Below are 57033 nucleotides of genomic sequence, written 5' to 3'. Positions count from 1 at the left end.
GACCGCCTCCGACCGGGGCTTGCGGTGGCGCGACGGCACGATGTGCCCGGCCTTCGTGCGCAGCGCGGACGCCAGATCGCGGCGGGACTGCGGGCTGCGGGCGTTGAACGACTTGGGGATCCGCATCCGGTCCAGCGCCGTCACCGGCACCGGGAAGTCGATCGAGCCGAGCCGCTTGACCTGCCGCTCGGCGGTCAGCACCAGCGGCCGCGGGCCGTCCTGCGACTCGAACCCGCGGTGGCCGTTGGTCCGGCCCGACGGCATACCGGGGTCCAGGACCAGCGCCAGGCCGGCGTACTTGCCGGTCGGCACATGGATCACATCGCCCGGCTTCAGCTTCTCCAGGGCCGCCGCGGCCGCCACCCGGCGCTGCGCGGCGCCCTGCTTGGCCAGCTCCGTCTCACGGTCCTTCAACTCCCGCCGCAGCCGGGAGTACTCCTCGAAGTCGCCGAGGTGGCAGGTCATCGAGGCGCGGTAGCCGTCCAGGCCCTCCTCGTTGCGCTGCACCTGCCGGGAGATGCCGACCACCGACTTGTCGGCCTGGAACTGGGCGAACGACATCTCCAGCAGCTCGCGCGAACGGTGCCGGCCGAACTGCGAGACGAGGTTGACCGCCATGTTGTACGACGGCTTGAACGACGACCGCAGCGGGTACGTCCGGGTGCCGGCGAGCCCGGCCAGCGCGGCCGGATTCATCCCGCGCTGCCACAGCACCACCGCATGGCCCTCGATGTCGATGCCGCGGCGCCCGGCCCGGCCGGTCAACTGGGTGTATTCGCCGGGGGTGATGTCGGCGTGCTGCTCGCCGTTCCACTTCACGAGCTTTTCCAGCACCACTGAACGCGCCGGCATGTTGATGCCCAGCGCCAGGGTCTCGGTGGCGAAGACGGCCTTCACCAGGCCCTTGACGAAGAGTTCCTCGACGACCTCCTTGAAGGTCGGCAGCATGCCGGCGTGGTGCGCCGCGATGCCCCGCTCCAGGCCCTCCAGCCACTCGTAATAGCCCAGCACATGGAGGTCGTCGTCCGGGATCCCGGCCGTCCGGGCCTCCACTGTGCGGCGGACCTGTTCGCGGCCCTCCGCGTCGTTGAGGCGCAGCCCCGAATACAGGCACTGCTGGACCGCGGCCTCGCAGCCGGCCCGGCTGAAGATGAAGGTGATCGCGGGCAGCAGGCCCTCGTTGTCGAGGCGGTCGATGACCTCGGGCCGGCTCGGCGTCCAGATCTGCGCCCGCTGCCGCCGCTCGCGCTCGCGGTCCGCCTCCCGCATCGTGCGGCCCCGGCGCTTGTCCCGGCCGAAGGTCGGCCGGCTGTTCTCCATCCGTGCGAGTCGTTCGAGGTCGGGATTGACCTCCCGGCGACCGCCCTTGGCGCCGTCCCGCTCCTCGAAGAGGTCGTATATCCGGCGGCCGGCGAGGACGTGCTGCCACAGCGGGACGGGACGGTGCTCGGAGACGATCACGGCGGTGTCGCCCCGCACCGTGTCGAGCCAGTCACCGAACTCCTCGGCGTTGGAGACCGTCGCGGACAGCGAGACCAGCGTCACCGATTCGGGGAGGTGGATGATCACCTCTTCCCAGACGGCGCCGCGGAAGCGGTCGGAGAGGTAGTGCACCTCGTCCATGACCACGTACGCCAGGCCGATCAGCGACTGGGAGCCGGCGTAGAGCATGTTCCGCAGGACCTCGGTGGTCATCACGATCACCGGCGCCTCGGAGTTGATGCTGTTGTCGCCGGTCAGCAGGCCGACCTTCGCCGCGCCGTACCGCTTGACCAGGTCCTGGTACTTCTGGTTGGACAGTGCCTTGATCGGCGTGGTGTAGAAGCATTTTCGGCCCTGCTCCAGGGCCAGGTGGACGGCGAACTCGCCGACGATCGTCTTGCCGGATCCGGTGGGGGCGGCGACCAGCACGCCCTGGCCGGCCTCCAGGGCCCGGCAGGCGTCGACCTGGAACGGGTCCAGCTCGAAGTCGTACAGCTCCCGGAAACCGGCAAGTGCGGTGGCCTGGTCGGCCGCCCGGAGCTTGGCGGCGGCATAGCGCTCAGCAGGGGACATGTCCTCGGTCATCGTGCTTACGAGCCTACCGGCCACCTCTGACAACGACCCGATCTTTATGTGCGGCCTTTACCGAGCGGGCGGGCACGTCCCGGCATACGAAACGGCCCCGGGCTCGCGCGAGCCCGGGGCCGTCACAGCAGGTGAGGGGTAGTCACCTCACGTCACGTCGTCGTAGCCGCCGCTCCGTGGTCCGGCGCCGTCGTCCGGTTCGCCGCTCGCCTGCTCCGGCAGCATCCGCCCCGAGGAGACCGGCTCGATCGCGCCGACCTCGGACGGCGTCAGATCGAGCGCCGACGCCTCGTCGTCGCTCAGCCCCGCGTCCGGGTTGCCCAGCCGGCGGCGGCGGTCGTTGAAGAGGCAGATGCCGGCGGCGCCGAAGTACAGCACCACGATCGGGGCGGCCAGCAGGCTCATGGTCAGCGGGTCACCGGTCGGGGTGGCGAGGGCCGCGAAGACCGTGATGCCGAGCACCATGAACCGCCACCAGCTCATGATCCGGCGCCCGGTGACCACCCCGCCGAAGTTGAGCAGCACCAGCAGCAGCGGCAGCTCGAAGGCGAGGCCGAAGACCACGATCATGCGCGTGACGATGTCGAAGAACTCGTCGGCCGGGAAGAGGTTGGCCCAGTCGTCCGGGGTCAGCCCCACCAGGGCACCCGCCGTGGTCGGCAGCACCGCGTAGGCGAGGTAGGCACCGGCCAGGAAGAGCGGCACGCCGGCGCCGACGAAGCTCAGCGCGTACTTCTTCTCGTGCTTGTGCAGGCCCGGTGCGAGGAAGGCCCAGAGCTGGTAGAGCCAGATCGGGCTGGCACCGACGACGCCGACCGTGAGGGACAGCTTGAGCAGGATGGTGAACGGCGCCAGCAGACCGTTGGCGGTGACCTCGGCGCACGGATGCGTACGCGGGGCGGTCACGCTGCCGCGCCCGCAGCCGACCGCGTCGATGACCGGCCCCGTGATGAAGTGGGCGATGGCGTCGTACTGCCACATCGCGACGACGGTGACGACACCGATCGCCAGCACCGACTTCAGCAGTCTGTTGCGCAGCTCACGCAGGTGCGCCGCGAGCGGCATCCGCCCCTCGGGGTCCTTCTCCTGCTTGCGGGCAGACTTGAGCAACCCACTTCCTCGTCTCGTGCATCAGCCGTCCCGGACCGGGCGGGGCGACGGGATCGGTTCGGTCAGCCCTGCTTGGTCGTCTGGCTCTGCTCGGCGACCGGACGCGAGCTGCTCACGTCGCCGGGCGCCGCCTGGATCGTGCGGGGAGCCTGCTGGCCGGCGTCGGCGGACGCCTCGGACGAGGTGCCGGTCGCGGCACCGTCCGCCTCGCCGTCCTTCTTCATCGCCTTGGCCTCGCTCTTGAGGATCCGGGCGGACTTGCCGAGCGAACGCGCCATGTCCGGGAGCTTCTTCGCGCCGAACAGCAGCACGATAACGACGAGGATCAGGATGATCTCGGGGGCCCTCAGGTTGCTCAACATGTGCGACTACCTTCTCGCCGGGGCGGCGTCTGCTGTGGTGCCTGCCGATGGGGTCGGGCTGGCGTCCTGGTGCTCGATCGATCGTAACGTTCGGTGGTGAACGTCCGGCAATCCCCGTGCAACCTCCGGATTGCCACGACCGCCGCGCTCTTCGAACCGCGGAGGAAGCCTACCTCTCCGCACTGCCGCACAGCAGGGCGCCGACCTCTCCGGCGACGTCCGGGCGCCGGCCCCGGCCCGGTGTCAGTCCCCGGCCCGGTCCCGGCCGGCCTCGTGCATCCGGGAGGCCAGCGGAACCGCCGCCCGTTCCAGGTCCTGGGCGGCCCGCTGGATCCGCTCCGACGCCGTGCCGACCTGGCGGGCCAGCCGGCGCACCTCGATGAAGACACGGACGGCGAGCACGCCCAGTACGGCGATCCCGAGGAAACCGAGGGCGATGGCGATCATGGGCCAGAGCATGGGGCGAGCCTACCGGTCAGCCCGAGTGCAGCCGCAGCGTGCGCACCCCGCCGCCGGTCAGCAGCTCGACGATCCGCTCACCGGCCGGCCGGCGCACCGCGCGCCGGCAGTCCGGGCAGGTGAAGGAGTAGAAGGTGGTACGGCGGCTGCCGCCGATGGCCAGCCGGAAGGCGTCCGAGGCCAGCTCGAAGCGGCCCCGGCAGTCCGGGCAGGCCGCCTTGAACAGCACCCGGGCGGTCACGTCCGCCGGGGCGGCGGTCGCCGCCCCGGTCGCCATGGTGGTCGTCATCCCTCGCTGCCTCCTCCTGGGCACGGCCCGCTCCCTGCGGCGTCCCTGCCCGGTGGCCGGGCCGGCCCGCTCACTCGCCGTACGCCGCGAGCGCCTGCTCGGCGGCGCGCCGGGCACTGTCCGCCAGCGCCTGCGGCGCCACGATCCGGCCGTCCCGGCCCAGCCGCAGCGCCAGCCGCCGCAGCGAGGCCGGGTCGGGGGTGCGCAGGGTGATCCGCAGCCCGCCGTCGGGCAGCTCCTCGGCGCTGTCGTGCGGGTAGTACTCGGCGACCCAGCGGCCGCCCGGCCCGACCTCGATGGACACCTCGGGGTCCTCGGCGGCCGGCTGCACCAGGCCCTCGGACAGGTCGCGCAGCTCGACCGGCGGCGGGTCGGCGGGCGCGTCCAGCAGCTTGATCTCGGCGACCCGGTCGAGCCGGAAGGTGCGCCGGGCCTCCGAGAGCCGGCACCAGGCCTCCATGTAGGTGTGGCCGACGGCGAACAGCCGGATCGGGTCCACCTCGCGCTCGGTCAGCTCGTCGCGGGCCGGGGAGTAGTAGCGCAGCCACAGCCGGCGCCGTTCGGCGATCGCCCGGTCGACGTCGGCGAACACCCCGCCCTCGGACTCGAAGGTCACCGAGAGCCGGGAGCTGGCGCCGGCCGCCTCACCGGCCGCCGCCTCCAGCTTGGCGGTGGCCCGCAGCAGCGCCTGCCGGTCGCCCTCCCGCAGCCCCGGGAGGGTGGCGACCGCGCGGGCCGCGACCAGCAGGGCGGTGGCCTCGTCGGCGGCCAGCCGCAGCGGCTCGGCGACGTCGTCGGGGTTGTGCCACCAGATGCGGTCGCCGTCGGTGTCGATGTCCAGCAGGTCGCCGCCGCGGAAGCTCGTGCCGCACATGGGCAGTACGTCGAGGTCGGCGATCAGCTCGTCCTCGGTGATGCCGAAGGCGCGCGCGACGTCGCCGACGCGGGCGCCGGGGCGCTCGCGCAGATACGTCACCAGCGACAGCATCCGGCGGGTCTGGTCGATCGCGTTCGTGGCCATGAGTGAAGCTCCCGTCCCTCTCAGCCCTTGGCCACGGCGCGCAGCCGGTCGATGACGTCGGCGCGCAGTTCCGCGGGTTCCAGTACGACCACGTCGGGCCCGAACTCCACCAGCCAGGCGTCGAGTCCGTGGCCGTTGGGGATCTCCAGCTCGTCCCAGCCGTCGCCCAGCTCCCGGACGGTCAGCGCGCGGGACCGCAGCGGATAGCCGTGCTCGGCGCGGAGCTTGATCCGGGCGGTGCCGGTGGCGGTCTCCCCCGCCCAGCTCTCGACGGTCTCGCGGACGGTGACGTGGTCGGGCACCGGCGCGGTGAACTTCCCTTGCCGGGAACGGACCTTGCCGGTGATCCGGGAGAGCCGGAAGACCCGCTCGGCCTGGCGCTCGCGGTCCCAGCCGGCGACGTACCAGTGGCCGCGCCAGCACTCCAGGATCCACGGCTCGACCTGGCGCTGCTCGGGGCGGGCGGCGTTGGACTTGCGGTAGTCGAAGACGACCGGGCGGCGGTCGCGGCAGGCCAGCATCAGCGGTTCGAAGGCGGCCTCGTGGGTGGGGATGCGGGGTTCGAGCGCGCTGTGCGGCTGCCCGGCGTCGTAGTCCTCGCCGTCCCCGGCCAGCGGCATCCCGGCCGCCCGCAGCTTCTGCAGCGCGCCGCTGGCCGCACCGGCCAGCCGGGCCTGCTGCCAGACCTTGGCGGCGAGCCCGAGGGCGGCGGCTTCCTCGGCGTCCAGGGTGATCGGGGGCAGCCGGTTGCTGTCGCGGCGGGCGAGGTAGCCGACCTCCCCGTCGATGCCCTCGACGGTCGCGATGACCAGCCCCAGCTCGCGCAGGTCGTCCTTGTCCCGCTCGAACATGCGGTTGAAGGCTTCGTCGCCGCCCGAAGTGCCGTTACCGGCCCCGAAGGCCGCGGCGTGTCCCGGCCCGAAGGCCTCGATGTATGCCTCGATGGACGAGCGGAGCTCGCGCTTGGTCAGCGGGCGTCGCGTCCCCAGCAGGCACAGCGCCAGATTCATCAGCCGCTCGGCCTTGGCAATGGCCATCGACGCCCTTTCTCGTTGTTCTCCCGATCGTTGACCGTACCGCTCGGGGTGCGGAAGGCAAAAGCCGAGGGCCCACGGCCGAGGGCCCGTGCCACGGGTGGCACGGGCCCTCGGGTGCGTCGGCGGCCGTCCCGGTCGGGAACGGCGGCGGCGTCAGACGGAGACCAGGTCGCAGACGAAGATCAGGGTCTCGTTGGGGGCGATCCGGCCGCCCCCGGCGCCCTGCGTGCCGTACGCCAGGTGCGGCGGGATGGTCAGCCGGCGGCGGCCGCCGACCTTCATGCCCTGGACGCCCTGGTCCCAGCCGGCGATGACCTGGCCGGCACCGAGCTGGAACTGCAGCGGCTTGCCGCGGTTCCAGCTGGCGTCGAACTCCTCGCCGGTGCTGAAGGACACACCGACGTAGTGGACGGAGACCATGTCCCCGGCCTTGGCGACCGGCCCGTCGCCCTCCGTCAGGTCCACGATTTCGAGCTCGGTGGGAGCCGGGCCCTCAGGAAAGTCGATCTCGGGCTTGTCGATGCTCACTGATGTGCTCCTACTTGCGAATCTTTACGATTACCGGGCCAGTCTCGCAGATCTTGACGTCGTCGCTGGTCAGACGGTGCCGACGATGTCGACCGAGAAGACCAGGGTGTTCTTGGCCAGCTCGTGCTGCGGGCTCGCGCCGTAGCCCAGCTTCGGCGGAATGACGATCTCCACCCGGTCACCGACGTGCTTGCCGACCAGCGCCTTGTCCCAGCCCTGGACAACCTGCCCGGTACCGATCTGGAACGCGGTCGCACCCCCGTGGTCCCAGGAGGAGTCGAACTTCTTGCCGTCCTCCCACTTCACACCGGTGTACTGCGCGATCAGCCCGTCGCCGGCCTTCACCTCGGGTCCCTTGCCCTTGATCAGCACCTGCTGCTCCAGGCCCTTGGGTGCCTTCTCCCCCTTGGGGACGGTGATCTTCGCGGCCTTCTCGTCCGCCGCGGTCACCTCCGGCATCCCGCTCTCGGCGTCGGCCTGCTTGCCCTCGGCCTTCGCCTTCTTGTCGACCTTCTTCGCGCCGACCACGTCGACGACCCACACCAGGCCGTCCCCCGGCTTGATCCCGGACTGCGGGTTCAGGCCCGCGCCGATCAGCGCCTTGGCGGTGCCCTCGACCTCGAACCGGCTGCCAACCTTCTGCCCGGCGACCGCCGACATCACCTTCGGCGGCAGCATCTGCTGCGTCATCTGGTCGGTGACCTCGCTGACGACCTGGGTGCGCGGCGCGCCCTTCGCGGCGCCGGGCTGCGGCGCCCAGCTGCTGCCGAGGTTCTGGCCCTTCATGGTCTGCGCCGCGAAGTCCAGGCGGACCAGGTCACCCTTCTTGACGGTCGCGCCCTTCCCCTGGACGAGGGTCTTGGTGACGGCCGTGTCGGACGGCTTGGCGCCCTTCGGCACCGTGATCTTGGGCTGCGCCCCCGGCTTGCCCGTGACCTTCACGACGGCTTCGCCCGACGAGCCCTTGCCGTCGTCGGACCCGCAGGCGGCGGTGATCAGCAGGAGGGGCACGGTCAGCGCGGCGACGGCGGCGCGACGGGTGTGCTTCGGGAACGAGCGGGGGTGCGGGGGCCGTGCCCCGGAGAGATTCAGCATCAGTCCAACTCGGGCTCGTGGGGTGGTGGGCAATGCCCGCCACTCTACGACCTGTGCCCGTGGACCCTTCCCGGCACAACACAGCAATGTGCCGGGAGCGCTCGGCTCCCGGCACATCTCCGCATTCCCCGCGGGTCACATCCCGGCGATCAGCTTCTCCACCCGGTCGTCCACCGAACGGAACGGGTCCTTGCACAGGACCGTACGCTGCGCCTGGTCATTGAGCTTGAGGTGCACCCAGTCGACGGTGAAATCCCGGCGCTGTTCCTGCGCCCGGCGGATGAAGTCACCGCGCAGCCGGGCCCGAGTCGTCTGCGGGGGCACCGACTTACCCTCGAAGATCTTCAAGTCATTGCAGATGCGCGCCGCTTGACCCTTTCGCTCCAGGAGGTAGTAAAGCCCCCGGCGGCGGTGAATGTCGTGATACGCGAGGTCTATCTGCGCCACTCGTGGGTGGGACATCGTGATGTTGTTCTTCGTGCGGTACCGCTCGATCAGCTGATGCTTCATCACCCAGTCGATCTCGGTCGAGATGCGGTCCAGTTCCTGGTCCCGGATCGCCTCCAGGGTGCGGCCCCACAGTTCCAGTACGCGCTCCACGAGACCGGTGCGGATTCCGCGGCGGTCGCAGAAATCCACCGCCTTTTCGTAGTACTCCTGCTGGACCTCCAGCGCCGAGGCCTCCCGCCCGCTGGCCAGCCGCACCTTGCGCTGACCGGTGGTGTCGTGGCTGACCTCGCGGATCGCGCGGATCGGATTCTCCAGCGTCAGATCGCGCATGACCGTGCCGGCCTCGATCATCCGCAGGACGAGGTCCGTGGCGCCCACCTTGAGCATCATCGTCGTCTCGGACATGTTCGAGTCGCCGACGATGACGTGCAGCCGGCGGTAGCGCTCGGCGTCCGCATGCGGTTCGTCACGGGTGTTGATGATCGGGCGGGAGCGGGTGGTCGCCGAGGAGACGCCCTCCCAGATGTGCTCCGCGCGCTGGCTGACGCAGTAGACGGCGCCCCGCGGCGTCTGCAGGACCTTGCCCGCGCCGCAGAGCAGCTGGCGGGTGACCAGGAACGGAATGAGGATGTCCGCGAGCCGGGAGAACTCGCCGTGGCGGGCGACGAGGTAATTCTCGTGGCAGCCGTAGGAGTTTCCCGCCGAATCGGTGTTGTTCTTGAACAGATAGACGTCGCCCGCGATTCCCTCCTCATGCAGGCGGCGCTCGGCGTCGACGAGCAGGCCCTCGAGAATGCGCTCACCGGCCTTGTCGTGGGTGACCAGCTCGGTCACGTTGTCGCACTCGGGAGTTGCGTATTCCGGGTGCGAGCCCACGTCCAGGTACAGGCGGGCGCCGTTCCGCAGGAAGACATTGCTGCTGCGGCCCCATGACACGACACGGCGGAAGAGGTACCGCGCCACTTCGTCAGGCGACAGTCGGCGCTGTCCCCTGAACGTGCACGTGACGCCGTACTCGTTCTCCAGCCCGAAAATGCGGCGGTCCATGACTGAACATTACGCCTGACGGCCTGCTCTGAAACCGGGTTCGGCGGCCCCGTTTCGATCATTTTCCGCCGGGGCCGCACCCGGCGTACGCCGCCCGGGCTCCCCGAGAAATCGCTTCGTCGACAAAAGGACGAGCAGTGCGGCGAGTCCGCCCGCCCCCGCCACCGCGAAGCCGGCCTGTGCTCCGCCGCCCTCCACGGCCGGGCCCGCGACCGACATGCCCACCGCCGACCCCACCCCGAAGGTCGTCACCAGCCACGAAAACGCCTCCGTGACCGTGCCCTTGGGCGCGTGCCGGTCCACCACCACGAACGCACACGCCAGCGCCGGCGCCAGGAACACCCCGGCGACACCGGTCAGCGCGGTCATCCCGGCCACCCCGGGGACCAGCACCAGCGGCAGATACCCCAGCGCCAGCAGCCCGATCAGCAGCCGCAGCCGGTTCTCCGGACGCCCCGGCCAGTCCCGGGCGCCGTAGACCAGCCCGCCGGCCAGCGCCCCGGCGCCCAGCGCGGAGAGCAGCCAGCTGGAGACCGCCCCGCCGCCGTGCTCGTCCGCGTACGCCACCGCCGCGACCGCGATCGATCCCAGCGCCAGGCCCACGAAGAAGAACGCCCCGATCAGCACCAGCATCCCGGCCGACCGCAGCGCGCCCAGCCAGTGCGCCTCGCGGGGCCCGCTGCGCCACTGCCGGGACGGCGGCGAGACGACGACCGAGAGCGCCCCGAGCACTCCCACCGCGTTGATCACCAGCAGCGCGGCCCCCGCCGACCACGCCGCCACGCACAGCGTCACCAGCAACGGACCCACCGCGAACATGACTTCCTGCGCCACCGCGTCCAGCGCGTAGGCGGCGTGCACCCGGTCCGGGCGCTTGAGCACGCCCGGCCACAGCGCCCGCAGCCCGCCCTCCAGAGGGGGCGTGAAGAAACCGGCGACCACCATGGCCGCGTAGGCGAGCCACAGCACGTCCAGGCCGACGGCCGCCAGCAGCGCCATGCCGAGCGCGGAGAGCACCGAAGCGGGCAGCATCACCCGCGGCTGCCCGTAGAGGTCCACGGCCCGGCCGAGCAGCGGCTGGCCGATCGCGTTGCACACGCCGTAGACCGCCGAGAGTGCGCCGGCCAGGGCGTAGCTGCCGCCCTCGGCCCGCGCGAACAGCACCACCGCCAGCGCGGCGGTGGCGTTCGGCAGCCGGCCGATCAGCGTGCCGGCCAGCAGCCGGGCCGCATGCCGGGTTCTCAGCAGCTCCGCATACCCCGCGGCCATCCCCGCCCCTTTTCCGTCCGGTCCGGCCCGGACACCAGTGTTACGTATAACGTCCTCCGTCATACGTACCATGGCGGCAACCCGCGGTCCACCCCGCGGCGGCCCGAGTGAGGAGCGAGACACCCCGTGACCAGCCAGGAGGCCACGACACCGGCCGGTGCGAGCACCGGCTCCAGCGAAGCGGCCGGCACCGCGCGGCCCGGCCGGCCGGGGGGCACCCGCGCCACCAGCCGCGATGTGGCCCGGGCCGCCGGCGTCTCGCAGGCCGCCGTCTCGCTCGTCCTCGGTGACAAATGGCGCGGCCGGGTCTCCCCCGGGAAGGCCGAGGCGGTCCGCGCGGCCGCCCGCGAGCTGGGCTACCGCCCCAACCTCGCCGCCCGCAGCCTCCGCATGGGCCGCACCCGCACCGTGCTCCTCGTCGTCCCCGCCCTCACCACGGAATTCTTCGCCCGGGTCTACACCGGAGCCGCCCGGATCGCCGCCGACCACGGCTTCGGTGTCGTCCTCTACCCCTCCCCCGAGGGCATCGGCCCGTCCCACCCGTCGCCCACCACCACCCCCAGCGGAAGGCCCGTTCGGGCCCCTTTGATTCCAGACCCCTTCGACTCCGCCGCCGCCACCCTCGACGGAGTGATCGCCTCCTCCATGGCCGCCGAGGCCCTCACCGCCCTGCGCGCCGCCGACCTCCCCCTCGTCATGCTCGACAGCGACCCCGACGACGCGCGCGCGAGCGCCACCGTCAACCTCGATATCGCCGCCGGCGCACGGCAGTTGACCGGCCATCTGACCGCTCTCGGGCACCGCCGCATCACCCACCTCGCCGCCGACGTCCGCTCCTGGACCTTCGAGGTACGCGCCCGGGCCGTCACCGAGGCCCTCGACGCCGTCCCCGGTACGCTGCTGCGCCGGCAGCCCGCCGCCCTCGGCGTCGACGCCGGTCTGCAGGCCGCACACGCCGCGCTGACCGGCCCCGGCCCCCGCCCCACCGCCCTGCTCTGCGACGACGACATCATCGCCGCCGGCGCCTGCAAGGCCGTACGCCGCCTCGGCCTGCGCGTCCCCGAGGACGTCTCGGTGACCGGCTTCGACGACCTCGCCCTGGCCCTCGCGGTGGAACCCGAGCTGACCACCGTACGACTGCCCGCGGAGGAGTTCGGCGAGGCCGGGATGCACGCCCTGATGGCCGTGCTCGACGGCCGCCCCGCGCAGGAACCCACCCTGCCGGTCGAACTGGTCACCCGCGGCTCCACCGCCCCGCCGCCGGCCGGGCCCGACAACGGGGCGCGCCCCGGCGGGTAGTGACCCACCGGGGCGCGCACACCGGGCACCGGCCCGGAAAACCGTCCTTACAGCAGCGGTTCGCCGTCCGGACCGTCCTTGCCCTTGACGTCCTTGACGTCCTTGTCCTTGGCGTCCTTGTCCTTGGCGTCCTTGTCCTTGGCGCCGCCGCCCTTGGCGCCCTTGCCGCCGGCGCCCTCCGCGGTGGCCCCGGACTCCCCGGCACCGGCATCCGCGTCCGCCGCCGGCTCCTCGGCGCCCGCCGATCCGCTCTCCTCCAGGAGACGGGACAACTGGCGGCCCAGGATCCGCTTGAACTTGCGCTGCTGCGGCCGCGTACGGTCCAGCGTCGCCACTTCGAGCTGCTCCGCGGTCAGCCGGCGCTCGCCGCCGTTGTTGTCCCGCGACAGGGACTCCACGGCCAGCTTCAGCGCCTCGGACAGCGTCATGCCGTCACGGTGCCGCTGGTCCAGATAGCTGCTGATCTGGTCCGCGTTGCCGCCGACCGCCACCGAGCCGTGCTCGTCGACGATCGAGCCGTCGTGCGGCAGCCGGTAGATCTGGTCCTCCTCGGGGGCACTGCCCACCTCGGCGACGATCAGCTCGACCTCGTACGGCTTCTCGGCGGCGCTGGAGAAAATCGTGCCGAGCGTCTGGGCGTAGACATTGGCCAGACCGCGCGCGGTCACGTCCTCGCGGTCGTAGGTGTAACCCCGCAGATCGGCATAGCGCACACCGCCGATCCGCAGATTCTCGAACTCGTTGTATTTCCCGACCGCCGCAAAGGCGATCCGGTCATAGATCTCGCTGACCTTGTGCAGGGCGCGGGAGGGATTCTCGGCGACGAAAACCACGCCGTCGGTGTATTGCAGCACCACGACGCTGCGGCCGCGCGCAATGCCCTTGCGGGCGTATTCGGCGCGGTCGGCCATGGCCTGCTGGGGTGAGACATAGAACGGCGTCGACACCGGCTATCCGTCCCTTCCTGTCAAAAGCTCTCTCAGTGGCGGCATTGCGGAACGTCCGTCCCGTCAGAGCAGCGCGGCCCGCGGGCCGTCGGGCTGGTCGAGGCGGCGCTCGTGAATGGCACGGGCGATGTCCGCGACCTCCTCGTCGGACAGCCTCCGGAAGCCCTCTTCGGTGATCACCGTGACGATCGGGTAGATCCGCCGCGCCATGTCGGGCCCGCCGGTCGCCGAGTCGTCGTCCGCCGCGTCGTACAGGGCCTGGACGACCGCGGTGGCGGCCTGACCCTCCGTGAAGTCCTCCTGGAAGAGCTTCTTCAGTGCGCTGCGCGCGAAGACCGAGCCGGAGCCGGTCGCGGCGAAGCCCTGCTCCTCGGAGCGACCGCCGGTGACGTCGTACGAGAAGATCCGGCCCTTCTCGCGGTCGAGGTCGTAACCGGCGAAGAGCGGCACCACGGCCAGCCCCTGCATCGCCATTCCGAGATTGCTGCGGATCATCGTCGACAGGCGGTTCGCCTTGCCCTCCAGGGAGAGTTGGGCGCCTTCGACCTTCTCGAAGTGCTCCAGCTCCAGCTGGAACAGCTTGACCATTTCGACGGCGAGACCGGCGGTGCCGGCGATACCGACCGCGCTGTATTCGTCGGCCGGGAAAACCTTCTCGATATCACGCTGCGCAATGACATTGCCCATCGTCGCCCGCCGGTCGCCGGCCAGCACCACTCCCCCGGGGAACGTGGCGGCCACGATCGTCGTGCCGTGCGGCGCCTCGATGGCTCCCTGCACCGGCGGCAACGGGCGGTTGCCCGGCAGCAGATCGGGTGAGTGCGCACCGAGAAAGTCCATGAACGACGAGGATCCAGGCGTCAGGAAGGCAGCTGGTAGACGCCCGGTGCTTCGAGTATTGGCTTCCACACGTTTCCTTCCGGATATGCGATGGCCCTGCGGAGTGCGCCCGGGTCATCCCTCAACTTGCCGAGTGCCGAGTTGCAGTTGATGCACGGTACACCCCGGACCTTACCCGCCCTGTGGGCGTGATCCACATGCTGATCGTCCTGCGCGGACCGGGACCGGGGCGAAGCGTGCGCGCGGTCCGGCCCGGCCGCACCGCGCGCAGCGCGTCGCACGCTGTTCATCCGTCGCTCGCCCACCCCGCCACCTTCGATGTGAAGGCTAAGGTGGTCTACTCTCCGCCCTTTTGCACGAAGGACCGCACGAAGTCCTCAGCATTCTCTTCGAGGACGTCGTCGATCTCGTCCAGGACGGAGTCCACGTCGTCGCTCAGCTTCTCCTGCCGTTCCTTGAGGTCCTCGGAAACCTGCGCGTCCTGCGCCTGCTCCTCGACCTCCTCGGTGGAACGGGTGGCCTTGGCCTGTCCGCCGCCGCTGTCCTTGGTCGCCATATCCCTCACCCCGCTCGGTTTTCCCCGCTCGATGTGACCTTCAAGATCCGACCCTACAAGCAGGGTCCGACATCGGCCCTGCTGTTGCTGCAACGCCCGGGGGTCACCTCGATGATTCCCGTACCGCGACGATTTCAGCCGCGAATCGGCGGGCGATCGTCCGCGGATCCTGTCGTGCACCTGCCGTTCCTCAGCGGCCGGACAGCGTCCTCACCAGCTCCTCCGCGGTCCGGCAGCGGTCGAGCAGCTCCTTGACGTGCTTACGGGTACCGCGCAGCGGCTCCAGGGTGGGGACCCGTTGCAGGGAGTCGCGGCCGGGCAGGTCGAAGATGACCGAATCCCACGAGGCGGCCGCCACGTCGTCGGCGTACTGGTCCAGGCAGCGTCCCCGGAAATAGGCCCTGGTGTCCTCCGGAGGCTTCTGCTGGGCCCGCCGGACCTCGGCCTCGTCCAGGAGCCGCTTCATCTTGCCGCGGGCCGCCAGACGGTTGTACAGGCCCTTCTCGGGCCGTACGTCGGCGTACTGCAGGTCGATGAGGTGCAGCCGGGCGGCGTCCCAGTCCAGGCCGTCGCGGCGGCGGTAGCCCTCCATGAGCTCCCGCTTGGCCACCCAGTCCAGCTCGCCCGAGAGGCTCATCGGGTCGTTCTCCAGCCGGCCCAGCACGTCCTCCCACCTGGTCAGGACGTCCTTGGTCTGCTCGTCCGCATCCGCTCCGTAACGGTCCTCCACGTATTTGCGGGCCAGCTCGAAGTACTCCATCTGGAGCTGGACCGCGGTGAGCGTGCGGCCGCTGCGGAGGGTGATCAGGCGCTGCAGGGTGGGGTCGTGCGAGACCTGGTGGAGGGTGCGGACGGGCTGGTCGACGGCGAGGTCGACGGCGATGAAGCCGTCCTCGATCATGGCCAGGACCAGGGAGGTCGTGCCCAGCTTGAGGTACGTCGAGATCTCGGAGAGGTTCGCGTCGCCGATGATCACGTGCAGCCGGCGGTATTTCTCGGCGTCGGCGTGCGGCTCGTCGCGGGTGTTGATGATGGGCCGCTTGAGGGTCGTCTCCAGGCCGACCTCCACCTCGAAGTAGTCGGCGCGCTGGCTGAGCTGGAAGCCGTGCTCGTGGCCGTCCTGGCCGATGCCGACCCGTCCGGCGCCGGTGACGACCTGGCGGGAGACGAAGAACGGGGTCAGGTGGCGCACGATGTCCGAGAACGGGGTCTCCCGTTTCATCAGGTAGTTCTCGTGCGTGCCGTAGGAGGCGCCCTTGTTGTCGGTGTTGTTCTTGTAGAGGTGGATCGGCTGGGCGCCGGGTACCTGGGCGGCCCGCTCGGCGGCCTCGGCCATGATCCGTTCGCCGGCCTTGTCCCACAGGACGGCGTCGCGGGGGTTGGTGACCTCGGGGGCACTGTATTCGGGGTGTGCGTGGTCGACGTAGAGCCTGGCGCCGTTCGTGAGGATCACATTGGCCAGGCCGATGTCCTCGTCCGTGAGCTGGCTGGCGTCGGCGTTCTCGCGTGCGAGGTCGAAGCCGCGGGCGTCCCGCAGCGGGTTCTCCTCCTCGAAATCCCAGCGGGCACGGCGTGCCCGGTGCATCGCGGCCGCGTAGGCGTTGACGACCTGGGATGAGGTGAGCATGGCATTGGCGTTCGGGTGGCCGGGGACGGAGATCCCGTACTCCGTCTCGATTCCCATTACTCGCCGTACGGTCATGCGGCCCTCCTTGCCCGGCGGCGCCCCCGGATGGGGTCGGCGCTCAAGTACCGCTGCGCTTCCGTTCCGCGTGCGTGCCCCACGCCCGCACAGCGTGACGCAGCGGTACCGAAGAGCCTAGAACGCCTTTGCGGCGCTGGGGAGATCATTACAGTCATTGCTCCAGTCCGGTTTTCCCTGTCCATCGCTCTGAAATGGGGCGGCTGCGGCGTCCCCGGAAATGCGTCCGGCTGCGGACGCCCCGTGCAGGACATCCGCAGCCGGAGAGCGGTGTTACAGGTATTGGCCGGTATTCGCCACCGTGTCGATGGAGCGACCGGTGTCGGCGCCTTGCTTTCCGGTGACCAGAGTGCGGATGTATACGATCCGCTCGCCCTTCTTTCCGGAGATCCGGGCCCAGTCGTCCGGGTTCGTGGTGTTGGGCAGGTCCTCATTCTCCTTGAACTCGTCCACACAAGCCTGGAGGAGGTGGGAGACCCGCAGACCCTTCTGATTGTGTTCGAGGAAGGCCTTGATGGCCATCTTCTTCGCTCGTCCGACGATGTTTTCGATCATCGCACCGGAGTTGAAGTCCTTGAAGTAGAGGACTTCCTTGTCACCATTGGCGTAGGTGACCTCCAGGAAGCGGTTCTCCTCGGATTCCGCGTACATCTGCTCGACGACCGACTGGATCATCCCGCTGACCGCCGCCCTGCGCGAGTCGCCGTGCTCGGCGAGGTCGTCGGAGTGCAGCGGGAGGTTTTCCGTGAGGTACTTCGAGAAGATGTCCTTGGCGGCCTCCGCGTCCGGGCGCTCGATCTTGATTTTCACGTCGAGACGGCCGGGCCGCAGAATTGCCGGGTCGATCATGTCCTCCCGGTTGGAGGCACCGATCACGATCACGTTCTCCAGGCCCTCGACGCCGTCGATCTCCGAGAGCAGCTGGGGGACGATGGTGTTCTCCACGTCCGAGCTGACGCCGGAGCCGCGGGTGCGGAAGAGCGAGTCCATCTCGTCGAAGAAGACGATGACGGGCGTGCCCTCGCTCGCCTTTTCCCGGGCGCGCTGGAAGACCAGCCGGATGTGCCGCTCCGTCTCACCGACGTATTTGTTGAGCAGCTCGGGGCCCTTGATGTTGAGGAAGAAGCTCTTCCCCGCGGGCTGCCCGGTCACCTCGGCGACCTTCTTGGCAAGGGAGTTGGCGACCGCCTTGGCGATGAGCGTCTTGCCGCAGCCGGGCGGGCCGTAGAGCAAAACGCCCTTGGGCGGCCGGAGTTCGTGCTCCTTGAAGAGGTCGGGGTAGAGGTACGGAAGCTCGACCGCGTCCCGGATCTGCTCGATCTGGCCGCCCAGACCGCCGATCTTGGTGTAGTCGATGTCCGGGACCTCTTCGAGGACGAGTTCCTCGACCTCGCTCTTCGGGATGACTTCGTAGACGTAGCCGGAGCGCGGTTCGAGCAGCAGGGCGTCGCCGGGGCGGATGGTGGTGTCCAGCAGCGGCTCGGCGAGCCTCACCACCCGCTCCTCGTCGGTGTGCCCGATCACCAGGGCGCGCACGCCGTCCTCAAGGATTTCCTTGAGGGTGACGATGTCGCCGGCGCTCTCGAACTCCATGGCCTCGACCACATTGAGCGCTTCGTTGAGCATGACCTCCTGGCCGCGCCTGAGGTCCTCGGTCTCCACGCTCGGGCTGACATTGACCCGGAGTTTTCTGCCTCCGGTGAAAATGTCGACCGTGCCGTCCTCGTTCGCCTGCAGGAAGACACCGAAGCCGGCCGGCGGCTGTGCGAGCCGGTCGACCTCTTCCTTGAGGGCGACGATCTGGTCACGGGCCTCGCGGAGCGTATTGGCAAGACGCTCGTTCTGCGCCGAGACGCCGGCCAGGTTGGTCTGCAGCTCGACGATCCGCTCTTCGAGAATCCTCGTGTGACGCGGAGAGTCGGCGAGCTTGCGTCGCAGGACGGCGATCTCCTGCTCGAGATAGGCAACCTGGCCGGCGGGATCTTCAGACCCCCGCCCCGGCCGGATGCCGCGGTTGATGTCGTCGTCGTGGGCTGCCACGGTCCTCACCTCCTCCAAGGAGCTGGACGCTTCCTGACCCTACCTGGGCCGGTGCAGGTTGAAACCCCTAGATCGAAAAGACTGTCGGGGTGTGTCCGATCTTCACCCTTGCGCACGTCCTCCCGCCAAGGGAATACCCACCCATCAACATCGGAAAGCGAGCGGTTGTATCGTCGAGTCGGTCAACACCCGTCAGGGCTGGCGCCACTTAGACAAAAACGGTTCACGTACGCAGGAACGGCAGGCGAGATGACCGCGCAGGACGAAGCCCCAGAGCTGGAAGTCTGGATCGACCAGGATCTCTGCACCGGGGACGGCATCTGTGCGCAGTACGCGCCGGAGGTCTTCGAGCTGGACATCGACGGCCTGGCCTACGTGAAGAGCGCCGATGACGAGCTGCTCCAGGAGGAGGGCGCCACAACGCCCGTCCCGCTGAAGCTGCTCGCCGACGTCCGGGACTCGGCGAAGGAGTGCCCCGGGGACTGCATCCACGTGCGCCGGGTCAGCGACCGCGTCGAGGTCTACGGCCCGGACGCCGAGTGAACCGACGCTGAGTGAACCGGAGGAAGCGGAAAGCTCCCTCCGCGTACCTGCTGTAGCGACTCAGACACCTTTGGTGCTCGTCGCGGCGGGCAGTTCGCTCTGGATGAACTTCCCGTCCCGCCATTGCCATTTGACGCTCTTGTGCACGTCGGGGCAGCAGCGCGGCACGTTCAGGTCGGAGTAGCCCAGCAGCGCCGCCGAGATCACCCCGTTCTCCACCGCCAGGGACTGGACGCTGCGCTGCTGGGCGGGGGCGACGAGGGTCGCCACGATGCGCGGGGCGGCGTGCGGGTCGGTGGGACGGGCGAGGACGTAGACGCCGCTGGGCGGGGTGCCGGTGTCGCTGTGGCAGCGGACCACGGCGACCGTCTCGGTCGTGCCGTCGCCGTCGAGGTCGCCGGACGCCTTCTTGACCACCTCGGGGCGGTTGGGGCCGCAGGTGACCGGAAAGGTGGCCTTGCCGGGATCGGGGGCGGAGGAGTGCCGGCCGGCCGCGGTGTTGCGGGAGGTGGTGGCGGTGGCGTCCGGGGGCTGGACGAAGGACGCGCCCGCGACGACCGCCGAGAGGGCGGTGGCGGTGGCGAGCCAGTGCATGGGGCGCGGCTGGGTGTGCAAGAGGTCCTGGCCTGCCATGGGCTGCACGCGGGGTAACTCCTGTGAAGTGCTGTGCCGGTGGGAGTGCCCAGCATCGTTCCACAGGACAGGGCGGCAAGGAACCAGCTGGAGGGGAGTTTTCGGGGTTTCCCGTGGGGGTTCCGTAAGGGTTGTCGCCGGGGGTCCCTCAGGGGGCCCTTAGGGGATCCCTTAAGGGTCGCGTGAGCCCCTGACCGGTGAACGGAGGGGGGACGGTGGGGGTTCCCGGAGGTGAGGGCCGTGGGGGTTCCCGGAGGTGGGGGCCGTGGGGGCCGAGGGCTTGTGTCCGGGGGGAGGGGGACCCGTCGCCGGGAGGGGGATGGGTGGGCCCGTGGCCGAGAGGGGCGGGTGGCTCGTGGCTGGGGGACGGGTGGCCCGTCGCCGCCGGTTCTGGGGGGAAGTGGGCGAAGGCGCCGCCGGCGGGTTCCGGGGGGAACTCGGCGGCGGCGCCCAGGGGTTCGGTGGCCGGTTGCGGGCGGCCGGTGACGGTGTGTGGAGGGTGTGAGGTGGTCGGCGGCGCCGGGTCAGGCGCCGTCGGTGGGGTCGCCCGTGGTGGGGTCGCCCGTGATGGCCGTGCCCTTGTCCTTGCCGGCTGCCCTGTCGCGGCCGCCCGGACCGGTGTAGTCCTCGCCGTACGCACCCTTGGCGGGACGGCGGCGGCGGAGCGGGGGCTCGACGCCGTCGGCGAGGCGGCGGGCGGTGAGCAGGAAGCCGGTGTGGCCGATCATGCGGTGGTCGGGGCGGACCGCGAGGCCCTCGACGTGCCAGGTGCGGACCATGGTTTCCCAGGCCGACGGCTCGTTGAAGGTGCCGTGCTCGCGGATCGCCTCAACGGTGCGGGCCAGCTGGGTGGTGGTCGCGACGTAGGCGCAGAGGATGCCGCCGGGCACCAGGGCCTTGGAGACGGCCTCCAGGCACTCCCAGGGGGCGAGCATGTCCAGGATGACGCGGTCGACGTCGGTGTCGGAGAGGTTGTCCTGGAGGTCACCGACGGTGAGCGTCCATGCCGGGTGCGGGCCGCCGAAGTAGCGCTCGACGTTCTGCGTGGCGATCTCGGCGAAGTCGGCGCGGCGCTCGTAGGAGTGCAGCATGCCGTCGTCGCCGATGGCGCGCAGCAGGAAGCTGCTGAGCGAGCCGGAGCCCACGCCCGCCTCGACGACGCGCGCGCCGGGGAAGATGTCGGCCATCGCCAGGATCTGCCCCGCGTCCTTGGGGTAGACCACGGCGGCGCCGCGGGGCATGGACAGGACGTAGTCGGGGAGCAGCGGGCGCAGCGCGAGGTAGGCGACGTTCCCGGTGGTACGGACAACGCTGCCCTCGGGAGCACCGATCAGCTCGTCGTGGGGGAAGGCTCCCTTGTGGGTGTGGAAGCTCTTTCCCTCTTCGAGCGTGAAGGTGTAGTGGCGTCCCTTGGGGTCGGTGAGCTGGACCTGGTCCCCGACCTTGAAGGGCCCGCGACGGCGGGCGGCACCGGTCGGTTCGGACATGTGACCAGCCTACCGGGCCGTGGGGCCGCCACTGACCACGGGCGAGGGAGCACGCGTGAGGGAGCGGCGGTGAGAGGGCAGGGCTGGGGCGCGGAGGCGGAGGGCGCCTAGTGGGGGCGTGCCATTGCCGAGACGAAGGCGCGTTCGACGTCGGCGGTGGAGAGGACGCCGTAGATCTCGCCGGTCCGCTCGACGACGAGGTATTCGGTGGCGGGGGTGGCGCGGAGGTATTCCAGCAGGTCCTCGCCGGCGAGCTCGGCGGAGACCCGCATGCCGTCCTTGAGGTCCTGGGCGAGGGTGCCGACGGGTACCCAGGGGCGGCGGTGGTCGGGGACGCCGACGATGGCGGCCTCGCGGACGAGGGCGGTGGGACGTCCCTGGGGGTCGACGACGACCAGGGCGCGGGCTCCCGCGTCGTTGGCGCGGCGCAGGGCCTCGGAGAGCGGGGTGGCGGTCTCGACGGGCACCGCGCGGCGGGTGAGGGTGCGGGCGGTGAGCTCGGGGAGGCGTTCGCGGAGCCGGGCCATCCGCAGGCTGTTGCCGGCGCCGGTCCAGATGATGGCGGCGAGGATCGCGGCGAGCAGGGCGTCGGTGAGGGAGTCGGCGTCGCCGATCTCGGGGCGGGCGTTGCCGAGGGCGCCGGTGTGGGTGAGCAGCGGCAGGCCGATGAGGACGGTGACGGCGAGGGCGCGGCCGACCCAGGCGGCGGCGATGGTGCCGGTCATCGGTTTGCCGGTGATCTTCCAGACGACGGCGCGGAGCATCCGGCCGCCGTCCAGGGGGAGGCCGGGCAGCAGGTTGAAGATCGCGACGATGAGGTTGGAGATCATCAGGCCGGCGAGCAGGACGCCGGGGACCGTGCCCGGTTCGACCAGGTGCATCCCGGCGTAGAAGACCGCGGCGAGGACGAGGGAGAGCAGCGGGCCGACGAAGGCGAGGACGAATTCCCGGCCGGGGCTCTCGCTCTCCTTCTCGATCTCCGAGACACCGCCGAAGAACTGGAGCTGGATGCGGCGGACGGGGAGTTTGAAGCGGAGCGCGGCGACGGTGTGGGCCAGCTCGTGGACGAGGACCGAGGCGTAGAAGGCGACGGCGAAGAAGAGCGAGACGAGGTAGCGGGCGGCGCCGAGCTCCGGCAGCACGCGCTCCAGTTGCCCGCCGAAGACCCAGGTGATCAGGGCGGCGACCAGGAACCAGCTGGGGGCCACGTAGACGGGCACGCCGAAGGGACGGCCCATCAGGATGCCGCCGCCCTTCCCGCCCGGTGGGGGCGCCTTGGGGCCCTCGGTCTCCTTGGTGTCCTCGGTGTCCTTGATGTCCCCGGTGTTCTTGGTGGCCTCGGTGGTCTCGGTGGCCTTGGCGTCCTTGGGCGGCTCGGGCGGCTGGGGCCGCACGGACTCCTCGGGGTCCTGCGGCTTCCCGCTCTCGTCCACAGTGTCCCCTCATCGAATACGGCTTTCGCCCCTGCTCGGCCTGATATCCCGATCATGCAGGGCGCAGGGGTCCGGCGTCGATGGTATGCGGAGTGGCGTGCGCCGGTCGGTCGCGGGGCGCCTCCGGCGCAGGGCCGTCCGCGCCTGTCAGTGGCGGGCCGTAGGGTTTTGTGCCATGGGATGGAGCACGGAGCAGGACGGGACGGGCACGCAGGGTGGGCAGGACGCCCAGGAGGTGTCCGGCGTGGGGGCCGCCGGGGAGCGGGGCGGGGAGCCGGCGCGGCCGCCGGTGGCGCTGTCGCCGTCGCGGGCGAGCGATTTCATGCAGTGCCCGTTGCTCTACCGGTTCCGGGTGATCGACCGGCTGCCGGAGAAGCCGAGCCCGGCGGCGACCCGGGGCACGGTCGTCCATGCGGTGCTGGAGCGGCTCTTCGACGCCCCGGCGGCGGCGCGTACGGCGGCGGGGGCCCGCGCCATGGTGCCGGGCGAGTGGGAGCGGCTGCTGGCCAAGCGGCCGGAGCTGGCCGAGCTGTTCGCGGACGATCCGGAGGGTGAGCGGCTGGCGGCGTGGCTGGCGGAGGCCGAGGCGCTGGTGGAGCGGTGGTTCTCGCTGGAGGATCCGCAGCGGCTGGAGCCGGCCGACCGTGAGCTGTACGTCGAGACGGAGCTTGCGTCGGGGCTGCGGCTGCGGGGCTTCATCGACCGGGTGGACGTCGCGCCGACGGGCGAGGTGCGGATCGTCGACTACAAGACGGGGAAGGCGCCGCGGCCGGAGTTCGCCGAGGGCGCGCTGTTCCAGATGAAGTTCTACGCACTGGTGATCTGGCGGCTGCGGGGTGTGGTGCCGCGACGGCTGCAGCTGGTCTATCTGGGCAGCGGCGATGTGCGGACGTACGACCCGGGTGAGGCCGATCTGCGGGCGGTGGAGCGGAAGTTGCTGGCGCTGTGGGAGGCGATCCGGCTGGCGACGGAGACCGGCGACTGGCGACCGCGGCCGACGAAGCTGTGCGGCTGGTGCGACCACCGTGCGCACTGTCCGGAATTCGGCGGTACTCCCCCGGTCTACCCGTTGCCGGTTGCCCGTGCGGGTGACTGACGGACCTCCGGCCGGGGTTCCGGGGGGCCGGCCCGCAGGCAGCACGGTCGCTTCCCGTGCGCCCGGCGGACGGCGGCGGGGGGCCGCAGGGCAGAATGGGGCCGATCTAACGAAGGAGAGCTCGTGGCCATCCGCGTCCTGCTGGTCGACGACCAGCCCCTGCTGCGTACGGGATTCCGGATGATTCTGGAGGCGGAGCAGGACCTGGCCGTCGTCGGTGAGGCCGGTGACGGTCTGCAGGCGCTGGAGCAGGTGCGCGCGCTGCAGCCCGATGTGGTGCTGATGGACATCCGGATGCCCCGGATGGACGGGGTCGAGGCGACCCGGCAGATCACCGGTCCGGCGAAGGACGGGCCGGCGAAGGTGCTGGTGCTGACGACGTTCGACCTGGACGAGTACGTCGTCGAGGCGCTGCGGGCGGGAGCCAGCGGGTTCCTGCTGAAGGACGCGCCGGCGAACGAACTGGTGCAGGCGATCCGGGTGGTGGCGGCGGGCGAGGCGATGCTGGCGCCGAGCATCACCCGCCGGCTGCTGGACAAGTACGCCGGGCATCTGCCGTCGGGCGAGGAGCCGGTGCCGGACACCCTGCACACCCTCACCGAGCGGGAGGTGGAGGTCCTCAAGCTGGTGGCCCGCGGATTGTCGAACGCGGAGATCGCGGCGGACCTGTTCGTCAGCGAGACGACGGTCAAGACGCATGTGGGCCATGTGCTGACGAAGCTGGGGCTGCGCGACCGGGTGCAGGCGGCGGTGTACGCGTACGAGAGCGGCCTGGTGCGCCCGGGAGCGCAGTAGCCGGGTCCGAAGGGGCCCGGGGAGCCGAGGGGCCCGGGAGGCGCGCGGAGGCGGCTCGTACGGCCACCGGCTCGTACGGCCACCGCGGGCACAGGGGCTCAGGGACTCAGAGCCACAGAGGGCTTTTACGGCGCTCGTGCGGGCGTGTACGGCGGCGGGGCCGGTCCGGGAAGGAAATCCTCCCGGGCCGGCCCCGCCGTCGTGTGTGCGTCCGTCAGGGCGTCCGTCAGCGCCTCTGTCAGGCGTCGGCCGCCTTGCTGATCTCCCAGAACCGGAAGACGGTCGAGGAGTCCAGGGTCCATTCCAGACCGGTGACGCCGTTCCGGGCCACCGCGTACTGCTTGCCCTGCCAGATCGGGATGATCGGCAGGTCACGGGCGACGATGTCCTGCAGCTCGCGGAACGCCGTCTTGGTGGCGGCGCGGTTCTGCTCGTCCGCCGTCTTGGGCAGCAACCGGCCCGTGATGGCGGGCGAGTTGTAGTGGTTGAACAGCACGCTGTCCTTGCCGAAGAACGGCTGGGTGAAGTTGTCGGGGTCCGGGTAGTCGGGGATCCAGCCCTTGACGTAGACGCCGAACCGGCCGTCGGCGACGCCCTTTTCGTACTCGTCCGTGGGTACCGAGCGCACCTTGGCGTCGAACAGGCCGCTGGCGTTGAGCTGTTGGGCGATCTCCTGGAAGGCCGGGACGGTGCCGGGACCGAACCGGTCGGGGGTGGCCCACAGGGTCAGCGGGACCTTGCCGGACAGGCCGGAGGCGCGCAGGGCGGCCTTGGCCTTGTCGGGCTGCGGGCGGTCGCCGTAGGTGTTGAAGAACGAGGTGCTGTGGCCGGTGATGCCGGCCGGGACGACCGAGTAGAGCGGTTCGGCGGTGCGCTGGTAGACGTCCCGGACGAGCGTGGAACGGTCCAGGAGGTAGGCGATCGCCTTGCGGACGCCGGCCTGCTTGGTGACCGGGTCCTTCATGTTGAAGACCATGTACATGGCCTCGGCGCTGCCGCCCTCTATGACCTGGGTGCCGTGCTGCTGGTGCAGGGAGGCGTTGTCCAGGTGGGCGATGTCCTTCATGGCCAGGCCGCGGTAGGCGAGGTCGACGTCGCCGCTCTCGACGGCCTTCTTGAGCTTGCCCGGCTCGTCGAAGAACTTCACGGTCATCCCGGAGTTCTTGACCTTGGCGGGGCCCTTGTAGGACTGGTTGACGGCGAAGACGGCCCGGTCCTTGCCGTACGACTTGAGGGTGTAGACCCCGGAGCCGGTGGCCTTGCCGTCGGTGCGCAGGCGGTCGGCCGGGTAGGCGGTGTGGTCGACGATGGAGCCGGCGCCCGAGGCGATCTTCATGGGGAAGGTGGCGTCGGGCGTCTTGAGGTGGAAGACCACGGTCTTCGCGTCCGGCGTCTCGACCTTGTCGAGGGCCGCGAACATCACGGCCGGGCCGTTCTTGTCCTTGATCCGCTGCGTGCGGTCGAAGGAGAACTTGACGTCCTTCGAGGTCAGCGGGTCACCGTTGCTGAAGTGGAGGCCGTCCTTCAGGGTGCAGCGGTAGACCTTGCTGTCCGCGTCGGTGAAGCCGCAGCGCTGGGCGGCCTCCGGCTCGGGGGTGTTGCCGCCCTTGGGGAAGCTCAGCAGGGACTGGAAGACGTTGTTGAACAGCAGCCAGGAACCCGGGTCGTAGCCGGCTGCCGGGTCGGTGGCCACGACCTTGTCCGTCATTCCCATGACGACCGGCTCGCCGTGGCCGGCCGCCGCCGAGTCGTCGGTGCCGCACCCGGCGAGCGCGAGCAGGGCTGTCGCCAGCCCCGCTCCGATCGGGGCGGCCAGCCGCGGGTCACGCTTCCTCACTAAAGGTCCTCACGTTCTGGGTGGTGCCTGTCGGGCCGCGGCGGGAACACCGCGGCGGGTGTGCCGTATCCGGGCGGATGCGGCAGGGGTCAGTCGGCGACGCCTCGGCCGAGCTCCCAGATCTGGAGGCCGGAGGCGGAGTTGAGGGCCCAGCCGATGCCGGTGATGTCGTCGCGGGCGGCGACGTACTGCTTGCCCTGCCAGAGCGGGAGCAGCGGGACGTCGTCGGCGATGATGTCCTGGGCCTGCTTGAATTCGGTGCCCGCGGCGTTGCGGTCGGTCTGCTGGCGGCTGGCCGGGATCAGCTGCGACTCGATCTTGGAGTTGCGGTAGGGGATGCCGAGGAAGTTCCGCTTGCCGATGAACGGCGCGATGTAGTTGTCGGCGTCCGGAATGTCGGCGAACCAACCCATGTGGTACACGGTGTACTTGCCGGCCAGGGCGTTGGTGCGGTACTGCTGCCAGCTGTCGACTCCCTTGAGGCTGACGTCGAACAGCTTGGAGTCGTTGAGCTGCTTCTGCAGCGCCCGGACCTCCTGGCCACTGCTGGGACCGTAGTGGTTCGTGGTGTAGGCGAGGGTGAACTTCACCGGGGTGGTGATGTTCGCCTGCTGCAGCGTCTTCCGGGCGGCGGCGGCGCCGGGGTTCCCGTACTTGGTGAAGAACGAGTTGATGTGACCGGTCAGGCCGGTGGGCACCATCGAGTAGAGCGGGTCGCTGGTGTAGGAGTAGACGTTGCGCACCAGCTCGGAGCGGTTGACGAGCTGTGCCATCGCCTGGCGCACGGCCTTGTTGGAGACGGCCGGGTCCTTGGTGTTGAAGGCCAGGTAGCGGATCTCCTGGCCCGGCATCTCCTGGAAGGCGATGTGCTGGGCGCGGGCGTTCTCCAGACCGCGGACCTGGTCGGACCCCAGCCCTCGGTTCATCAGGTCGACGTCGCCCTTGCGCAGCGCCTTCTCCGTGGCCGCCGAATCGGCGAAGAACCGCATCTCCACCTTGTCGTTCTTCACACCCATCCCGCCCTTGTAGCCGGGGTTCTTGGTGAAGACGGCCTTGGTGATGCGGTTGCCGCTGCGCTCGATCTTGAGGGTGTACGGGCCGGAGCCGACCACGTCGAAGCCGTTGTACAGGCGGTTCTTGGGGTACACCTGGCTGTCGACGATGGCCGCGGCCGGGGTGGCGAGCTTCTCCGAGAAGGTGGCGTCCGGCTTGGAGAGGTGGAAGACCACGGTCCTGGCGTCCGGCGTCTCGACGGTGTCGATGTCGTCGAGCAGCGCCACCGGGCCGTTGCTGTTGTTGATGGTCCGCATGCGGTCGATGGAGAACTTGACGTCCTGGGCCGTCAGGGCATGACCGTTCGAAAACTTCAGGCCACTGCGCAGGGTACAGCGGTACTGCTCGTTCTGGGTGTCGCGGAACCCGCAGTTCTCGGCCGCGTCGGGCACCGGCGTGGTGCCGGACCGGGGCAGCCGCATCAGCGTCTGCAGGGTGCTGCGCAGCACGTTCCACGCGTCGACGTCATAGGCCTGCGCCGGATCGAGCGGGGCCGGCGCGGCCTTCGTCGCCTCGATCTGGGCGGCGACGCCCACCACGATCGGATCGCCGCCATCGCCCGCACCGTCCGTGCTTCCGCAGGCCGCGAGTACGGGTGCAAGGAGACCGGCCAGCGCCGGCAGCACCAGGGTCTTGCGATTCATCGTCGGCAGGTTCCTTATCAGCGCAGAGGTGTTGCTCGCGTCGACATTAGTAGGAACGGCCAGCCGCGCCGGGACACAAAGGAGTTGAACGGATAAGGGTCCCGGATAACGTCGGCGGGATGATCGATATCCGGACGGTGGAACGATCGGCGCGTTGCTCCACCAATCCGGACACTTACCCCCGTAGAAACCTCCGAACGGGACCCGTGGATCACCTGTCGGGCTCGCTGTCGATGCCGTGGCACGTGAGAAACGTCACGCATTCACGGCTCTGCGGCGATGTATCAATTCAGTCAGGATGCCCCGGCCCTTTCGTCACGGAAAATGAGCGGGCCGCTCCCCTGAGTTCTTCCGTGGATTTGGCGGGACACGCTCAGTGCACGGCGCCGCGGCTTTCCGTGATGAGCGACCGGAGAAATGCGAGATCGACTTCTTCCAGCGAGCGGACCAGGCTGCGGCCCGGGGCGGCCGGGATCGGCGTCACCGAGGGGACCGCGACGACCGGGCAGCCGGCCGCCTCTCCCGCCCGCACCCCGGTCAGGGTGTCCTCGATGACCACGCAGCGTGCCGGGTCCACCCCGAGCCGCGCGGCGGCCGTGACGTACGGGTCCGGGTGCGGCTTGGTGCGGGGCAGGTCGTCGCCCGCCAGCGTCAGCCGGAAGTGTTCCGGCCCGAGGGACTGCAGCATCCGGTCGACGATGGTGCGGTGCGAGGCGGAGACCAGCGCGGCGGGCACCTCGTGGGCGGCCAGCTCGGCCAGCAGCCGGTGGGCGCCCGGCATCAGCGGGACGCCGCGGGCGATCCGGTCCAGGAAGGCGGCGTTGAGCAGCACGCTGAGCTCGGTCAGGCCGATGTCGGCGCCGGTGGCCTGAATCAGATACCCGGCGCTGCGGGTCATCGGCCCGCCGACGACCACCTCGCGGTGGGCGTCGTCGAGGACGTGGCCGAGCTCGGCGAACACCTGCGCCTCCGCCTCCCACCAGAACCCCTCCGTGTCGACGAGGGTGCCGTCGAGGTCGAGGAAGACGGCCTGGAGGGTCGCGGCGCCGCCCGTCCGGGTGTCGACTGCGGGGATGCTGCTGGTCATCCATCCACCTCCGTTACGCGTCCCACAAGGGACGAAGAGGCCGGTCGCCATCCCCGGCTGGGGGATGCGACCGGCCACTACCGGATCGATAAGTGTACGACGGTGTGGGCCTGAATGCGTGCCGGCGGCCGGACGGCAGCGGCCGGGGCCGCCCGGTACGACTCCGGGCGGCCCCGGCCGCTCACGCTGCGTCACGCCGGGCGGGGCCCGGCGGTACGGACGTCACCTGGCGTTGAAGTACTTCGCCTCCGGGTGGTGGATGACGATGGCGTCCGTGGACTGCTCCGGGTGCAGCTGGAACTCCTCGGAGAGCTGGACCCCGATCCGCTCGGGCTGCAGCAGGTCGGCGATCTTGGCGCGGTCCTCCAGGTCGGGGCAGGCGCCGTAGCCCAGCGAGAAGCGGGCGCCGCGGTACTTGAGCGCGAACATGTCCTCGACGTCGTCGGGGTCCTCGCCGCCGAAGCCCAGCTCGGCGCGGACCCGGGCGTGCCAGTACTCGGCCAGCGCCTCGGCCAACTGGACGGACAGGCCGTGCAGTTCGAGGTAGTCGCGGTAGGAGTTGGCCTCGAAGAGCTCGGCGGTGGCGGCACCGATCTTCGAGCCGACGGTGACGACCTGGAGGCCGACGACATCGGTCTCGCCGGACTCCTCCGGGCGGAAGTAGTCCGCCAGGCACAGCCGGCGGCCGCGGCGCTGGCGCGGGAAGGTGAAGCGGGTGCGCTCGGTGCCGTCCTCGTGGAGCAGGATCAGGTCCTCGCCCTTGGAGACGCAGGGGAAGTAGCCGTGGACGACCGCGGCCTCCAGGAGGTTCTCGGTCTGCAGCTTGTCGAGCCAGCCGCGCAGCCGGGGGCGGCCCTCGGTCTCCACCAGCTCCTCGTACGTCGGGCCCTCGCCGGTGCGGGCCTGCTTGAGGCCCCACTGGCCCTTGAAGAGGGCGCCCTCGTCCAGCCAGGACGCGTAGTCGGCGAGCTGGATGCCCTTGACGACCCGGGTGCCCCAGAACGGCGGGGTGGGGACCGGGTTGTCGGTGGCGACGTCGGAGCGCACCGCGCCCTCGGGCTCCTCCACCTCCAGAACGGCGGTGTCCCGCTTGGGGACCCGGCGCTGCTTGAGCTCGGGGAGGGCCGCGCCGGGCACCCCGCGCTTGACGGCGATCAGGGCGTCCATCAGCCGCAGGCCCTCGAACGCGTCGCGGGCGTAGCGGACCTCGCCCTCGTAGATCTCGTGCAGGTCCTGCTCGACGTAGGCGCGGGTGAGGGCGGCGCCGCCGAGGATGACGGGGTAGTCGGCCGCCATCTTGCGCTGGTTGAGCTCCTCCAGGTTCTCCTTCATGATCACCGTGGACTTGACCAGGAGCCCGGACATGCCGATGACGTCCGCCCGGTGTTCCTCGGCGGCCTCCAGGATCGCCGAGACCGGCTGCTTGATGCCGAGGTTGACGACGTTGTAGCCGTTGTTGGACAGGATGATGTCGACGAGGTTCTTGCCGATGTCGTGGACGTCGCCGCGGACGGTGGCCAGGACGATGGTGCCCTTGCCCTCGTCGTCGGACTTCTCCATGTGCGGCTCCAGGTGGGCCACCGCGGTCTTCATGACCTCGGCGGACTGCAGCACGAACGGCAGCTGCATCTGGCCGGAACCGAAGAGCTCGCCGACGACCTTCATGCCGTCCAGGAGGGTGTCGTTGACGATGTCGAGGGCGGGGCGGTCCTGCAGGGCCGCGTCGAGGTCGGCCTCCAGGCCGTTCTTCTCGCCGTCGATGATGCGCCGCTTGAGGCGCTCCTCCAGCGGCAGCGCGGCCAGCTCCTCGGCCTTGCCGGCCTTCAGCGACTTGGCGGTGGCGCCCTCGAAGAGCTCCATCAGCTTCTGCAGCGGGTCGTACCCCTCGCTGCGCCGGTCGTGGATCAGGTCGAGGGCGGCCTTGACCTGCTCCTCCTCCAGCCGGGCGATCGGCAGGATCTTGGAGGCGTGCACGATGGCCGAGTCCAGGCCGGCCTTGACGCACTCGTCGAGGAAGACGGAGTTCAGCACGATCCGGGCGGCCGGGTTGAGGCCGAACGAGATGTTGGACAGGCCCAGGGTGGTCTGCACCTCGGGGTGGCGCTTCTTGAGCTCGCGGATGGCCTCGATCGTGGCGATGCCGTCCTTGCGGGACTCCTCCTGACCGGTGCAGATCGTGAACGTCAGACAGTCGATGAGGATGTCGCTCTCGTGGATGCCCCAGTTGCCGGTCAGGTCGGCGATCAGCCGCTCGGCGATCTCCACCTTCTTCTCGGCGGTGCGGGCCTGGCCCTGCTCGTCGATGGTCAGCGCGATCAGCGCCGCGCCGTGTTCGGCGGCGAGCGCGGTGACCTTGGCGAAGCGCGACTCGGGGCCGTCGCCGTCCTCGTAGTTGACGGAGTTGATCACCGCGCGGCCGCCCAGCTTCTCCAGGCCGGCCTGGATGACCGGGACCTCGGTGGAGTCCAGGACGATGGGCAGGGTGGAGGCGGTGGCGAAACGGCCGGCCAGTTCCTCCATGTCGGCGACGCCGTCCCGGCCCACGTAGTCGACGCACAGGTCGAGCATGTGGGCGCCCTCGCGGATCTGGTCGCGGGCCATCTCCACGCAGTCGTCCCAGCGGCCCTCCAGCATCGCCTCGCGGAACTTCTTCGAGCCGTTGGCGTTGGTCCGCTCGCCGATCGCCAGGTAGGAGGTGTCCTGGCGGAACGGCACGGTCTGGTAGAGGGACGCGGCGCCCGGCTCGGGGCGCGGCCGGCGCTCGGGCGGGGTGAGGTCGCGGACCCGCTCCACGACCTGCCGCAGGTGCTCGGGCGTCGTACCGCAGCAGCCGCCGACCAGCGACAGGCCGTACTCGGCGACGAAGGTCTGCTGGGCGTCGGCCAGCTCCTGGGGCGTCAGCGGGTAGTGGGCGCCGTCCTTGCCGAGGACCGGCAGGCCCGCGTTGGGCATGCAGGAGAGCGGGATGCGGGAGTGCCGGGCGAGGTAGCGCAGGTGCTCGCTCATCTCGGCCGGGCCGGTGGCGCAGTTCAGGCCGATCATGTCGATGCCGAGCGGTTCCAGCGCGGTCAGCGCGGCGCCGATCTCGGAGCCCAGCAGCATGGTGCCGGTCGTCTCGACGGTGACCGAGCAGATCACCGGGAGGTCGGTGCCGGTGGCCTTCAGGGCGCGGCGGGCGCCCAGGATGGCGGCCTTCGTCTGCAGCAGGTCCTGGGTGGTCTCGACGAGCAGGGCGTCCGCGCCGCCGGCGATCATGCCCTCGGCGTTCTGCTGGTAGGCGTCGCGGAGGGTGACGTAGGGGGCGTGGCCGAGGGTGGGCAGCTTGGTGCCGGGGCCCATGGAGCCCAGGACGTAGCGCTGCTGTCCGGTGGACGCGGTGAACTCGTCGGCGACCTCGCGGGCGATCCGGGCGCCGGCCTCGGACAGCTCGTGGACGCGTTCGGGGATGTCGTACTCGGAAAGGGCGGCGTGGTTTGCGCCGAACGTGTTGGTCTCGACGCAGTCGACGCCGACCGCGAAGTACTCCTCGTGCACCGAACGGACGATGTCGGGCCGGGTGAGGTTGAGGATCTCGTTGCAGCCCTCCAGCTGCTGGAAGTCCTCCATGGTCGGGTCCTGGGCCTGCAGCATGGTGCCCATCGCCCCGTCGGCGACCACCACCCGCGTGGCCAGGGCCTCACGCAGGGATTCGATGCGGGCGGTAGGGGTGGACGATGGCGTGTTCGAGGCCATGGAGATGCTCCCGTGGTTGCGACGGCTGTCGGCTTTGCACCCCCCTTCAGGGGGCGCACCCGGCCAGCGTAGCTGCCGGTCCGGTACACGTGTTCCCCGTTCCAGGGCGTGGACAGCACCGCGCCACCCCCCGTGGGTGGGCCGTTCGTGATCATTGGCACACTCCGGTGCACCCGCCCGGTAGTCCCGGCGCTCTGCCTTCAGTCGGCATGGGCCGATATCGTTCAGCATTGTCGAACTGCTCACTTCGGAGGTTGCCCGATGGCACGCACCATCCAGTCGTTGGAGCGCGCCGCCGCGATGCTGCGGCTGCTCGCGGGAGGTGAGCGGCGGCTGGGCCTCTCGGACATCTCCTCCTCCCTCGGACTGGCCAAGGGCACCGCGCACGGCATCCTGCGCACCCTGCAGCAGGAGGGCTTCGTCGAGCAGGACGCGGTCTCGGGCCGCTACCAGCTGGGCGCGGAGCTGCTGCGGCTGGGCAACAGCTATCTGGACGTGCACGAGCTGCGTGCCCGCGCCCTGGTGTGGACCGACGACCTGGCCCGCTCCAGCGGCGAGGCGGTCTATCTGGGCGTCCTGCACCAGCAGGGGGTGCTGGTGGTGCACCACGTCTTCCGGCCGGACGACAGCCGGCAGGTGCTGGAGGTGGGGGCGATGCAGCCGCTGCACAGCACGGCGCTGGGCAAGGTGCTCTGCGCGTACGACCCGGTGGCGCACAGCGAGGTCGTCGAGGCGGACCGGCAGGCGTTCACGCCGCGCACGGTGACCGGCCTCGGGGAGTTCGAGGGGCTGCTGGATCTGATCCGGGCCCGGGGCTGGGCCGCGGACGTGGAGGAGACCTGGGACGGCGTGGCGTCGGTGGCCGCGCCGATCCATGACCGGCGGCGGATGCCGGTGGGCGCGGTGGGGATCACGGGCGCGGTGGAGCGGGTCTGCCGGGACGGCGAACTGCGGCCGGAAATCGTCGCTGCTGTGCGCGATTGTGCACGCGCGGTGTCCCGTGATCTTGGCGCAGGGCGATTCTGACCGTTTCGCCCCTTAAGTTCACCTAAGTTTTTGGCCAAGGACCTCTTGACGGGGTCCTGACGCTGAACAAAACTGCCGTGCATCGGTCGGCATTGTCGAACACCACACGGCAATATTCGCTATGGTGGGCAATGCCGGGCCGACCACCGCCCTCTCGGAGGGCGCGAACCACCGGAGGGACCCGGGGTTCGCCTTCCCCTGGACGAAGGACAAAGGAGTCGCCGGTGTCCAGCTCCGACATCTTCCTCAGCGAGACCATCGGTACCGCTGTACTGCTTCTGATGGGCGGCGGCGTCTGCGCCGCCGTCACGTTCAAGCGCTCCAAGGCGCACAACGCCGGATGGGTGGCCATCACCTTCGGGTGGGGCTTCGCCGTCCTCACGGGTGCCTACATCGCCGCGAAGTCCGGCGCGCACCTCAACCCCGCGGTCACGATCGGCCTGGCCATCAAGGGCGCCGTCGCCTGGAGCCAGGTGCCGGTGTACCTGGCCGGCGAGATGCTCGGCGCCATGATCGGCGCCGTACTGGTCTGGGTCGTCTACTACGGACAGTTCCGGGCGCATCTGACCGATCCCGAGGTGCTGGCGGACCACACGAGCGAGGAGGGCATGGTCGACCAGGCCGCCGCTCCGAAGGCCGGCCCGGTCCTGGGCATCTTCTCCACCGGCCCGGAGATCCGCAATGCCGTGCAGAACCTCGCCACCGAGATCATCGCCACCACCGTGCTCGTGCTGTCGATCCTCACCCTCGGTCTGAGCGACAACGGCAAGGGCGTCGGCGTCATCGGCACCCTGCTGGTCGCGCTGGTCGTCGTCGGCATCGGTCTGTCGCTGGGCGGCCCGACCGGATACGCCATCAACCCGGTCCGCGACCTCGGCCCGCGCATCGTGCACGCACTGCTGCCGCTGCCGAACAAGGGCGGTTCAGACTGGGGTTACGCCTGGATCCCGGTCGTCGGCCCGCTGATCGGCGGTGCCCTCGCCGGAGGCATCTACCAGGTGGCTTTCGCCTGATCCGCCCGACCGCCCCGCCGCCCGCACAGACTTCTTGGAGCACACCATGAGCGACACCCACAGCACCTCCTCCCACGGGCACGGCCCGTTCATCGCGGCCATCGACCAGGGGACGACCTCCAGCCGCTGCATCGTCTTCGACAAGGACGGCCGGATCGTCTCGGTCGACCAGAAGGAGCACGAGCAGATCTTCCCGAAGCCGGGCTGGGTCGAGCACGACGCGGCCGAGATCTGGACCAACGTCCAGCAGGTCGTCGACGGCGCCGTGCAGAAGGCCGGCATCACCTCCGACGACGTCCGCGCCATCGGCATCACCAACCAGCGCGAGACCACCGTCCTCTGGGACAAGAACACCGGTGAGCCGGTCCACAACGCCATCGTCTGGCAGGACACCCGCACCGACGCGCTCTGCAAGGAGCTCGGCCGCAACGTCGGCCAGGACCGCTTCCGCCGGGAGACCGGTCTGCCGCTGGCCTCCTACTTCGCCGGCCCGAAGATCCGCTGGCTGCTCGACAACGTCGAGGGCCTGCGCGAGCGCGCCGAGCGCGGCGAGATCCTCTTCGGCACGATGGACTCCTGGGTCATCTGGAACCTCACCGGCGGCGTCAACGGCGGCCACCACGTCACCGACGTCACCAACGCCTCGCGCACCATGCTGATGAACCTGCACAGCCTGGAGTGGGACGACAAGATCCTGGCGTCGATGGACATCCCGGCGGCCGTGCTGCCGGAGATCAAGTCGTCCGCCGAGGTCTACGGCCACACCGCCGGCGGCGTGCTGGCCGGCGTCCCGGTCGCCTCGGCGCTCGGCGACCAGCAGGCCGCGCTCTTCGGCCAGACCTGTTTCGCGCAGGGCGAGGCCAAGTCCACGTACGGCACCGGCACCTTCATGCTGATGAACACCGGCCACGAGCCGGTCAACTCCTACAACGGGCTGCTGACCACCGTCGGCTACCGGATCGGCGACGAGCAGCCGGTCTACGCCCTGGAGGGCTCGATCGCCGTCACCGGTTCGCTCGTCCAGTGGATGCGCGACCAGATGGGCTTGATCAACAGCGCGGCCGAGATCGAGACCCTGGCCAGCACGGTCGAGGACAACGGCGGCGCCTACTTCGTGCCGGCCTTCTCCGGCCTGTTCGCCCCCTACTGGCGCTCCGACGCGCGCGGTGTCATCGCGGGCCTGACCCGTTACGTCACCAAGGCGCACATCGCCCGCGCCGTTCTCGAGGCCACCGCCTGGCAGACCCGCGAGATCACCGACGCCATGACCAAGGACTCCGGCGTCGACCTGACCGCGCTCAAGGTCGACGGCGGCATGACCTCCAACAACCTGCTGATGCAGACCATCTCGGACTTCCTGGACGCACCCGTGGTGCGCCCGATGGTCGCCGAGACCACCTGCCTCGGCGCTGCCTATGCGGCCGGTCTGGCCGTCGGCTTCTGGTCCAGCACCGACGAGCTGCGCGCCAACTGGCGCCGGGCCGCCGAATGGACCCCCCGCATGGACGCGGCCATCCGTGACCGCGAGTACAAGAACTGGCTCAAGGCCGTGGAGCGGACCATGGGCTGGCTCGACGACGAGAGCTGACGAGGAGCACAACATGAGCACCCTGCAGAGCGTCCCGGCCCTCGGGACGCACCCGGCCAACGGTTCGAACCCGAGCCGCGCCGAGACTCGGGAGCAGCTTTCCAAGGCGACCTACGACCTCCTGGTGATCGGTGGCGGCATCCTGGGCATCTCCACCGCCTGGCACGCCGCGCAGGCCGGACTGCGGGTGGCCCTGGTGGACGCCGGCGACTTCGCCGGCGCCACCTCCTCCGCCTCCTCCAAACTGCTGCACGGCGGTCTGCGCTACCTGCAGACCGGTGCGGTCAAGCTGGTGGCGGAGAACCACTTCGAGCGGCGTGCGGTGTCCCGCGAGGTCGCACCGCACCTCTCCAACCCCCTCACCTTCTACCTGCCGGTCTACAAGGGCGGCCCGCACGGCGCGGCCAAGCTCGGGGCGGGCGTCTTCGCCTACTCCGCGCTGTCCGCGTTCGGCGACGGCGTCGGCCACGTGATATCCGCGGCCAAGGCGCAGCGCGACGTGCCGGAGCTGCGCACGGAGAACCTCAAGGCCGTGGCCGTATACGGCGACGACCAGATGAACGACTCCCGGATGGCGCTGATGACCGTCCGCGCGGCGGTCGCGGCCGGCGCCACGGTCCTCAACCACGCCGAGGTCACCGGTCTGCGCTTCACCCAGGGCCGGGTCACCGGCGCCGAGCTCAAGGACCGTACGGACGGCCAGGAGTTCGGGGTCAGCGCGCGACTGGTGCTCAACGCCACCGGCCCGTGGGTGGACCACCTGCGCAAGATGGAGGACCCGAACGCGGCCCCGTCCATCCGGCTGTCGAAGGGCGCGCACCTGGTCCTCAAGCGCACCTCCCCCTGGAAGGCGGCGCTGGCCACCCCGATCGACAAGTACCGCATCACCTTCGCCCTCCCCTGGGAGGACATGCTGCTGCTGGGCACCACGGACGAGGAGTTCGAGGGCGACCCGGCGGACGTCGCGGTCAACGAGAAGGACGTCACCCAGATCCTGGACGAGGCCGCCTTCTCCATCCGCGACCAGCAGCTGTCCCGCGATCTGATCACGTACTCCTTCGCGGGTCTGCGGGTGCTGCCGGGCGGCCCCGGTGACACCTCGAAGGCCAAGCGCGAGACGGTCGTCACCGAGGGCAGCGGCGGCATGCTGTCGGTGGCCGGCGGCAAGTGGACGACCTTCCGGCACATCGGCCGGACGGTGATGAACAAGCTCGCCGCGCTGCCCGGCCGGCCGCTGGCCGACGACATGGAGCCGATCGCGCAGCTGCCGAAGAAGCTCCCGCTGCCCGGTATCGCCAACCCGAACGCGGTCGCCCACCGGCTGCTCGTCGACGGCGGCACCCCCGGCCCCCGGATGGCCCCGGAGACCGCGCGGCACCTCGCCACCCACTACGGTTCGCTGTCCTTCGACATCGTCCGGCTGGCGAACGAGAACCCGGCGCTGGCCGAGCGGATCCACCCGGACGCCCCGGAGATCTGGGCGCAGGTCGCCTACGCCCGGGACAACGAGTGGGCCGAGACGGTCGACGACGTGCTGCGCCGCCGTACCACGCTGACCATCCGCGGGCTCGACACCGAGGACGTCCGGACCAAGGTCAAGGACATGCTGGAGGGCTGACACCGGGTCAGCACATCAGCACCTGCTGAGAAGCACCTGCTGAGAACGAAGGGGCGGTCCGGGGGGCCGCCCCTTCGTCGTACCGCCGTACGGAGTGGGTGATACCGAGGCGGTCGTGGACGGCTCGCCGGGGCCATAATGACCCAGACATCGGATGTCTGGGAGGTCGGCATGGCGGTCACCGATGAGGCCATCGAGAAGATCAAGGGCATGATCGTCTCCGGCGCGCTGCGGCCGGGCGACCGGCTGCCGAAGGAGAGCGAGCTGGCGGCCGAGCTCGGGCTGTCCCGCAACTCGCTGCGCGAGGCGGTGCGGGCGCTGTCCCTCATCCGCATCCTCGACGTACGCCAGGGCGACGGCACCTACGTCACCAGCCTCGATCCGCAGGTGCTGCTGGAGGCGATGAGCTTCGTGGTGGACTTCCACCGCGACGACACGGTGCTGGAGTTCCTCGCCGTCCGCCGGATCCTGGAGCCGGCCGCCACGGCGATGGCGGCCGGCCGGATCGGCCGCGAGGAACTCGACGCCCTGGAGGCCCGGTTGGACGCGCTGGGCCCGGGCCCGTCGGTGGAGGACCTGGTCGCCTCGGACCTGGAGTTCCACCGCGGGATCGTCGCGGCGTCCGGCAACTCCGTGCTCTGCTCGCTGCTGGACGGGCTGTCCGGGCCGACCACCCGGGCCAGGATCTGGCGCGGGCTGACCCAGAAGGACGCGGTGGCCCGCACCCTCACCGAGCACCGGGCGATCCTCGGCGCGCTGCGCGACCGGGACGCGGAGGCGGCGCGGGCCTGGGCGACGGTGCACATCGCCAGCGTGGAGCAGTGGTTGCGCACCTCGCTGTGACGCGCCGCCACCCCCGCCGCCCCGCCCGCGGGCCGCCCGTCCCGGCTCAGACCGCGAAGCCGCCGTCCACCGCGATCGAGGCGCCCGTGATGTAGCGTCCGCCCTCGCCCGCCAGGTGGGCCACGGTCTCCGCGACGTCCAGGTCCCGGCCGTAGGCGCCCAGGACGGTCAGCCCCGCCTGGAACTCCGCGCTCTCGCCGTCGGCCGGGTTCATGTCGGTGTCGATCGGGCCCGGGTGGATGAGGTTGGCCGTGATCCCGCGCGGCCCCAGTTCCCTGGCCAGGGTCTTGGTGAGGCCGGTCAGCGCGGACTTGCTGGTGGCGTAGAGGGTGCCGCCGGGGAAGGCGACCCGTTCGGCCATGCAGCTGCCGATCGAGATGATCCGCCCGCCCTCGGTCAGATGCGCGGCCGCGGCCTGCGCGGCGAGGAACGGCCCGCGGACGTTGGTGCGCAGCACCCGGTCCACGTCCTCCAGGGAGATCCCCTCGAACGGCCCGAGGACGCCGGTCCCGGCGTTGTTCACCAGGATGTCCAGCCGCCCGAAGCGCTCCACGGCGCCGGCCACCGAGGCCCACACCTGCTCGGCGTCGGCCACGTCGGCCCGGACCGCCCAGCCCTGTCCGCCGGCCTGCTCGATCTCCTTGACCACCTGGTCGGCCAGGTCCTGCCGGCTCTGGTAGGTCAGTGCCACCGCCGCGCCCCCGGCGGCCAGCCGGCGGGCGATCGCCGCCCCGATGCCCCGGCTGCCGCCGGTCACCAGGGCCACCTTGCCCGCCAGCGGCCGGCCGCCGTCCTCCCCCGCCGCGGTCGCCGTCATGGGGGTCATGGGAGCCATCACCGTCGCGGTCATCGTCGTCACCGTCGCCTTCGTGCGTATCGGTCGTCCTGCTGGACGAGCACCGCGTCGGTCCGCGGTACGCCTCGATCCTCGGGCGTGGACGGCTACGGGGCTGGCGGAAACCGGACGCCGACGCGGCGGGCCCGGGCGGGGGCCGCCCCGGTCCGTACGGCCACGGGGCCCCGGCCGAACGACCATCGCCCCGCCCGCCGTTGGTTACCGCACCGCGAGCCCGTAGACCCGGGCCGCCGTCCCGCCGAAGACCGCCGTGCGCTCGGGTGTGGTGAGGCCGGCGGTCGCCGCTTCCGCGAGGGTGAGGACGTCGTCGTAGTCGGCGGCGAGGGTGCAGACCGGCCAGTCGGAGCCGAACATCAGCCGGTCCGGGCCGAAGGCGTCCAGCACGTGCCGGGCGTAGGGGAGGATCTGCGCGGGCCGCCAGGCGGCCGGGTCGGCCTCGGTGACCAGGCCGGACAGTTTGCAGCTGACGTTCGGCAGCCCGGCGAGCGCCCCGACCGCGTCGGCCCAGGGCTGCCACTCCCCCGCCGCCACCGCGGGTTTGGCCGCGTGGTCCAGGACGAAGGACAACTGGGGCAGGGCCCGGGCCGCGGCGTGTGCGGCGGGCAGTTCGCGCGGGGTGACCAGCAGGTCGTAGACGAGACCGGCTTCGGCCAGGGCGGCCAGTGCGCGCAGGACGACGGGGCGGGTGAGCCAGTCGGGGTCGGGTTCGTCCTGGACCTGGTGGCGGATGCCGACCAGTTCGGCCGGCCGGTCCGTCAGGCGGCCGGCAAGCGCCGGGTCGGTGAGGTCGGCCCAGCCGACGACGCCCGCGACCGGGCCCTCCCCCGCCGCGATCGCCAGCAGGTCGGCGGTCTCGTCGTACGAGGACGACGACTGGACCAGGACCGTGCGGTCGATGCCGTGTGCGGTCAGGTGCGGGACGAGGTCGGCGAGCGCGTAGCCACGGCGGATCGGGTCGGCCCAGGGTCCGTCCATCCACGGCTGGGGCCGCCTGGTGAGGTCCCACAGGTGGTGGTGGGCGTCGATGCGCATCAGGGGCGTGCTCCGGGGGTGTCGGGACCGTCGGTGAGGGGCAGCGGCAGGTCGGGGTCGAGCAGCCCGCGGGCGACGAGCGTGTGCCAGAGGGCGTCGGGGATCTCCTGGGTGAAGAGCCGGGCGTTCTCCGCCATTTCGCCGGGGGTGGCGGCGCCCACGACGGCGGCGGCCACGGCCGGGTGGCCGAACGGGAAGCGCAGCGCCGCGGACTTCAGCGGTACTCCGAACTCACGGCAGACGGCGGCCAGTTGGCGGGCGCGGTGCAGCAGGGCGGGCGATGCCGGGGCGTAGTCGTAGCGGGCGCCGGGTCGCGGGTCGGCGAGCAGCCCGGAGTTGTAGACGCCGCCGACGACGACGGAGGTGCCGCGGCGGGCGCAGACCGGCAGCAGGTCGGCCAGGGCGGAGCGGTCCAGCAGCGTCCAGCGGCCGGCGCAGAGCACCACGTCCACATCGAGGTCGGCGACGAGCCGGGCCAGGACGTCGCTGTGGTTCATCCCGAAGCCGATGGCGCGCACGACTCCCTGGGCGCGCAGTTCGGCGAGGGCCGGGAAACCCGTGGCGTACACCTCGCGCAGATGGTGCTCGACGTCGTGCAGGTGGACGATGTCGACGCGGTCGACGCCGAGCCGCTCCAGGGACGCCTCCAGGGTGGCGTGGATGCCGTCGCGGGAGAGGTCGCGGACGCGGGCCCGGGCGGGGGTGTCCACGAAGCCCTCCCCGGCCACCTCCTCCCCCGGCGCGAGCGGGCGCAGCCGGCGGCCCACCTTGGTGGCCAGGGTGTAGCCGTCCCGGTCCCGGCCGTGCAGCGCCCGGCCGAGCCGCTCCTCGGAGAGGCCGAGGCCGTAGTGCGGTGCGGTGTCGAAGTAGCCGGCACCGGCCGCGAGGGCGGTGCGGACGACGGCCCGGGCCTGCTCTTCGGGGACGGCGCGGTAGAGGTTGCCGAGGGGGGCGCAGCCCAGGCCGAGGGGTGGGACGGTGACCCCGCTGTGCCCCAACTCGCGGGAGCCGGACGGTGGTTGGCGCATGGCCGGCGGCCCTCAGTCCTGCTTCTCGCCGCTGGCGAAGCGGGAGACGACCAGGGCGATGATGATGATCGCGCCGTTGAGGAACTGGGTCCACAGCGGCGGCACCCCGCCCAGCGTCATGACGTTGATGACCAGTTGGAGGGTCAGTACGCCGGTGAGCGCGCCGAAGAGGGTGCCGCGGCCGCCCTTGAGGCTGATGCCGCCGATCACCGCGGCGGCGAAGACCTGGAAGATCCAGCCGTTGCCCTGACTGGCGGAGACCGCGCCGTAGTGGCCGGTGTAGAGGATGCCGGCGAAGGCGGCGAGCACCCCGGCGAGGGTGAGGACGGCCCAGGTGAGCCGGTCCACGCGGATGCCGGCGGCGCGGGCGGCCTCCGGGTTGCCGCCGATCGCGTACAGCGCCCGTCCGTGCCGGAGGTGGCCCAGGGCCGCGCCGCCGAGCGCGAACAGTGCCAGGCAGATCCAGACGGCGGCCGGGACGCCCAGCCAGTCGGCCTTGCCCAGATAGGCGAAGGATTCCGGGACGTTGCCTATCGACTGCCCTTCGGAGAGGCCCACCTGGAGGCCGCGCAGCATGGTGAGCATGCCGAGGGTGGCGATGAAGCCGTTGACCCTGAGGCCCAGGATCAGCAGGCCGTTGGCGGCGCCGACCGCCGCGCCGACGGCCAGGCACAGCGGGATCGCGGTCCAGGCGGGGAAGAGCGCGAGGCCGGCGAACCGTCCGCCGTGCGCGGGCATCACCAGCCACAGTGCCACCACCGGCGCCAGCCCGATGGTCGATTCCAGTGACAGGTCCATCCGGCCGCTGATCAGGACGAGCGCCTCGCCGAGCACCAGCAGGCCAAGTTCGGTGGACTGCTGGACGACCCCGATGAGGTTGTCCCGGGTCAGGAAGGCGGGCGAGACGATGAAGCCGATGACGCCCAGCACGAGGATCACCGGCACGAGCGAGAGGTCCCGCCAGCGGGCCGGGTCGATCCGGGGCCGGCGGCGTGCGCGGGGGGTAGCGGCGGCGAGGTCGGTGGCCGGCGGCGAGGCGGTTCCGGTCATGGCGCGGTCCCTTCCGTTCCGTGCGGGTCGTCGGTGTCGTCGCCCGCCGGCCGCTCGTCGGTGCGGTCGCCCGCCAGGCCCTCCATGGCGGCGACCAGGTCGTGGTCGTGCCAGCCGCGCGGGAAGTGGGTGGTCACCCGGCCGTGGAAGACGGCCAGCACCCGGTCGCAGACCCGGAGGTCGTCCAGTTCGTCGGAGACGATCAGGGCGCCACTGCCGCCGTCCGCGACCCGGCGCACGACGCCGAGCAGGGCCTCCTTGGACCGGACGTCGACGCCGTTGGTGGGCCGGACGGCGACCAGGACGGCGGGCCGGCGGGCCAGCGCGCGGGCGATCACGACCTTCTGCTGGTTGCCGCCGGAGAGCCCGGAGACCGGCTGGCCGGGCCCGGTGGTCCGGATGTCCAGCTCGCTGATCATGCGCCGGGCGAACGCGCGGGTCCGGGAGGGCAGTACGGTCCCCAGCGGCCCCAGCTGGTCGGCGACGGTGAGGGTGGCGTTCTCGGCGACGCTGCGGCCGGGGACGAGGCCCTCGCGGTGCCGGTCCTCGGGCACGTAGCCGATGCCGGCGGCGAGGGCGTGCGGCACGCTGCCGGTGCGCACCGGGCGGCCGCGTACCGAGATCCGGCCGGCGTCCGGGGCCCGCAGCCCGGCCAGCGTCTCGCCGATCGCGGTGGTCCCGCTGGCCGTGGCGCCCGCGAGACCCACCACCTCACCGGCCCGTACGGTCAGGTCGAGCGGGCCGAACCGGCCGTGCAGCGCCAGCCCTTCGGCCCGCAGCACCGGTGCGCCCGTGGTGCGCGCGGCCGGCCGGGGGCGCCGCGCGGCGTCCGGCTCCTCCCCCGTCATCGCCGCGACCAGCTCGTTCCTGGGGAGGTCCGGGACGGGCGCGGTCAGTACGGGGCGGGCGTCGCGGAGGACGGTGACGGTGTCGCACAGCTCGTAGACCTCCGTCAGGTGGTGCGAGATGAACAGGAAGGCCACGCCCCGGTCGCGCAGGGCCCGCAGTTTGCCGAAGAGCCGGTCGATGCCGGCCGCGTCGAGGCGGGCGGTGGGCTCGTCGAGGACGACCAGCCGGGCGCCCTGCGACAGGGCGCGGGCGATCTCCACGAACTGCCGCTGTTCCACGCCGAGTTCGCGCATCCGGGCGGCCGGGTCGACCGCCACTCCGTAATCGGCGAGCAGTTCGCCGGCCCGGGCGCGCAGTGCGCCCCAGCGGAGCGTGCGGCCGCCCGGGAGGCGGCCCAGGAAGAGGTTCTCGGCGACGGTCAGTTCGGGCACCGTCATCGACCTCTGGTGGACGCAGGCGACCGTGCGCCGCCAGGCGGCCGGGTCACCGAAGCGGGGTGCGGGCCGCCCGGCGAAGGTGACCCGGCCGGCGTCCGGGCGGGTCAGGCCGGTCAGCACGGAGACCAGGGTGGACTTGCCGGCGCCGTTGCGGCCGACGAGGGCATGGGCCTCGGCGGGCCGTACGGTCAGCCGGGCGCCGTCGAGGGCGACGGTGGGGCCGTAGCGTTTGACGATTCCCTCGGCGTGCACCGCCGCCGGTTCGTGGGCCGTCATCGCCGCTGCTTCTTCCCGGGCCGGTCGAGCTGGTTGGCCCAGAGCGTGGGGTCGTCGACGGTGGCCTTGGTGACCAGGGGGGCGGGGAGCTGGTCCTCCAGGCCGTTCTTGATCTTCACGATGGTGGAGCCGTGGTCGGTGGGGCCGGGCCGGAAGGTCTTGCCGTCCAGCGCGGCCTGCGCGTAGAAGAGCGCGTACTTGGCGTAGAGGTCGGCCGGCTGGGAGAGGGTGGCGTCGATCGTGCCGGCGCGGATCGCGGCCAGTTCGTCCGGTATGCCGTCGTTGGAGATGATGGTGAGGTGCCCGGCGGAGCCGGCCGGTACGAGCCGCTTCTGCTGCTCCAGCAGGGCCAGCGTCGGCTGCAGGAAGGCGCCGCCGGCCTGCATGTAGAGGCCGTCGAGGTCGGAGTGCTGGGCGAGCAGGCTCTGCAGCTTGGCGGAGGCGACCTCGCCCTTCCAGTCGGTGGGCAGCTCGTGCACGGTGATCTTCGGGTACTTCTTCTTCATGCAGGCCGCGAACGCTTCGGAGCGGTCCCGCCCGTTGACCGAGCTGAGGTCGCCCTGGAGTTCGGCGACCCGGCCCCGGCCGCCGAGTTTGCGGCCGAGGTAGTCGCAGGACTTCTCGCCGTAGGCGCGGTTGTCGGCGCGCACGACCATGTAGACCGTGCCGTCGTCGGGCCGGGTGTCCACGCTGACCACGGGGATCTTCCTCGCCGCCAGCCGCTGCAGCTCGGCGCTGATGGCCCCGGTGTCCTGAGGGGCCATCACGATCGCCTTGGCGCCCTGGCCGGTCAGCGCCTGCACGTCGGCGACGACCTTGGCGATGTCGTTCTGGGAGTTGGCCGGCGGGAGGGCCTTCGGGCCGCCGTGGTCCAGGTCCCTTTGGAGGTACTGCTGGTAGGAGTTCCAGAAGTCGGTGTCCGTGCGGGGCAGGTCGATGCCGATCCGGCCGGCGGCGTCGCTGCCGCGGTTGCAGCCGGTGAGCGCGGCAAGGGCGGCAAGGGCGGCGAACACGGACACCGCGGCCCCCGCCGCCGCGCCGGTCGTACGCAGTCTCATGGGAGTCCCTTGGTCGGTCGGGTGGGCTGTCCCGGCTCTCCGTTCGCGGCCGGGATCACGTCGCGGGGCGCAGGCGCAGACCCTGCATGCCGCCGTCGACGGCGAGCGCGGTGCCGGTGATGCCGGCGGCGGCCGGGGACGCCAACGCGGCGATGGCGGCGGCCACTTCGGCGGCGGTGACCATCCGGCCCATCGGCTGGCGGGCCTGGAGGGCTGCGCGTTCGGCCGCCGGGTCGTCGGCCCGGTCCAGCAGCCGGCCGATCCACGGGGTGTCGGCGGTGCCCGGGTTGACGCAGTTGACCCGGATGCCCTCGCGGACGTGGTCGGCGGCCATGGCGAGCGTCAGCGAGAGCACCGCGCCCTTGCTGGCGGCGTACAGGGCCCGTTGCGGCAGCCCGGCGGTGGCGGCGATGGAGCAGGTGTGGGTGATCGACACGGCCCCGGGGCGGCCGGGCGCCGCCCGGCGCAGGTACGGCAGCGCGGCGCGGGCGGTGCGGACCAGGCCGAGCAGGTTGACGTCCAGGACGTGCTGCCACTCCTCGTCGTCGTTGTCCTCGACGGTGCCGGTCGCGCCGACGCCGGCGTTGCCGACGAGGGTGTGCAGGGCGCCCAGTTCGGCCGCCGCCTCGTCGACGGCGGCGCGTACGGCGGCGGAGGAGGTGACATCGGCCGTGAGCGCGAGGGTGCCGGGCGGGGCGCCGGACGGGTCGCGGTCCAGTACGGCGACCTTGGCGCCGCGCTCCTGGAGCAGGGCGGCGGTGGCCCGACCGATACCGGAACCGCCGCCGGTGACGAGGGCGGCCAGCCCGTCGAAGTCGGTCATGCGAGGGCCTCCTCGGTGGCCTGCCGGGCCCGCCAGACGGGCCCGTCGGGGTAGCGGTGGGCGGCGAGCGACGCCGGGTGCATCTCGGCGGAGAAGCCGGGGGCGGCCGGGGCCCGGTAGCGGCCGTGCTCGACCACGACCGGGTGGACGAAGTGCTCGTGGAGGTGGTCGACGTACTCGATGACGCGGTCCTCCCGGCTGCCGGAGACGGCCACGTAGTCGAACATCGCCAGGTGCTGGACCAGCTCGCACAGGCCCACGCCGCCCGCGTGCGGGCACACCGGGACGCCGTATTTGGCGGCCAGCAGCAGGATGGCCAGGTTCTCGTTGACCCCGGCCACCCGGGCCGCGTCGATCTGGACGAAGTCCACCGCCCCGGCCTGCAGCAGCTGTTTGAACACCACCCGGTTGGCGACGTGTTCGCCGGTGGCGACCTTCACGGGCTGCCCGGAGCGCACCGCGGCGTGCCCCAGCACGTCGTCCGGGCTGGTCGGTTCCTCGATCCAGTACGGGGTGTACGGCGCCAGCGCGGTCATCCAGCGGACCGCCTCGGCCACGTCCCAGCGCTGGTTGGCGTCGACCGCGATCCGTACGCCGGGGCCGACCGCGGCGCGGGCCAGCCGCAGCCGCCGCCGGTCGTCGTCGAGGTCGGCGCCCACCTTCAGCTTGATCTGCCCGAAGCCGTCGGCCACCGCCTCCTTGGCGAGCCGGACCAGCTTGCCGTCGTCGTAGCCGAGCCAGCCGGGCGAGGAGGTGTACGCGGGGTAGCCCTCGGCCTTCAGGAGGGCGGCGCGGGCGGCCCGGCCGGGCTCGGCGGCGCGCAACAGGGCCAGCGCCTCGCCGGGGGTGAGGGCGTCGGAGAGGTAGCGGAAGTCGACGAGCGAGACGAGGTCCTCGGGGGTCATCGCGGCGAGGAACTCCCACACCGGCCGGCCGGCCCGGCGGGCGGCCAGGTCCCAGGCCGCGTTGACCACCGCGCCGGCCGCCATCTGCATCACGCCCTTCTCGGGGCCGAGCCAGCGCAGCTGGGAGTCGTGGGTGAGGTCGCGGTGCAGGGCGGCGAGGTCGGCGGGGGTGGTGGGTGCCGGGCGGCCGACGAGGTACGGCGCGAGGGAGCGGAGCGCGGCGGCCATGACGTCGTTGCCGCGCCCGAGGGTGAAGCACAGGCCGTGGCCGCGCGGTCCGCCGCCGGTGTGCAGGACGAGGTAGGCGGCGGAGTAGTCGGGGTCGGGGTGCATGGCGTCCGAGCCGTCGAGCTGCTCCGAGGTGGGGAAGCGGACGTCGTGGATCTCGAACGCGGTGACGGTGCCGGTCGCGGCCATGCGCACGCCCCTGGGGAGTAGCGGAGGAACATCGTTCCTGCCGGCGGAGCTAACATCGGACCTTTCCGGGTCATCCGATGTATAGACCCGTGCGCGAGGCGGCGTCCAGCCCCCGTACCGAAAACGCTGCGGGAGTTGAGGAAGGAAAGGCGCATGACCTCGGCCACAGATCGGATGACTCGGGACGCGTTCGTGCACAGGGGCTGCGGACCGGGGCCCCACAAGCCGTAGGCTTGGTGACGCACGCAATGGAACTGCTGCCGGCCGCCGTCCCCGACGGCCGGGCCGGTCGGAAGGAGGCGCTGGGTGATCGAGCTGGAGGGGGTGCCCGAGCTGATCGACCCGGTCATGGTGGCCGCGTTCGAAGGCTGGAACGACGCCGGCGACGCCGCCTCCGCCGCGGTCGCCCATCTGGACCGGGAGTGGAAGGGTGAGGTCTTCGCCGCGCTGGACGCCGAGGACTACTACGACTTCCAGGTGAACCGTCCCACCGTCTTCCTCGACGGTGGTGTACGCAAGATCACCTGGCCGACCACCCGGCTCTCCGTGGTCCGCGTCAGCGATGCGAACGGCAAGGGGCGGGCGCGCGACCTGGTCCTGGTCCGCGGCATCGAGCCGAGCATGCGCTGGCGCTCGTTCTGCAACGAAATCCTCGGTTTCGCCCATGAGTTGGGCGTGGAGATGCTGGTGGTGCTGGGCTCGCTGCTCGGCGACACCCCGCACACCCGCCCGGTCCCGGTCAGCGGGGTCACCTCGGACGCGGACCTGGCCCGCCGGCTGGATCTGGAGGAGTCGCGCTACGAGGGCCCGACCGGCATCGTCGGGATCCTCCAGGAGGCGTGCACCCACGCGGGCGTGCCGGCGGTGAGCCTGTGGGCGGCGGTGCCGCACTACGTCTCCCAGCCGCCCAACCCGAAGGCCAGCCTCGCGCTGCTCAACCGCCTGGAGGACCTCCTCGACATCAGCATCCCGCTGGGCGAGCTGAGCGAGGACGCGCGCGCCTGGCAGCTGGGCGTGGACCAGCTGGCGGCGGAGGACAGCGAGGTCGCCGAGTACGTGCAGTCGCTGGAGGAGGCGCGGGACACCGCGGATCTGCCGGAGGCGTCCGGCGAGGCGATCGCCCGCGAGTTCGAGCGCTATCTGCGCCGCCGCGATCCGCAGTCCGGTCCCGGCGTGGCCACCGAGGGCGGGCTCGCGGAGGGCCGGGACAGCTCCTACCTCCGCGACACGACCAGCGGCCGCACCCGGCCGCCCCGCCCGGCCTCCAAGGAGCCGCGCGAGCCCGGCACCGGACCGAAGGACACCGGCCCGTCCGACTCCTCCCGGCGGCCCGAGGAGGACGGCCCGGAGGAGAGCGGCGACTGAACCCGGGCGCACCCGGGCCGATGCACACGCGCGGGGCGCCGGACCGGCCGTCGAGCCGGTCCGGCGCCCCCGTGTCATCCCGGTCCCGGGGCGGTCATCCGGAGCAGTGGAAGCGCGCCCCCGCCCAGTCGCCGTGGTCACCGGACTTCTTGCCGTCGGTGTCTGTCACCTTCAGCCGTACGTGCCGGGCGCCACCGAGCGGTACGTCCACCGGCACCGGCGCCGACTTCCCGGTCAGCTTCGGCGAGGTCCACAGCACCTTGCCGTCCGCCTCCACGGAGAAGGCGACCTCCCCGTAGTCGGCGATCTCGTCGTCGATCCCGGCGTCCGCGGTGAACGACGTGCAGCGGCCCCCGGTGAAGAACTCCAGGTCGGCATTGGCGTGCGCACCGATGCCCTTGGCGTAGGTCTGCCCCGCGAGGGTGAGCGGATGGCCGTCCGCCGGGCCCGACTCGCCGTTGCTGCGGTCCCGTTCGGCCGGTCCGTAGCCATTGCTGGCGGTCAGCCATTCCATGTCGCTCGCCCAGGTGTCGGCGGTCGGCGCGGGCGGTACGGGCCGTACCTCGAAGCGGTGCACGGTGGTGCGCGGCGCTCCCGCCGCCCGGTAGCGGACGGTCGCGGTGACGGTCACCGGGTCGGCGCTGCTCGCGTCCTTGGGTGCGGTCACGGTCAGCGCGTCGCGGGCGGCGGCGCCGGCCGCGAGCCGGCCGTGGTGCACCGGTGCGGAGACCCGCCAGCCCTCGGGGGCGGACAGCGCCACCGAGACGTCCGTGGCGTCCCGGGTCCCGGCCGTCACGGCGGTCCGTACGGTCGTCGGCGCGCCCTTGGTCACCTCCTGGCCGCCCGGGGTGCTGACCGTGACGCCCGCGCCCGGGGTCCGGCCGCCGACCGCGCTGGCACCCTTGAGCGTCAGGGCGAAGGCCCGGTCGGTGGGGCGGGAGGCGGTCTTGACGTGGACGACTCCGCCGCGGTCGGCCGGGTCGTAGTACCAGCCCTGGTCGGCCGCTCGGAGGGCGCGCGCGGACGGCAGCCGCTTCAGCGGACGGCCGGCCAGCTCCACCCCGCGCGGTGCGTCCCCGGTGTGCACGGTGAACTCGTACGGCCGGCTGGTCTGCTTACCGTGGAAGGAGCCCTTCGAGGGCCCGACGTCGAGGTGTACGTCACCGGCGCCGGAGCGGGGCGCCGTGACGTCCACCCGCTGGGTGGCACGGGCGCCCGTACGGTGGCCGCGGGTCACCCCGTCGTCCTCGTAGAGCGTGAACGACGAGCGGCCCTGCGGGTAGACGTCCCAGGCGAGCGGTGATCCGGCGGTGCGGTCCTGGTAGGACCTGATGCCCGGCCACATCGGCACGGCGGCGCCGGCCTTGACGAACAGCGGCAGGGTGTCCAGCGGCGCGCTGTAGCCGTCGAGGGTCGTCGGCCCCTGGTAGGTGCGTCCGGACCAGTAGTCGATCCAGGTGCCCTTGGGCAGGTAGATGCCGTTGCGGGTGTCGGTGTCCTGGTAGACGGGGGCGAGCAGGAAGTCCTGGCCGGAGAGGAATTCGTACTTCGCGGCGTCGGTGGCGGCCTTCGGGTCGTCGGGGTATTCCAGTGACAGCGGACGCACCGGCCCGACCCCGGTCCGGGTCGCCTCGGCCGCGTAGGAATACATGTACGGCAGCAGCGATTCCTTCAGCTTCAGGTATTTCCGGTTGATGGCCGTGTACGGGTCGCCGTGGCGGAAGGGCTGTTTGTCGCTGGCGGCCCAGCCGTCCATCGTCATGACCGCGGGGAGGAAGGATTTCCACTGCAGATCGCGGACGTACGTCTTGGGGCTGCCGCCGAAAATACCGTCCACGTCACCGGTGGTGTAGGCGAGCCCGGACATCGTCGCCCCGGCGTAGGTCGGTATCTGCCAGCGGATGTATTCCCAGCTGCCGCTCTGGTCGCCGGACCACTGGACGCCGCACCGCTGCGCGCCGGCCCAGCTCTCCGGGGCCCAGGTGAAGCCCCGTGCGTCGCTGTTGTCCTCGATCCCCCGGTAGGCGTCCTTGCAGCCGTCCAGGGCGAATTTGTAGCCGTCGCCGACCCAGGCGACGTCGAGCTTGGCGATCCGCTGGCCGGCCTTGACCTGGTCGGCGAGTTTGGCGATGCCGTCCTCGGTCCACAGGCCGAGTTTCATCTTCCGCTCGCCGAGCCCCTGGGAGGTCCGGCCGAGGTTTTCGTATCCGCAGCCGTAGCCGTCGTTCACCAGCATCCAGCCGTTGGGCATGTCGTGCTGCACATATCCGTCGGCGACCTTCAGGGAATCCAGGGTGTGCCGCTCACCGCGGTTCGCATTGTGCAGATAGCAGTCCGAATCGCCGATCTCCAGGCCGTACACCGGCGGCAGGAAGGGCTTTCCGGTCAGTGCGGTGTACTGACCGATGACGTCCTTCGTGCTCGGCCCGGCGAAGTAATAGGCGTCGAAACGCCGTTCCTTCGCCGTGGTCGTCACCGGGTCGTCGAAGGCGTAGGTGTTGGGGGCATAGGTGTTGCGGAAGACGCCGTATCCGGCGGTGGAGAGGTAGAAGGGCACGGAATTGGGGTGGCCGCCGTCGTCCCAGTGGTAGTCGACGCCCACCTCGACGGTGTGGCCGCGGTGGGAGGTGTTGCCGCGGCCGTTCTGCATGCCGGCGCCGTAGAACTGCTCGCTGGCGCCGCGTGCCAGGGTCTGGGTGGTGGTCTTGTCGTCCCAGCTCAGGCCCTTGGCCTCGGACCAGACCAGGGAGCCGTCGGCCCGGCGCAGCTCGAAGCGCAGCGGCGACTTGTACGCCGTCAACGTGACCTTGGCGGTGCTGAGTTCGTAGGCGTCGCCGGCGTCCCGCCAGTGGGTGGCCGGCGCGGCGCCTTGCGGCAGCACGATGTCCTTGCCGGTGGGGTCGGAGAAGGTGCCGTCCGGGGCGAGTTCGAGGCGGAAGGTACGGTCCGTCACGAAGCTGACGCGGGCCTCGGCCCGGCCCGCGTGCAGGTGGTAGACGGGCCCGTCGGCCTCGAAGCCGGTGACGTCCCCGACGGTGTGGGCGGGCGCGGGGCCGGCGGCCGGTGCGCTGCCGGCCGGGCCGGCGACCGCCACCACGAGCCCGAGCAGCGCGGCAACGACCGCCGCCCGCAGTCCAGTTGGTTTCCTCATGCCGGACAGGTCTAGTCCGCCGGCGGGGCGGCCCACCATGGATTCTTGCGCCGGGTTGCTGGATTTCCGGTCGCCCGGCCGGGGGCGGGCACGGTCCCGGGCACGGAAAAGGGGCGCCCGTACCGGCCGGCACGGGCGCCCCTGGCGGGACGGGGGTCAGGCGGTGGCCGTCAGAGGGCCACGCCCAGGAGCGCGTCGACGGCGCGGGAGACGAGGCCGGGGGCGCCCTCGTCGGTGCCGCCGTCGGCCGCTTGCGCGGCGGCCCAGCGGTCCACGGCGGCCAGCGCGGCCGGCGCGTCCAGGTCGTCGGCGAGCGCGGTGCGGATCTCCTCCAGGAGGGCCTCGGCGGGCGGGCCGTCGGGGCGGGAGACCGCGGCGCGCCAGCGCGCCAGCCGCTCGACGGCCTCGTCGAGCACCGCGTCGGTCCACTCCCAGTCGGCGCGGTAGTGGTGCGCGAGCAGCGCCAGGCGGATCGCCGCCGGGTCGGTGCCGTCGCGCCGCACCTTCGAGACGAAGACGAGGTTGCCCTTGGACTTGGACATCTTCTCGCCGTTCAGCGCCACCATCCCGGCGTGCACGTACGCCTTGGCGAACGGGTGCTCGCCGGTGAGCGCCTGGGCGTGCGAGGCGCCCATCTCGTGGTGCGGGAAGGCGAGGTCGGAGCCGCCGCCCTGGACGTCGAAGCCCATCCCGAGGTGGTCCAGGGCGATCGCGACGCACTCGATGTGCCAGCCGGGCCGGCCGCGGCCCAGCGAGCCGCCGTCCCAGCTCGGCTCGCCGTCGCGGGCGGCCATCCACAGCATCGGGTCGAGCGGGTTCTTCTTGCCCTCGCGCTCGGGGTCGCCGCCGCGCTCGGCGGACAGCAGCCGCATCGCCTCGGCGTCGAGTCCGGAGACCCCGCCGAAGTGCGGGTCGGAGGCGACGGAGAAGTAGATGTCGCCGTCCAGCTCGTAGGCGGCGCCGGCGTCGCGCAGCCGCTCCACCAGCGGGACGATGCCGGGTATCGACTCGACGGCGCCTATGTAGGCTCGCGGCGGCAGCATCCGCAGCGCCGTCATGTCCTCGCGGAACAGGGCGGTCTCGCGCTCGGCGAGCGCGGTCCAGTCGTCGCCGGTGGCCTCGGCCCGCGCCAGCAGCGGATCGTCGACGTCGGTGACGTTCTGCACGTAGTGCACCTGGCGCTTCGTGTCGAGCCACACGCGCTGAACCAGGTCGAACGCGTTGTAGGTCGCCGCGTGCCCCATGTGGGTGGCGTCGTACGGCGTGATGCCGCAGACGTAGATACGGGCGACGGGACCGGGGTCGAGGGTCACCCGTCCGCCGGTCGCGGTGTCGTGGATCCTCAGGTCGCGGCCCTGACCGGGCAGGGCGGGGACCTCAGAAGCGGGCCATGCATGCATGCCTTGAGCGTAACCGGATGCATGTTCCGCATACGAACCGGACCAGGGGTCTTGGCCGGAAAGGCGGTCTTGCGGTTCGCGGCCGGACGTGCATGGGCGCACCGGCGGCCCGCAAGGGGTCCCGTACGGGCTCAGACCGGCGGCCAGGGGATGGCGGGCCACTCCCCGCTCGGCTCGGGATGCCGGCCGCGCTCCAGCAGCCCGGCCACCCGCGCCCGGAGCGCGTCGATCTCGGCGGCCGTGAGGAGTTCGGCCAGTCGGGCGGCGAGCGGCGCTGCGTCCGCCAGGGCCGCCCCGAGCCCCCGCAGCACCTCCACCGCCTCCGCGGTCAGCGGCTCGCCCGCCCAGCCCCACAGCAGCGTGCGCAGCTTGTCCTCGGTGTGGAAGGTCACGCCGTGGTCGATGGCGAAGAACTCGCCGTCCGCGCCGGGCAGCAGATGGCCACCCTTGCGGTCGCCGTTGTTGATCACCGCGTCGAGGACCGCGAGCCGCCGCAGCCGCGGGTGGTCGGCGTGCACCAGCAGCGCGGTGCGGCCCTCCCCGAGCTCCGCGGAGCCGACGGCCTTCCAGCCGGGCCCGGGCTCCTCGTCCTCCACCAGGGCCAGCAGTTCGGGCACCTCGTCGCTGCTCTCCGGCGGATCGATCCACTCCTGGACCATGCCGGTGCCGTAGGGGCCGTCGCGCAGCACGGTCGGCGGGATCAGGTCCCAGCCGCAGGCGCGGGAGATCTCGTACGCGGCGACCTCGCGCTGGGCGAGCGTGCCGTCGGGGAAGTCCCACAGCGGGCGTTCGCCGGCGACGGGCTTGTAGACGCACGAGGCGGTGCGGCCGTCGTGGGTGACCGTGCAGTAGAGCACGGCGTTGGACGCCTCCCGGATACGGCCGCGCACGGTCAGCTCGCCTTCGGCGAGGAGGGCGCCGGTCGGTCCGCCGGCGGGCTCCGCCGCGGCCGGCGGCGGGTCCTGCGGGCCGGTGGGACCGGGCAGCTGCCCGGCCGGTTCGACGGCGGGCTCCATGGCGCTCAGGCGCCCCGCCGGTATCCGTTCTGGCGCGGACATACGTGTCCCTCCGGGTCGAGCGGCAGGCTGCACAGCGGGCACGGCGGGCGGCCGGCGTTGACGACCTCCAGGGCCCGCTTGGCGAACGCCCTGGCCATCGTCCCGGTCAGGCGCACCCGCAGCATCGGCGGGCCGTTCTCGTCGTCCTGGAGCAGCCGTTCCTCGGCGTCCGCGAGGTCCTCCTCGTTGTCCGCGTCCAGCTCCACCAGTGCCTGGGCCTCGACGATCATCCGCTCGTCCTCGCCGTCCCAGGCCAGCGCCATCGTGCCGACCCGGAACTCCTCCTCGACGGGCATCTCCAGCGGGGCGGTGTCGGTGAGCTCGGCGGGCGCGACGGCAGGGACCGGGGCGTTGCCGCCGCTGCGCCGGACGACCTCGTCCAGCAGCTCGTCGATCCGCTCGGCGAGCGCCGCGACCTGGGTCTTCTCCAGAGCGACGCTGGTGGTCCGGCCGGCCGCGGTGGCCTGGAGGTAGAAGCTACGGCGGCCAGGCAGCCCGACCGTACCGGCGACGAAGCGGTCCGGTACGTCGTAGAAGAACACCTGACGGGACAACGTCCTGCTCCGATTGCTCGACTGCGGGGTCACTGCGGTCGCTGCGGGTCCTGCGGACCGCAGGGGCGGCGGGCAGCGCCGTCGCACCACCCTACTGCGCCGACTGATCACCCTGCGCCCGCACCACCGCCGACGGTCGCGTCCCGGTCCGCCGCCGGGCCGCCGCCGTCCTCCCGGGGCACCAGCGAGGCGAAGTCACCGGTGTCCCCGAGGCGTACGAGGTAGGGGCGCAGCCGGGTGTAGCGGATCACGGTGAGGGAGCACGGCTCGACCGAGATCCGCTGGAAGAGGTCGAGGTGCATGCCCAGCGCGTCGGCGACCAGGGACTTGATGATGTCGCCGTGCGAGCACATGGCGTAGGTGGCCTCGGCGCCGTGCGTCTGCTCGACGCGGGCGTTCCAGTCGCGGACCGCGTCCACCGCGCGGGCCTGCATGGCCCGCATCGACTCGCCCCCGGGGAAGGCGGCCGAGGACGGGTGCTGCTGGACGGCCTCCATCAGCGGCTCGTCGGTCAGCTCGGCCAGTTTGCGGCCCGACCAGTCGCCGTAGTCGCACTCGCTGATCCGGTCCTCGATGTGCAGGGTGATCCCGGGCCGGGCCGCCAGCAGCGGCGCCATGGTCTCCCGGCAGCGCTGCAGGGGGCTGGAGACGAGGGCGGCGAGCGGTACCTGCGCCAGCCGCGCGGGCAGCGCGGCGGACTGGGCCGCGCCGCGCTCGTCGAGGGCGACGCCGGGCGCCCGCCCGGCGAGCACTCCGGCGGTGTTGGCGGTGGAGCGGCCGTGCCGCACCAGGATCAGCGTGGGCATGCCCGCCACCCTACGTTCCGGCTCCCGCTTCCTGGCAGGGGTCCCTGGGACGCGCGAGAATGCCTGGTGTGATTGTGGACTGCGCCATCTACCGGGAGGGCCGCCGCACGGACTGCGCGGCCGACTTCTCCCGCGCCCTGAAGGCGGCGCGGGCGGAGGGGCACTCTTTCCTCTGGCTGGGGATGCACGAGCCGACGCAGGAGGAGTTCGACCGCGTCACCAGCGAGTTCGCGCTGCACCCGCTGGCCGTCGAGGACGCGCTCAACGCGCACCAGCGACCCAAGCTGGAGGTCTACGACGACTCGCTGTTCATGGTGCTGAAGCCGGTCACGTACGACACCCGGGCCGACACGGTGACGGCGTCGGAGCTGATGGTCTTCGTGGGCGACTCGTTCGTGGTGACCGTCCGGCACGGGGAGGCCAGCCCGCTGGCCGCGGTGCGGCGCCGGCTGGAGGAGCATCCGGAGATCCTGCGGCACGGGCCGGGCGCGGTGCTCTACGCGATCAGCGACGCGGTGGTCGACCACTACATCGAGGTGGCCGCCGAACTCGCCCTGGACATGGAGGAGTTGGAGGCGGAGGTATTCGCTCCGGTCCGCGGCCGGGACACCCGCAACACCGCCGCGCAGATCTACGCGTTCAAGCGCGAGGTGATGGAGTTCCGGCGGGCGACCGGCCCGCTGGCGGAGCCGATGGCCCGGTTGCAGAACCCGGGAGTGCCGTTCGTGCACGATCACGCCCGGCCGTTCTTCCGCGACGTCGACGACCACCTCACCCGCGCCAATGAGTCGGTGGACAGCCTGGACCGCCTACTTTCGGACATTCTGTCCGCCCATCTGGCACAGATGGGCGTCCGGCAGAACGACGACATGCGCAAGATCTCGGCCTGGGCGGCCCTGGCCGCCGTCCCCACCCTGATCGCCGGGGTCTACGGCATGAACTTCGAGAACATGCCGGAACTGAGATGGCAGTGGGGCTACCCGGGAGTGCTCGTGGTGATGGTCCTCATCGAGGTGTCGCTCTACCGGCTGTTCAAGCGCCGCGGCTGGCTCTGAGCGGGCCGGCGCAGAAACACCCCGGCAGCGGCGCCCTTACGCGAATTCCGGGGCGGAGGTGGCCGGGCCGCCCAGCGCGTTGTGCCGCTCGGGCATCCGGAGGCTGACCATCCGCCGCCAGCCGCCCAGCCGCTCGTAGCCGTACATCGCCGCGATACCGGCGGTGAGCGCCGCGGACTTCGTCCCCGGCCACTTCAGGATGCGGCCCATGTGCTGCATCACGGCCAGGCTGACGTCCCGGTAGACGGCGATCTCGGCGAGCGCGCATTCGTGGAGGGCCCGCTGGATGGTCCGCCCGTGGCCGGCCCGGGCGAGGCGGAGCAGTTCCTCGTGGCAGTAGGCGAGGTGATTGGTCTCGTCGTCCGAG

49 protein-coding genes (2 of these 49 cut by a window edge) are annotated in these 57033 nt (G+C 71.4%); 11 read left to right on the top strand and 38 right to left on the bottom strand.

What is annotated here, in order from left to right; all coding sequences use genetic code 11:
- The 11 genes from ACZ7MX_RS09125 to ACZ7MX_RS09075 form a co-directional block, all read right to left on the bottom strand.
- A protein-coding gene (locus tag ACZ7MX_RS09125) for a DEAD/DEAH box helicase (protein WP_472130799.1) crosses the window boundary here: on the bottom strand, positions 1–2067 show its 5' portion. It extends 750 nt beyond the left edge of the window; only the first 2067 of its 2817 coding nucleotides appear in the window; its start codon is at positions 2065–2067; the stop codon falls past the left edge of the window.
- A gap of 147 nt (positions 2068–2214) precedes the next feature.
- Positions 2215–3177, bottom strand: coding sequence for a twin-arginine translocase subunit TatC (tatC, locus tag ACZ7MX_RS09120; RefSeq protein ID WP_472130797.1), 963 nt, complete (start codon positions 3175–3177; stop codon positions 2215–2217).
- A gap of 62 nt (positions 3178–3239) precedes the next feature.
- Positions 3240–3539: a Sec-independent protein translocase subunit TatA gene (tatA, locus tag ACZ7MX_RS09115; RefSeq protein ID WP_472130795.1), complete on the bottom strand. Its 300-nt coding sequence runs from the start codon at positions 3537–3539 to the stop codon at positions 3240–3242.
- 243 nt (positions 3540–3782) lie between these two features.
- Positions 3783–3998 carry a hypothetical protein gene (locus ACZ7MX_RS09110; protein WP_030801807.1) on the bottom strand — a complete coding sequence of 72 codons (216 nt, stop codon included), beginning with the start codon at positions 3996–3998 and terminating at the stop codon, positions 3783–3785.
- A 16-nt stretch (positions 3999–4014) separates the two neighbouring features.
- Positions 4015–4287 carry a hypothetical protein gene (locus ACZ7MX_RS09105; RefSeq protein ID WP_472130793.1) on the bottom strand — a complete coding sequence of 91 codons (273 nt, stop codon included), beginning with the start codon at positions 4285–4287 and terminating at the stop codon, positions 4015–4017.
- A 70-nt stretch (positions 4288–4357) separates the two neighbouring features.
- Complete coding sequence (locus tag ACZ7MX_RS09100) at positions 4358–5308, bottom strand: helix-turn-helix transcriptional regulator (RefSeq protein WP_030801811.1); 951 nt, start codon at positions 5306–5308, stop codon at positions 4358–4360.
- A gap of 20 nt (positions 5309–5328) precedes the next feature.
- Positions 5329–6345: a helix-turn-helix transcriptional regulator gene (locus ACZ7MX_RS09095; RefSeq protein ID WP_472130791.1), complete on the bottom strand. Its 1017-nt coding sequence runs from the start codon at positions 6343–6345 to the stop codon at positions 5329–5331.
- A gap of 153 nt (positions 6346–6498) precedes the next feature.
- Positions 6499–6873 carry an FKBP-type peptidyl-prolyl cis-trans isomerase gene (locus tag ACZ7MX_RS09090; protein ID WP_472130789.1) on the bottom strand — a complete coding sequence of 125 codons (375 nt, stop codon included), beginning with the start codon at positions 6871–6873 and terminating at the stop codon, positions 6499–6501.
- Positions 6874–6942: 69 nt separating this feature from the next.
- Positions 6943–7968, bottom strand: a complete 1026-nt coding sequence (locus ACZ7MX_RS09085; protein WP_472130787.1) for an FKBP-type peptidyl-prolyl cis-trans isomerase — start codon at positions 7966–7968, stop codon at positions 6943–6945.
- A gap of 135 nt (positions 7969–8103) precedes the next feature.
- On the bottom strand, positions 8104–9465 hold the full coding sequence (pafA, locus tag ACZ7MX_RS09080; RefSeq protein ID WP_030414300.1) for a Pup--protein ligase: 1362 nt from the start codon (positions 9463–9465) through the stop codon (positions 8104–8106).
- A 9-nt stretch (positions 9466–9474) separates the two neighbouring features.
- Entirely contained in the window at positions 9475–10734 is a 1260-nt protein-coding gene (locus tag ACZ7MX_RS09075) for an MFS transporter (protein ID WP_472130785.1), read from the bottom strand.
- A 126-nt stretch (positions 10735–10860) separates the two neighbouring features.
- Between ACZ7MX_RS09075 and ACZ7MX_RS09070 the strand changes: the two genes are divergently transcribed.
- Positions 10861–12033: a LacI family DNA-binding transcriptional regulator gene (locus ACZ7MX_RS09070; RefSeq protein WP_472130783.1), complete on the top strand. Its 1173-nt coding sequence runs from the start codon at positions 10861–10863 to the stop codon at positions 12031–12033.
- Between the two features lie 47 nt (positions 12034–12080).
- On the opposite strand, the gene prcA is transcribed toward ACZ7MX_RS09070, so the two are convergent.
- The 6 genes from prcA to arc all read right to left on the bottom strand — a co-directional run bounded on the left by prcA (position 12081) and on the right by arc (position 18118).
- Positions 12081–12980: a proteasome subunit alpha gene (gene prcA / locus ACZ7MX_RS09065; RefSeq protein WP_472130781.1), complete on the bottom strand. Its 900-nt coding sequence runs from the start codon at positions 12978–12980 to the stop codon at positions 12081–12083.
- A gap of 63 nt (positions 12981–13043) precedes the next feature.
- On the bottom strand, positions 13044–13889 hold the full coding sequence (gene prcB, locus ACZ7MX_RS09060) for a proteasome subunit beta (protein WP_472130779.1): 846 nt from the start codon (positions 13887–13889) through the stop codon (positions 13044–13046).
- The gene (locus tag ACZ7MX_RS09055; RefSeq protein ID WP_472131357.1) at positions 13841–14110 is read right to left on the bottom strand and encodes an endonuclease domain-containing protein; all 270 of its coding nucleotides are present in this window, start codon (positions 14108–14110) and stop codon (positions 13841–13843) included. The genes prcB and ACZ7MX_RS09055 overlap by 49 nt, the downstream gene beginning before the upstream one ends.
- Before the next feature lie 47 nt (positions 14111–14157).
- A complete protein-coding gene (locus tag ACZ7MX_RS09050; RefSeq protein ID WP_030414306.1) occupies positions 14158–14376 on the bottom strand; it encodes a ubiquitin-like protein Pup in 219 nt (72 codons plus the stop codon).
- A 190-nt stretch (positions 14377–14566) separates the two neighbouring features.
- On the bottom strand, positions 14567–16078 hold the full coding sequence (gene dop / locus ACZ7MX_RS09045) for a depupylase/deamidase Dop (RefSeq protein ID WP_472130777.1): 1512 nt from the start codon (positions 16076–16078) through the stop codon (positions 14567–14569).
- A gap of 273 nt (positions 16079–16351) precedes the next feature.
- A complete protein-coding gene (gene arc, locus ACZ7MX_RS09040; protein ID WP_030801834.1) occupies positions 16352–18118 on the bottom strand; it encodes a proteasome ATPase in 1767 nt (588 codons plus the stop codon).
- Positions 18119–18367: 249 nt separating this feature from the next.
- On the opposite strand from arc, the gene ACZ7MX_RS09035 reads away from it, so the two are divergent.
- On the top strand, positions 18368–18661 hold the full coding sequence (locus ACZ7MX_RS09035; RefSeq protein ID WP_030801836.1) for a ferredoxin: 294 nt from the start codon (positions 18368–18370) through the stop codon (positions 18659–18661).
- 60 nt (positions 18662–18721) lie between these two features.
- Here the strand turns inward: ACZ7MX_RS09035 and ACZ7MX_RS09030 are convergent, their stop codons facing one another.
- From ACZ7MX_RS09030 to ACZ7MX_RS09020, 3 genes are all read right to left on the bottom strand, one after another.
- Positions 18722–19303: a hypothetical protein gene (locus ACZ7MX_RS09030; RefSeq protein WP_472130774.1), complete on the bottom strand. Its 582-nt coding sequence runs from the start codon at positions 19301–19303 to the stop codon at positions 18722–18724.
- Positions 19304–19818: 515 nt separating this feature from the next.
- Positions 19819–20781, bottom strand: coding sequence for a tRNA (adenine-N1)-methyltransferase (locus ACZ7MX_RS09025; RefSeq protein WP_472130772.1), 963 nt, complete (start codon positions 20779–20781; stop codon positions 19819–19821).
- 107 nt (positions 20782–20888) lie between these two features.
- Positions 20889–22097: a site-2 protease family protein gene (locus tag ACZ7MX_RS09020; RefSeq protein ID WP_472131356.1), complete on the bottom strand. Its 1209-nt coding sequence runs from the start codon at positions 22095–22097 to the stop codon at positions 20889–20891.
- 292 nt (positions 22098–22389) lie between these two features.
- Here ACZ7MX_RS09020 and ACZ7MX_RS09015 point away from each other — a divergent pair, with 292 nt between their 5' ends.
- Entirely contained in the window at positions 22390–23310 is a 921-nt protein-coding gene (locus ACZ7MX_RS09015) for a RecB family exonuclease (protein ID WP_472130770.1), read from the top strand.
- A gap of 123 nt (positions 23311–23433) precedes the next feature.
- Entirely contained in the window at positions 23434–24105 is a 672-nt protein-coding gene (locus ACZ7MX_RS09010; protein ID WP_018087782.1) for a response regulator, read from the top strand.
- Positions 24106–24343: 238 nt separating this feature from the next.
- On the opposite strand, the gene ACZ7MX_RS09005 is transcribed toward ACZ7MX_RS09010, so the two are convergent.
- From ACZ7MX_RS09005 to metH, 4 genes are all read right to left on the bottom strand, one after another.
- Positions 24344–25942, bottom strand: coding sequence for an ABC transporter substrate-binding protein (locus ACZ7MX_RS09005; protein ID WP_472130768.1), 1599 nt, complete (start codon positions 25940–25942; stop codon positions 24344–24346).
- 89 nt (positions 25943–26031) lie between these two features.
- Complete coding sequence (locus ACZ7MX_RS09000) at positions 26032–27639, bottom strand: ABC transporter substrate-binding protein (RefSeq protein WP_472130766.1); 1608 nt, start codon at positions 27637–27639, stop codon at positions 26032–26034.
- 373 nt (positions 27640–28012) lie between these two features.
- A complete protein-coding gene (locus ACZ7MX_RS08995) occupies positions 28013–28726 on the bottom strand; it encodes an HAD family hydrolase (RefSeq protein WP_472130764.1) in 714 nt (237 codons plus the stop codon).
- A gap of 222 nt (positions 28727–28948) precedes the next feature.
- On the bottom strand, positions 28949–32458 hold the full coding sequence (gene metH / locus ACZ7MX_RS08990; RefSeq protein ID WP_472130762.1) for a methionine synthase: 3510 nt from the start codon (positions 32456–32458) through the stop codon (positions 28949–28951).
- Positions 32459–32719: 261 nt separating this feature from the next.
- On the opposite strand from metH, the gene ACZ7MX_RS08985 reads away from it, so the two are divergent.
- The 5 genes from ACZ7MX_RS08985 (at position 32720) to ACZ7MX_RS08965 (ending at position 38546) form a co-directional block, all read left to right on the top strand.
- Positions 32720–33484, top strand: a complete 765-nt coding sequence (locus tag ACZ7MX_RS08985; protein ID WP_472130760.1) for an IclR family transcriptional regulator — start codon at positions 32720–32722, stop codon at positions 33482–33484.
- Positions 33485–33708: 224 nt separating this feature from the next.
- Positions 33709–34497, top strand: coding sequence for an MIP/aquaporin family protein (locus ACZ7MX_RS08980; protein ID WP_030801859.1), 789 nt, complete (start codon positions 33709–33711; stop codon positions 34495–34497).
- Between the two features lie 46 nt (positions 34498–34543).
- Positions 34544–36085 (top strand): glycerol kinase GlpK, encoded by a 1542-nt coding sequence (gene glpK / locus ACZ7MX_RS08975; RefSeq protein ID WP_472130758.1) that lies wholly within the window; start codon positions 34544–34546, stop codon positions 36083–36085.
- Positions 36086–36098: 13 nt separating this feature from the next.
- Positions 36099–37703, top strand: a complete 1605-nt coding sequence (locus tag ACZ7MX_RS08970; RefSeq protein ID WP_472130757.1) for a glycerol-3-phosphate dehydrogenase/oxidase — start codon at positions 36099–36101, stop codon at positions 37701–37703.
- A gap of 171 nt (positions 37704–37874) precedes the next feature.
- Positions 37875–38546: a FadR/GntR family transcriptional regulator gene (locus ACZ7MX_RS08965; RefSeq protein WP_472131355.1), complete on the top strand. Its 672-nt coding sequence runs from the start codon at positions 37875–37877 to the stop codon at positions 38544–38546.
- A gap of 46 nt (positions 38547–38592) precedes the next feature.
- On the opposite strand, the gene ACZ7MX_RS08960 is transcribed toward ACZ7MX_RS08965, so the two are convergent.
- The 8 genes from ACZ7MX_RS08960 to ACZ7MX_RS08925 form a co-directional block, all read right to left on the bottom strand.
- The gene (locus tag ACZ7MX_RS08960) at positions 38593–39363 is read right to left on the bottom strand and encodes an SDR family oxidoreductase (RefSeq protein WP_472131354.1); all 771 of its coding nucleotides are present in this window, start codon (positions 39361–39363) and stop codon (positions 38593–38595) included.
- A 237-nt stretch (positions 39364–39600) separates the two neighbouring features.
- Positions 39601–40434 (bottom strand): amidohydrolase family protein, encoded by an 834-nt coding sequence (locus ACZ7MX_RS08955; protein ID WP_472130756.1) that lies wholly within the window; start codon positions 40432–40434, stop codon positions 39601–39603.
- On the bottom strand, positions 40434–41462 hold the full coding sequence (locus ACZ7MX_RS08950) for an aldo/keto reductase (RefSeq protein WP_472130755.1): 1029 nt from the start codon (positions 41460–41462) through the stop codon (positions 40434–40436). The genes ACZ7MX_RS08955 and ACZ7MX_RS08950 overlap by 1 nt, the downstream gene beginning before the upstream one ends.
- Positions 41463–41474: 12 nt before the next feature.
- Positions 41475–42512, bottom strand: coding sequence for an ABC transporter permease (locus tag ACZ7MX_RS08945; protein WP_472130753.1), 1038 nt, complete (start codon positions 42510–42512; stop codon positions 41475–41477).
- The gene (locus ACZ7MX_RS08940; protein ID WP_472130752.1) at positions 42509–44074 is read right to left on the bottom strand and encodes a sugar ABC transporter ATP-binding protein; all 1566 of its coding nucleotides are present in this window, start codon (positions 44072–44074) and stop codon (positions 42509–42511) included. Before ACZ7MX_RS08940 ends, ACZ7MX_RS08945 begins: the two co-directional genes overlap by 4 nt.
- Complete coding sequence (locus tag ACZ7MX_RS08935) at positions 44071–45132, bottom strand: sugar ABC transporter substrate-binding protein (RefSeq protein ID WP_472130751.1); 1062 nt, start codon at positions 45130–45132, stop codon at positions 44071–44073. Before ACZ7MX_RS08935 ends, ACZ7MX_RS08940 begins: the two co-directional genes overlap by 4 nt.
- Before the next feature lie 55 nt (positions 45133–45187).
- A complete protein-coding gene (locus tag ACZ7MX_RS08930) occupies positions 45188–45955 on the bottom strand; it encodes an SDR family NAD(P)-dependent oxidoreductase (RefSeq protein WP_472130749.1) in 768 nt (255 codons plus the stop codon).
- Positions 45952–47277 carry an enolase C-terminal domain-like protein gene (locus ACZ7MX_RS08925; RefSeq protein ID WP_472130747.1) on the bottom strand — a complete coding sequence of 442 codons (1326 nt, stop codon included), beginning with the start codon at positions 47275–47277 and terminating at the stop codon, positions 45952–45954. The genes ACZ7MX_RS08930 and ACZ7MX_RS08925 overlap by 4 nt, the downstream gene beginning before the upstream one ends.
- A 306-nt stretch (positions 47278–47583) precedes the next feature.
- Here ACZ7MX_RS08925 and ACZ7MX_RS08920 point away from each other — a divergent pair, with 306 nt between their 5' ends.
- Positions 47584–48642 carry a PAC2 family protein gene (locus ACZ7MX_RS08920; RefSeq protein ID WP_472130745.1) on the top strand — a complete coding sequence of 353 codons (1059 nt, stop codon included), beginning with the start codon at positions 47584–47586 and terminating at the stop codon, positions 48640–48642.
- 94 nt (positions 48643–48736) lie between these two features.
- On the opposite strand, the gene ACZ7MX_RS08915 is transcribed toward ACZ7MX_RS08920, so the two are convergent.
- From ACZ7MX_RS08915 to ACZ7MX_RS08895, 5 genes are all read right to left on the bottom strand, one after another.
- Positions 48737–51793 (bottom strand): NPCBM/NEW2 domain-containing protein, encoded by a 3057-nt coding sequence (locus ACZ7MX_RS08915; RefSeq protein WP_472130743.1) that lies wholly within the window; start codon positions 51791–51793, stop codon positions 48737–48739.
- Positions 51794–51963: 170 nt separating this feature from the next.
- Positions 51964–53193, bottom strand: a complete 1230-nt coding sequence (gene mshC / locus ACZ7MX_RS08910) for a cysteine--1-D-myo-inosityl 2-amino-2-deoxy-alpha-D-glucopyranoside ligase (protein WP_472130741.1) — start codon at positions 53191–53193, stop codon at positions 51964–51966.
- Between the two features lie 131 nt (positions 53194–53324).
- Positions 53325–54209 carry an SCO1664 family protein gene (locus tag ACZ7MX_RS08905; RefSeq protein ID WP_472131353.1) on the bottom strand — a complete coding sequence of 295 codons (885 nt, stop codon included), beginning with the start codon at positions 54207–54209 and terminating at the stop codon, positions 53325–53327.
- A 5-nt stretch (positions 54210–54214) separates the two neighbouring features.
- On the bottom strand, positions 54215–54805 hold the full coding sequence (locus ACZ7MX_RS08900; RefSeq protein WP_472130739.1) for a DUF3090 domain-containing protein: 591 nt from the start codon (positions 54803–54805) through the stop codon (positions 54215–54217).
- Positions 54806–54912: 107 nt separating this feature from the next.
- On the bottom strand, positions 54913–55611 hold the full coding sequence (locus ACZ7MX_RS08895; protein WP_472130737.1) for a histidine phosphatase family protein: 699 nt from the start codon (positions 55609–55611) through the stop codon (positions 54913–54915).
- 59 nt (positions 55612–55670) lie between these two features.
- Between ACZ7MX_RS08895 and corA the strand changes: the two genes are divergently transcribed.
- Positions 55671–56666: a magnesium/cobalt transporter CorA gene (gene corA, locus ACZ7MX_RS08890; RefSeq protein WP_472130735.1), complete on the top strand. Its 996-nt coding sequence runs from the start codon at positions 55671–55673 to the stop codon at positions 56664–56666.
- A 36-nt stretch (positions 56667–56702) separates the two neighbouring features.
- Here the strand turns inward: corA and ACZ7MX_RS08885 are convergent, their stop codons facing one another.
- Positions 56703–57033, bottom strand: partial view of a ferritin-like domain-containing protein gene (locus tag ACZ7MX_RS08885; protein WP_472130733.1) — the end only. 458 nt of this gene lie beyond the right edge of the window; only the last 331 of its 789 coding nucleotides appear in the window; its start codon lies beyond the right edge, outside the window; the stop codon is at positions 56703–56705.

This window comes from Streptomyces sp. NPDC107765, assembly GCF_055657085.1.
Note: the sequence above shows the minus strand (reverse complement) of the source record. Positions and strands in the feature narration are given on the sequence as shown.

Bases quoted from the DNA above. Each gene is read 5' to 3' on its own strand.
- tatA (WP_472130795.1), bottom strand. From the start codon at position 3,539: ATGTTGAGCAACCTGAGGGCCCCCGAGATCATCCTGATCCTCGTCGTT.
- ACZ7MX_RS09110 (WP_030801807.1), bottom strand. From the start codon at position 3,998: ATGCTCTGGCCCATGATCGCCATCGCCCTCGGTTTCCTCGGGATCGCC.
- ACZ7MX_RS09105 (WP_472130793.1), bottom strand. From the start codon at position 4,287: ATGACGACCACCATGGCGACCGGGGCGGCGACCGCCGCCCCGGCGGAC.
- ACZ7MX_RS09100 (WP_030801811.1), bottom strand. From the start codon at position 5,308: ATGGCCACGAACGCGATCGACCAGACCCGCCGGATGCTGTCGCTGGTG.
- ACZ7MX_RS09095 (WP_472130791.1), bottom strand. From the start codon at position 6,345: ATGGCCATTGCCAAGGCCGAGCGGCTGATGAATCTGGCGCTGTGCCTG.
- ACZ7MX_RS09085 (WP_472130787.1), bottom strand. From the start codon at position 7,968: ATGCTGAATCTCTCCGGGGCACGGCCCCCGCACCCCCGCTCGTTCCCG.
- pafA (WP_030414300.1), bottom strand. From the start codon at position 9,465: ATGGACCGCCGCATTTTCGGGCTGGAGAACGAGTACGGCGTCACGTGC.
- ACZ7MX_RS09075 (WP_472130785.1), bottom strand. From the start codon at position 10,734: ATGGCCGCGGGGTATGCGGAGCTGCTGAGAACCCGGCATGCGGCCCGG.
- ACZ7MX_RS09055 (WP_472131357.1), bottom strand. From the start codon at position 14,110: ATGAACAGCGTGCGACGCGCTGCGCGCGGTGCGGCCGGGCCGGACCGC.
- ACZ7MX_RS09050 (WP_030414306.1), bottom strand. From the start codon at position 14,376: ATGGCGACCAAGGACAGCGGCGGCGGACAGGCCAAGGCCACCCGTTCC.
- dop (WP_472130777.1), bottom strand. From the start codon at position 16,078: ATGACCGTACGGCGAGTAATGGGAATCGAGACGGAGTACGGGATCTCC.
- ACZ7MX_RS09035 (WP_030801836.1), top strand. From the start codon at position 18,368: ATGACCGCGCAGGACGAAGCCCCAGAGCTGGAAGTCTGGATCGACCAG.
- ACZ7MX_RS09025 (WP_472130772.1), bottom strand. From the start codon at position 20,781: ATGTCCGAACCGACCGGTGCCGCCCGCCGTCGCGGGCCCTTCAAGGTC.
- ACZ7MX_RS09015 (WP_472130770.1), top strand. From the start codon at position 22,390: ATGGGATGGAGCACGGAGCAGGACGGGACGGGCACGCAGGGTGGGCAG.
- ACZ7MX_RS09000 (WP_472130766.1), bottom strand. From the start codon at position 27,639: ATGAATCGCAAGACCCTGGTGCTGCCGGCGCTGGCCGGTCTCCTTGCA.
- ACZ7MX_RS08995 (WP_472130764.1), bottom strand. From the start codon at position 28,726: ATGACCAGCAGCATCCCCGCAGTCGACACCCGGACGGGCGGCGCCGCG.
- metH (WP_472130762.1), bottom strand. From the start codon at position 32,458: ATGGCCTCGAACACGCCATCGTCCACCCCTACCGCCCGCATCGAATCC.
- ACZ7MX_RS08985 (WP_472130760.1), top strand. From the start codon at position 32,720: ATGGCACGCACCATCCAGTCGTTGGAGCGCGCCGCCGCGATGCTGCGG.
- glpK (WP_472130758.1), top strand. From the start codon at position 34,544: ATGAGCGACACCCACAGCACCTCCTCCCACGGGCACGGCCCGTTCATC.
- ACZ7MX_RS08970 (WP_472130757.1), top strand. From the start codon at position 36,099: ATGAGCACCCTGCAGAGCGTCCCGGCCCTCGGGACGCACCCGGCCAAC.
- ACZ7MX_RS08965 (WP_472131355.1), top strand. From the start codon at position 37,875: ATGGCGGTCACCGATGAGGCCATCGAGAAGATCAAGGGCATGATCGTC.
- ACZ7MX_RS08960 (WP_472131354.1), bottom strand. From the start codon at position 39,363: ATGACGGCGACCGCGGCGGGGGAGGACGGCGGCCGGCCGCTGGCGGGC.
- ACZ7MX_RS08955 (WP_472130756.1), bottom strand. From the start codon at position 40,434: ATGCGCATCGACGCCCACCACCACCTGTGGGACCTCACCAGGCGGCCC.
- ACZ7MX_RS08950 (WP_472130755.1), bottom strand. From the start codon at position 41,462: ATGCGCCAACCACCGTCCGGCTCCCGCGAGTTGGGGCACAGCGGGGTC.
- ACZ7MX_RS08945 (WP_472130753.1), bottom strand. From the start codon at position 42,512: ATGACCGGAACCGCCTCGCCGCCGGCCACCGACCTCGCCGCCGCTACC.
- ACZ7MX_RS08940 (WP_472130752.1), bottom strand. From the start codon at position 44,074: ATGACGGCCCACGAACCGGCGGCGGTGCACGCCGAGGGAATCGTCAAA.
- ACZ7MX_RS08935 (WP_472130751.1), bottom strand. From the start codon at position 45,132: ATGAGACTGCGTACGACCGGCGCGGCGGCGGGGGCCGCGGTGTCCGTG.
- ACZ7MX_RS08930 (WP_472130749.1), bottom strand. From the start codon at position 45,955: ATGACCGACTTCGACGGGCTGGCCGCCCTCGTCACCGGCGGCGGTTCC.
- ACZ7MX_RS08925 (WP_472130747.1), bottom strand. From the start codon at position 47,277: ATGGCCGCGACCGGCACCGTCACCGCGTTCGAGATCCACGACGTCCGC.
- ACZ7MX_RS08915 (WP_472130743.1), bottom strand. From the start codon at position 51,793: ATGAGGAAACCAACTGGACTGCGGGCGGCGGTCGTTGCCGCGCTGCTC.
- mshC (WP_472130741.1), bottom strand. From the start codon at position 53,193: ATGCATGCATGGCCCGCTTCTGAGGTCCCCGCCCTGCCCGGTCAGGGC.
- ACZ7MX_RS08905 (WP_472131353.1), bottom strand. From the start codon at position 54,209: ATGGAGCCCGCCGTCGAACCGGCCGGGCAGCTGCCCGGTCCCACCGGC.
- ACZ7MX_RS08895 (WP_472130737.1), bottom strand. From the start codon at position 55,611: ATGCCCACGCTGATCCTGGTGCGGCACGGCCGCTCCACCGCCAACACC.
- corA (WP_472130735.1), top strand. From the start codon at position 55,671: ATGCCTGGTGTGATTGTGGACTGCGCCATCTACCGGGAGGGCCGCCGC.